Annotated in this window: 49 protein-coding genes and 2 pseudogenes (1 of these 51 running past the window's edge); 25 read left to right on the top strand and 26 right to left on the bottom strand. The window is 58.2% G+C overall.

All coding sequences use genetic code 11. The annotated features are described in order from the left end of the window. The 3 genes in view from ACK9YZ_RS05400 to ACK9YZ_RS05410 are tightly spaced (at most 3 nt apart) and all read left to right on the top strand, a layout consistent with a single transcriptional unit that may run on beyond the window. Positions 1 to 335, top strand: the final stretch of a protein-coding gene (locus ACK9YZ_RS05400) for a hypothetical protein (protein ID WP_416065910.1). 1474 nt of this gene lie to the left of the window's left edge; only the last 335 of its 1809 coding nucleotides appear in the window; the start codon falls outside the window, past its left edge; its stop codon occupies positions 333 to 335. Positions 336 to 338: 3 nt separating this feature from the next. Continuing rightward, the gene (locus ACK9YZ_RS05405) at positions 339 to 2396 is read left to right on the top strand and encodes a hypothetical protein (protein WP_416065911.1); all 2058 of its coding nucleotides are present in this window, start codon (positions 339 to 341) and stop codon (positions 2394 to 2396) included. Then, complete coding sequence (locus ACK9YZ_RS05410; protein WP_416065912.1) at positions 2393 to 2821, top strand: hypothetical protein; 429 nt, start codon at positions 2393 to 2395, stop codon at positions 2819 to 2821. Before ACK9YZ_RS05405 ends, ACK9YZ_RS05410 begins: the two co-directional genes overlap by 4 nt. 853 nt (positions 2822 to 3674) lie before the next feature. Here the strand turns inward: ACK9YZ_RS05410 and ACK9YZ_RS05415 are convergent. Continuing rightward, positions 3675 to 3818: a hypothetical protein gene (locus ACK9YZ_RS05415; RefSeq protein ID WP_416065913.1), complete on the bottom strand. Its 144-nt coding sequence runs from the start codon at positions 3816 to 3818 to the stop codon at positions 3675 to 3677. A gap of 48 nt (positions 3819 to 3866) precedes the next feature. Next, entirely contained in the window at positions 3867 to 5165 is a 1299-nt protein-coding gene (locus tag ACK9YZ_RS05420; RefSeq protein WP_416065914.1) for an epoxide hydrolase family protein, read from the bottom strand. Positions 5166 to 5429: 264 nt separating this feature from the next. On the opposite strand from ACK9YZ_RS05420, the gene ACK9YZ_RS05425 reads away from it, so the two are divergent. Further along, positions 5430 to 8642: a PAS domain-containing protein gene (locus ACK9YZ_RS05425; RefSeq protein ID WP_416065915.1), complete on the top strand. Its 3213-nt coding sequence runs from the start codon at positions 5430 to 5432 to the stop codon at positions 8640 to 8642. Positions 8643 to 8883: 241 nt separating this feature from the next. Here ACK9YZ_RS05425 and ACK9YZ_RS05430 read toward each other — a convergent pair whose 3' ends face one another. From ACK9YZ_RS05430 to ACK9YZ_RS05450, 5 genes are all read right to left on the bottom strand, one after another. Further along, positions 8884 to 9258 carry a response regulator gene (locus tag ACK9YZ_RS05430; RefSeq protein ID WP_416065916.1) on the bottom strand — a complete coding sequence of 125 codons (375 nt, stop codon included), beginning with the start codon at positions 9256 to 9258 and terminating at the stop codon, positions 8884 to 8886. After that, positions 9255 to 11912 carry a PAS domain-containing protein gene (locus ACK9YZ_RS05435; RefSeq protein ID WP_416065917.1) on the bottom strand — a complete coding sequence of 886 codons (2658 nt, stop codon included), beginning with the start codon at positions 11910 to 11912 and terminating at the stop codon, positions 9255 to 9257. The genes ACK9YZ_RS05430 and ACK9YZ_RS05435 overlap by 4 nt, the downstream gene beginning before the upstream one ends. A 127-nt stretch (positions 11913 to 12039) precedes the next feature. Continuing rightward, positions 12040 to 12408 carry a response regulator transcription factor gene (locus tag ACK9YZ_RS05440; protein WP_416065918.1) on the bottom strand — a complete coding sequence of 123 codons (369 nt, stop codon included), beginning with the start codon at positions 12406 to 12408 and terminating at the stop codon, positions 12040 to 12042. Next, positions 12405 to 14855, bottom strand: coding sequence for a PAS domain-containing protein (locus ACK9YZ_RS05445; protein ID WP_416065919.1), 2451 nt, complete (start codon positions 14853 to 14855; stop codon positions 12405 to 12407). The genes ACK9YZ_RS05440 and ACK9YZ_RS05445 overlap by 4 nt, the downstream gene beginning before the upstream one ends. 221 nt (positions 14856 to 15076) lie before the next feature. Next, positions 15077 to 15748 carry a VOC family protein gene (locus tag ACK9YZ_RS05450; RefSeq protein ID WP_416065920.1) on the bottom strand — a complete coding sequence of 224 codons (672 nt, stop codon included), beginning with the start codon at positions 15746 to 15748 and terminating at the stop codon, positions 15077 to 15079. A 251-nt stretch (positions 15749 to 15999) separates the two neighbouring features. On the opposite strand from ACK9YZ_RS05450, the gene ACK9YZ_RS05455 reads away from it, so the two are divergent. The 4 genes from ACK9YZ_RS05455 (at position 16000) to ACK9YZ_RS05470 (ending at position 19219) form a co-directional block, all read left to right on the top strand. Further along, positions 16000 to 16845, top strand: a complete 846-nt coding sequence (locus ACK9YZ_RS05455) for an SDR family NAD(P)-dependent oxidoreductase (protein WP_416065921.1) — start codon at positions 16000 to 16002, stop codon at positions 16843 to 16845. Positions 16846 to 17098: 253 nt separating this feature from the next. Beyond that, positions 17099 to 17506: a tautomerase family protein gene (locus tag ACK9YZ_RS05460; RefSeq protein WP_416065922.1), complete on the top strand. Its 408-nt coding sequence runs from the start codon at positions 17099 to 17101 to the stop codon at positions 17504 to 17506. Positions 17507 to 17546: 40 nt separating this feature from the next. Further along, a complete protein-coding gene (locus ACK9YZ_RS05465) occupies positions 17547 to 18575 on the top strand; it encodes a D-cysteine desulfhydrase family protein (RefSeq protein ID WP_416065923.1) in 1029 nt (342 codons plus the stop codon). Positions 18576 to 18622: 47 nt separating this feature from the next. Further along, positions 18623 to 19219 (top strand): NADPH-dependent FMN reductase, encoded by a 597-nt coding sequence (locus ACK9YZ_RS05470; protein WP_216759111.1) that lies wholly within the window; start codon positions 18623 to 18625, stop codon positions 19217 to 19219. A gap of 71 nt (positions 19220 to 19290) precedes the next feature. On the opposite strand, the gene ACK9YZ_RS05475 is transcribed toward ACK9YZ_RS05470, so the two are convergent. The 6 genes from ACK9YZ_RS05475 to ACK9YZ_RS05500 all read right to left on the bottom strand — a co-directional run bounded on the left by ACK9YZ_RS05475 (position 19291) and on the right by ACK9YZ_RS05500 (position 24576). Next, a complete protein-coding gene (locus ACK9YZ_RS05475; protein WP_416065924.1) occupies positions 19291 to 20820 on the bottom strand; it encodes an aldehyde dehydrogenase (NADP(+)) in 1530 nt (509 codons plus the stop codon). A 211-nt stretch (positions 20821 to 21031) separates the two neighbouring features. Then, complete coding sequence (locus ACK9YZ_RS05480) at positions 21032 to 21667, bottom strand: isochorismatase family cysteine hydrolase (protein ID WP_416065925.1); 636 nt, start codon at positions 21665 to 21667, stop codon at positions 21032 to 21034. Positions 21668 to 21686: 19 nt separating this feature from the next. Beyond that, positions 21687 to 22238: a hypothetical protein gene (locus ACK9YZ_RS05485; protein ID WP_416065926.1), complete on the bottom strand. Its 552-nt coding sequence runs from the start codon at positions 22236 to 22238 to the stop codon at positions 21687 to 21689. A gap of 133 nt (positions 22239 to 22371) precedes the next feature. Continuing rightward, a complete protein-coding gene (locus tag ACK9YZ_RS05490) occupies positions 22372 to 23352 on the bottom strand; it encodes an enoyl-CoA hydratase/isomerase family protein (protein ID WP_416065927.1) in 981 nt (326 codons plus the stop codon). A 34-nt stretch (positions 23353 to 23386) separates the two neighbouring features. Continuing rightward, positions 23387 to 23857, bottom strand: coding sequence for a RidA family protein (locus ACK9YZ_RS05495; RefSeq protein ID WP_216759106.1), 471 nt, complete (start codon positions 23855 to 23857; stop codon positions 23387 to 23389). Further along, the gene (locus ACK9YZ_RS05500; RefSeq protein ID WP_377310281.1) at positions 23851 to 24576 is read right to left on the bottom strand and encodes an SDR family NAD(P)-dependent oxidoreductase; all 726 of its coding nucleotides are present in this window, start codon (positions 24574 to 24576) and stop codon (positions 23851 to 23853) included. The genes ACK9YZ_RS05495 and ACK9YZ_RS05500 overlap by 7 nt, the downstream gene beginning before the upstream one ends. A 274-nt stretch (positions 24577 to 24850) precedes the next feature. Between ACK9YZ_RS05500 and ACK9YZ_RS05505 the strand changes: the two genes are divergently transcribed. Then, positions 24851 to 25930, top strand: coding sequence for an NAD(P)H-dependent flavin oxidoreductase (locus tag ACK9YZ_RS05505; RefSeq protein ID WP_216759105.1), 1080 nt, complete (start codon positions 24851 to 24853; stop codon positions 25928 to 25930). Positions 25931 to 26064: 134 nt separating this feature from the next. On the opposite strand, the gene ACK9YZ_RS05510 is transcribed toward ACK9YZ_RS05505, so the two are convergent. After that, positions 26065 to 26745, bottom strand: a complete 681-nt coding sequence (locus tag ACK9YZ_RS05510) for a response regulator transcription factor (protein WP_416065928.1) — start codon at positions 26743 to 26745, stop codon at positions 26065 to 26067. Positions 26746 to 27100: 355 nt separating this feature from the next. Here ACK9YZ_RS05510 and ACK9YZ_RS05515 point away from each other — a divergent pair, with 355 nt between their 5' ends. Next, a complete protein-coding gene (locus ACK9YZ_RS05515) occupies positions 27101 to 27571 on the top strand; it encodes a YybH family protein (protein ID WP_216759103.1) in 471 nt (156 codons plus the stop codon). Between the two features lie 48 nt (positions 27572 to 27619). Here the strand turns inward: ACK9YZ_RS05515 and ACK9YZ_RS05520 are convergent, their stop codons facing one another. After that, a complete protein-coding gene (locus ACK9YZ_RS05520; RefSeq protein WP_416066821.1) occupies positions 27620 to 28651 on the bottom strand; it encodes an LLM class flavin-dependent oxidoreductase in 1032 nt (343 codons plus the stop codon). Between the two features lie 299 nt (positions 28652 to 28950). Continuing rightward, positions 28951 to 30000, bottom strand: coding sequence for an alpha/beta fold hydrolase (locus ACK9YZ_RS05525; RefSeq protein ID WP_416065929.1), 1050 nt, complete (start codon positions 29998 to 30000; stop codon positions 28951 to 28953). A 275-nt stretch (positions 30001 to 30275) separates the two neighbouring features. Here ACK9YZ_RS05525 and ACK9YZ_RS05530 point away from each other — a divergent pair, with 275 nt between their 5' ends. The 9 genes from ACK9YZ_RS05530 to tnpB (ACK9YZ_RS05570) all read left to right on the top strand — a co-directional run bounded on the left by ACK9YZ_RS05530 (position 30276) and on the right by tnpB (ACK9YZ_RS05570) (position 42263). Then, the gene (locus ACK9YZ_RS05530) at positions 30276 to 30446 is read left to right on the top strand and encodes a hypothetical protein (protein WP_416065930.1); all 171 of its coding nucleotides are present in this window, start codon (positions 30276 to 30278) and stop codon (positions 30444 to 30446) included. A gap of 390 nt (positions 30447 to 30836) precedes the next feature. Beyond that, positions 30837 to 31199, top strand: a complete 363-nt coding sequence (locus ACK9YZ_RS05535) for an EF-hand domain-containing protein (protein ID WP_216759100.1) — start codon at positions 30837 to 30839, stop codon at positions 31197 to 31199. A gap of 143 nt (positions 31200 to 31342) precedes the next feature. Continuing rightward, positions 31343 to 31915 carry a glyoxalase gene (locus ACK9YZ_RS05540; RefSeq protein WP_416065931.1) on the top strand — a complete coding sequence of 191 codons (573 nt, stop codon included), beginning with the start codon at positions 31343 to 31345 and terminating at the stop codon, positions 31913 to 31915. A 401-nt stretch (positions 31916 to 32316) separates the two neighbouring features. Then, positions 32317 to 33077 (top strand): IS5 family transposase gene (locus ACK9YZ_RS05545; protein WP_416065932.1). Its coding sequence is split into 2 segments (ribosomal slippage): positions 32317 to 32644 and positions 32644 to 33077, totalling 762 coding nucleotides; the frame shifts between segments, so codons are not numbered across the junction. Positions 33078 to 33327: 250 nt separating this feature from the next. Further along, on the top strand, positions 33328 to 34026 hold the full coding sequence (locus ACK9YZ_RS05550; RefSeq protein WP_416065933.1) for a type 1 glutamine amidotransferase domain-containing protein: 699 nt from the start codon (positions 33328 to 33330) through the stop codon (positions 34024 to 34026). A 611-nt stretch (positions 34027 to 34637) separates the two neighbouring features. Further along, positions 34638 to 40151 carry an AAA family ATPase gene (locus tag ACK9YZ_RS05555; RefSeq protein ID WP_416065934.1) on the top strand — a complete coding sequence of 1838 codons (5514 nt, stop codon included), beginning with the start codon at positions 34638 to 34640 and terminating at the stop codon, positions 40149 to 40151. Then, positions 40148 to 41431: an MFS transporter gene (locus tag ACK9YZ_RS05560; protein ID WP_416065935.1), complete on the top strand. Its 1284-nt coding sequence runs from the start codon at positions 40148 to 40150 to the stop codon at positions 41429 to 41431. The genes ACK9YZ_RS05555 and ACK9YZ_RS05560 overlap by 4 nt, the downstream gene beginning before the upstream one ends. Before the next feature lie 117 nt (positions 41432 to 41548). Next, positions 41549 to 41935, top strand: a complete 387-nt coding sequence (tnpA, locus tag ACK9YZ_RS05565) for an IS66-like element accessory protein TnpA (protein WP_416065936.1) — start codon at positions 41549 to 41551, stop codon at positions 41933 to 41935. Between the two features lie 94 nt (positions 41936 to 42029). Next, complete coding sequence (gene tnpB / locus ACK9YZ_RS05570; RefSeq protein WP_416066822.1) at positions 42030 to 42263, top strand: IS66 family insertion sequence element accessory protein TnpB; 234 nt, start codon at positions 42030 to 42032, stop codon at positions 42261 to 42263. Here tnpB (ACK9YZ_RS05570) and ACK9YZ_RS05575 read toward each other — a convergent pair. The 3 genes from ACK9YZ_RS05575 to ACK9YZ_RS05585 form a co-directional block, all read right to left on the bottom strand. After that, complete coding sequence (locus tag ACK9YZ_RS05575) at positions 42171 to 44267, bottom strand: recombinase family protein (RefSeq protein ID WP_416065937.1); 2097 nt, start codon at positions 44265 to 44267, stop codon at positions 42171 to 42173. The genes tnpB (ACK9YZ_RS05570) and ACK9YZ_RS05575 overlap by 93 nt on opposite strands. 292 nt (positions 44268 to 44559) lie before the next feature. Continuing rightward, positions 44560 to 45021, bottom strand: a complete 462-nt coding sequence (locus ACK9YZ_RS05580; protein ID WP_062369699.1) for a helix-turn-helix domain-containing protein — start codon at positions 45019 to 45021, stop codon at positions 44560 to 44562. 192 nt (positions 45022 to 45213) lie between these two features. Continuing rightward, complete coding sequence (locus ACK9YZ_RS05585; RefSeq protein ID WP_416065938.1) at positions 45214 to 45465, bottom strand: DUF5372 family protein; 252 nt, start codon at positions 45463 to 45465, stop codon at positions 45214 to 45216. A 38-nt stretch (positions 45466 to 45503) separates the two neighbouring features. Between ACK9YZ_RS05585 and tnpB (ACK9YZ_RS05590) the strand changes: the two genes are divergently transcribed. The 3 genes and pseudogenes from tnpB (ACK9YZ_RS05590) to ACK9YZ_RS05600 all read left to right on the top strand — a co-directional run bounded on the left by tnpB (ACK9YZ_RS05590) (position 45504) and on the right by ACK9YZ_RS05600 (position 47432). Continuing rightward, positions 45504 to 45662, top strand: coding sequence for an IS66 family insertion sequence element accessory protein TnpB (gene tnpB, locus ACK9YZ_RS05590; RefSeq protein WP_416065939.1), 159 nt, complete (start codon positions 45504 to 45506; stop codon positions 45660 to 45662). Positions 45663 to 45730: 68 nt separating this feature from the next. Beyond that, a pseudogene (tnpC, locus tag ACK9YZ_RS05595) lies at positions 45731 to 46729 on the top strand (IS66 family transposase); the annotation flags it as partial. A gap of 196 nt (positions 46730 to 46925) precedes the next feature. Next, complete coding sequence (locus tag ACK9YZ_RS05600; protein ID WP_416065940.1) at positions 46926 to 47432, top strand: hypothetical protein; 507 nt, start codon at positions 46926 to 46928, stop codon at positions 47430 to 47432. Positions 47433 to 48117: 685 nt separating this feature from the next. Here ACK9YZ_RS05600 and istB read toward each other — a convergent pair. From istB to ACK9YZ_RS05620, 4 genes are all read right to left on the bottom strand, one after another. After that, complete coding sequence (gene istB / locus ACK9YZ_RS05605) at positions 48118 to 48930, bottom strand: IS21-like element helper ATPase IstB (protein ID WP_416064593.1); 813 nt, start codon at positions 48928 to 48930, stop codon at positions 48118 to 48120. Then, positions 48920 to 50446 (bottom strand): IS21 family transposase, encoded by a 1527-nt coding sequence (gene istA / locus ACK9YZ_RS05610; RefSeq protein WP_416064594.1) that lies wholly within the window; start codon positions 50444 to 50446, stop codon positions 48920 to 48922. The genes istB and istA overlap by 11 nt, the downstream gene beginning before the upstream one ends. A gap of 90 nt (positions 50447 to 50536) precedes the next feature. Beyond that, positions 50537 to 51757 (bottom strand): hypothetical protein, encoded by a 1221-nt coding sequence (locus ACK9YZ_RS05615; RefSeq protein ID WP_416065941.1) that lies wholly within the window; start codon positions 51755 to 51757, stop codon positions 50537 to 50539. A gap of 98 nt (positions 51758 to 51855) precedes the next feature. Further along, positions 51856 to 52290: a hypothetical protein gene (locus ACK9YZ_RS05620; protein WP_416065942.1), complete on the bottom strand. Its 435-nt coding sequence runs from the start codon at positions 52288 to 52290 to the stop codon at positions 51856 to 51858. Between the two features lie 381 nt (positions 52291 to 52671). Here ACK9YZ_RS05620 and ACK9YZ_RS05625 point away from each other — a divergent pair. The 3 genes and pseudogenes from ACK9YZ_RS05625 to ACK9YZ_RS05635 all read left to right on the top strand — a co-directional run. Then, a pseudogene (locus ACK9YZ_RS05625) lies at positions 52672 to 52895 on the top strand (IS66 family transposase); the annotation flags it as partial. A 516-nt stretch (positions 52896 to 53411) separates the two neighbouring features. Beyond that, positions 53412 to 53792 (top strand): hypothetical protein, encoded by a 381-nt coding sequence (locus tag ACK9YZ_RS05630; RefSeq protein WP_416065943.1) that lies wholly within the window; start codon positions 53412 to 53414, stop codon positions 53790 to 53792. A 99-nt stretch (positions 53793 to 53891) separates the two neighbouring features. Continuing rightward, a complete protein-coding gene (locus ACK9YZ_RS05635) occupies positions 53892 to 54155 on the top strand; it encodes a helix-turn-helix transcriptional regulator (RefSeq protein ID WP_416066823.1) in 264 nt (87 codons plus the stop codon). A gap of 85 nt (positions 54156 to 54240) precedes the next feature. Here the strand turns inward: ACK9YZ_RS05635 and ACK9YZ_RS05640 are convergent, their stop codons facing one another. From ACK9YZ_RS05640 to ACK9YZ_RS05650, 3 genes are all read right to left on the bottom strand, one after another. Continuing rightward, positions 54241 to 56145 carry an AAA family ATPase gene (locus ACK9YZ_RS05640; RefSeq protein WP_416065944.1) on the bottom strand — a complete coding sequence of 635 codons (1905 nt, stop codon included), beginning with the start codon at positions 56143 to 56145 and terminating at the stop codon, positions 54241 to 54243. A gap of 132 nt (positions 56146 to 56277) precedes the next feature. Continuing rightward, complete coding sequence (locus tag ACK9YZ_RS05645; RefSeq protein WP_416065945.1) at positions 56278 to 56931, bottom strand: hypothetical protein; 654 nt, start codon at positions 56929 to 56931, stop codon at positions 56278 to 56280. Between the two features lie 144 nt (positions 56932 to 57075). Beyond that, complete coding sequence (locus ACK9YZ_RS05650) at positions 57076 to 57288, bottom strand: DUF6634 family protein (RefSeq protein WP_416066824.1); 213 nt, start codon at positions 57286 to 57288, stop codon at positions 57076 to 57078. Positions 57289 to 57671 lie beyond the last annotated feature (383 nt).

The raw sequence follows: 57671 nt of genomic DNA on the forward strand, positions 1-57671 counted from the left end.
GGCTTTACAGTGCCGCCACTCCCGGATTCGACTGCGATGATCCGCATGACTCTCCTATTCGCGGGCAGCGAAAGGGGACGCTATGTGCAGCCTACGGCAAGTGCTTCGCGTGCCCCCTTGCGTCGATGGCCCCGACCGACCGCAACGCCGTGCGTCTCGTTCAATTCAAGGCCGCGTTCAAGGAAGCCCGAATGAAGATGACTGCCGCCCGCTGGATTGTGGAGTGGGAAAGAGAGCGGCGCGCCCTTCATGATTTCTGGTTGCCGCAGTTCGGTCGTGACTTGCTCAAACGGGCCGACGTCCGCACGCTTCCTCCCGTTCCACCGATAGAGTAACCGATGTCGATCCACAGAGGACACAGGCAGATCCCTGCCGGCAATTATCTCAAATCGAGCGCCGAGCTTCTTGTTTCCAAAGCGACGGCTTACTCGCTTTGGTTTGATGACTGGTGGGACTATCGAAACCTAACGGGTGGTGCCCGCTCGAAAGGAATTAATTGGTTTGGCTATTTCACGCCAGACCAAAAGACGGATCCCGTGTGCAAAGCGATCACTGATCAAGGAAGGCGTATTCTCGACGCCTTGCGGTTCTCCAATCGGGTCAGACGTAGGAAGGACTCTGGGGTTTTTGAGGTGTGTGGCCCAGCGCTTCGTGTCATCCTGCACTGGATGTTCATGAACGACATCAGGTTATTCTCCGAGTTCACCCCGGATCAGGTGAGTTGGTTCGTTGAGGATGTTGTGAATGAGCAGAAGGAGGAGTTTGTCCGGAATCTCAGTGCTTCTGACAATGAGGATCCAGTGCAAGAAGCGCAAGGCATCTCGACCTCCGTCCTCAATAATTACCTAACCGTCCTCGTTGACGTGTACAATCTCGGCTCCGAATTCACGGACTTCCCGGAACTCGTCATGCCCATGCATCCATTACGCGGGGCTTCACCTAATGAAATCGCTACCGAATTCGGGGTCGTGACGAACGGATGGATTCCACCGGTACCGGACGAAGTGCTCCACCCACTTCTCGAAGCGGCGAACAGATGGATGGACACCTACAGCGACGATATCCTGTACGCTCAGGATGTCTACTTTGCCGCTTTGAAAGGCGTCGAGGAGACGAACCGACCGGACATGCAGCGGTCGGTCGCCAAGTCGCTCACGGAAATCATCTTCAACGGAAGAGGTGATCTTTCGAAACCATGGCGCTCACCTCTTGGCCAGGCTGCAAATTCTCCTGGCAGCATAGTTGAGTTGCGCGAACTCCACGGTGATCTTCGTAATGCTTCGACCAGTGCTCTCCAGGCGGGGACCGGAATACGGGTCAGTGAGCTTGCCGGGATAAAGGTGGATGGCAGAGATGAAAACGGATGGCCGAGCTGCTTGGAGGTGCGGCAGTCCACCAGCGGCCTCTACGACCTGTATTTTCTCAAGGGGCGAGTGTTCAAGGGAAGCTCTGACCCCGAAGGAACGCCGGCCGAGTGGTTGCTCGGCGTGAAACCGTTGGGTGCTAACAGCATTCCTTTTACGGTCAAGGCGATACTCGTTCTGGATGCCTTGTTTCGGCCGTGGAGGGAGCGGTTCGGATCGAACGCACTCATCGTTTCACTAGGGGTCTCAAGAGCCTTCCCGACAAGCATTCCGGCCAATTACGAGATCCGCTCCGATAATATTCGTCACGGGCAGAACCGCTTCCTTGAAAAGCATGTGCAGCTTCCTGAAAGCTATCGCGCTTGGCGATTGTCGACGCACCAACTCCGGAAGAGCTTTGCGCAGGACATTGTCAGGATAGACGGCACCCTGATTCCGGCTGTCAGAGACCACTTCAAGCACACATCCGATTTCGTGGTGGAAAGCGCCTATCTCGGCACCGACCCTAGGTTGCTCGGTCTGGTCAATGATGTCGCAACTCGAGAAGCGGCTCGCATGATCGTCGGAGTATTGTACGAGGGGCAGCCTCTCGCTGGAAAAATGGCTGAACAGATCAAATCGCGAAAGAAGCACTTCACGGAGGTGTGCGCCGGAGCTCGAACCCTCGAAGGTCGAATAAACCTTTTGGCGATTGCCCTCAATCTCGACGAGGTTCGTTTTTTTACGTCGGAGCATGCCGACTGCTTCTTTCGCGCACATTTGGCTGCATGCCACAGGGACTTTCTTGGGAAGTTCGACCCAAACGCGAAGCGCCCTCTAAACGCATATCGAACGCCTGAGAACTGTGGTGACTGCCCGAATGGAGTCAAGTCGAAGATTCATCTACCGTACTGGAATGAGAGGCTCCGTGAATACAAGGAAATCGAGGCTGCCAACCGCGAGGCCAATGAACATCGGATTGCGGCGTTCGCTGCAGTTCGCGTGCGTCAGGCAATCCGAGTGATAAGACAGTTGGAGGAAGCAGCAGCATGACCCACGAAAAGCGTGATGTTGCGAAAGATTTCATGGACGCACTGTACAGGCTGCGAGCGGGAGTGCCCCTCGTGATCAAGCTTCCGAAAAAGGGCGGCCCGATACCAATATCCATTTCCGCTGTAGCAAGAGAAGCGCAGCGCTCTCGAACGTTAATTGGAACAGAGGATTGTGCCTATCCGAAAGTTCGGAAGGCTGTGCTTAGAGCGATGGGGCGGGAGGAGACGGACCTCCAGGACGAAGGTGAGAGCGATGCTGGTCCCGCCGAAACGATCGATGAACTGAAGAAGGACAACCGGGTGCTATCGAGGACGGTCAGGGAGCTTGCCTCGCGCCTGGCGGTCTCCGATGATCTTGTCTCTCAACTCCGGGAGGCCCTGGGGAGGGAGGAAGCACGGTCATCAGGGAAACGCGACTCAGTCTAAGTAGGGCCGACAGGGTCATTCCTCTCGGGGCGGACGACACCGGTTGTCGGCAGAGATGCCTCGGTGACGTTCGACGTCCTCGATTGCAATATCTGGTTCTCCTGACATCCGGAAGCTCGCCGGCTCGATTGATCTGCGATACAATGATTTCGGCCGAGTGCTCATCTCCAGGGTCGGCAGGATCGAAATCCGGGATGCGATGTCGTATGCGCAACAACGAGGATCGACATGCCAAACAAAGCAAACAACAATCAGGGCAAAGCGGGCGACGTCCGTTCGTCCGGGGGAACTGCCCAGGATAGCGAAACGGTTGGCGAAGCACTTTCGAAGGAGGGATTCGAGCCGGCCACTGTCGGCCGCCGCCGAATATCTCAAGGAAATCGGAGAGAAACCCTTAAGAGGCGGTCGGCGAAAGATTCGAGCTAGCATTGGATTCAATCGCGAATCCCTTCTCGGAAGCATTTGCACTGGCATCCCAGCGCCCCAGAAACCGAAGTGCACAAGGAAGCAGCAAAGGATCTGACCGGGCTTCGAGGGTAAGCGGCCGCACGGGCTGGCGGGGGCCAAGAACCTGCTGAATCGGAACATCGTGATACGCCAGGAGGCGATGAGCGCTGGCGAAGACCGCTGTTTCATGGCTCCTGCCCTCGTCATGGTGAAGCAGATCCCGAGGTCCGCTAAAGGGTGTCATTACGATCGAAGACGGGACCGGCCCCGCGAACATCTTACCTTTCCCGTACCCATACGAGGGGGATGTAAACCGTCGGAAGGACGCGAACGCCCCGGAGTGAAGCGTTCATGCGCCAATCGTTCGAATTTATAAGTTCAGTCGCAGAAGCTTGAGCCCGTCGGTCTAGTGCTTGTTGTTGATGAAGAGCTGTGCATCGTATTCGCTCATTATTTGCTTGATCCGGTCCATCGACGAGATGGATTCGGCCTTATCGACATTCAGCGCAGGAACGATGTCATGCTCGGAATTGTCTTCGAGGTGTGCCATATCTCCGGAGGTGGAAAAGAATCAGGAGCCGTGGAGTTAAGTGCCGCCTTAGGTCTCGTCGCGCAGCGACTTAAATGAGGCCCGCAGCTCGGCGGTGAAAATCTCCGGCTGCTCCCAGGCGGCAAAGTGGCCACCCTTTTCCGGCCGCGCATAATGGATGAGCTTCGGATAGGCCTTTTGCGTCCAGCTCTGCGGCGCCTGGTAGATCTCGTCCGGGAAGGCGCTGACGGCGACCGGGATCTTGATGCCGCGCGGATCGAAGAAACCGCCCGAGGGGAAATGCGCATTGTCCCAGTAGAGTCGTGCGGACGAGATCGCCGTGTTCGTCAGCCAGTAAAGCGTGACATTGTCGAGGATATCGTCGGGCGTCAGCCCCTCCTTCTCGCCATCGAAAGAGCGAGCGATCATCCGGTAGCTTCTGATATCGTGGTCGAGCATCCAGGAGGCGAGGCCGATCGGCGAGTCGACGATGCCGTAAAGCGTTTGCGGCCGGTTGTTCATCTCGATCGCATAGCCAAGACCGTTCTTGTAGAAATCGTCGAGCTGTTCATAAGCGCGCTTCTCGTCGGCGGAAAGATCGGCCGGCGCCGGCGCGCCTGACGATAGCAGCTTGGCGATGTCCGCCGGTACGGTGGCCGCCATATTGGTATGGATGCCGATGAGGCCGGCGGGCTGCTGCACCGCCATCAGTTCGGTGACGGCATTGCCCCAATCACCGCCCTGGGCGACATATTTGGTATAACCGAGACGCTGCATCAGCACCGCCCAGGCCTTGGCGATGCGCGGCGGGTTCCAGCCCTTCTCCTTCGGCTTGCCCGAAAAGCCATACCCCGGCAGCGAGGGAATGACGACATCAAAGGCATCGGCCTCGGTGCCGCCATAGGCCGTCGGATCGGTCAGCGGCTTTATGATCTTCAATTGCTCGATGATCGAGCCCGGCCAGCCATGGGTGATGATGATGGGCAACGCCTTTTCATGCTTGGACTTCACATGGATGAAGTGAATGTCTAGCCCGTCGATCTCGGTCATGAATTGCGGGAAGGAATTGAGCCGGGCCTCGGCCTTGCGCCAGTCATAGCCCTTCCAGTGCTTGGCGACTTTCCGGATCGTGTCGAGCCGCACACCCTGTGTATCGTCCGACACCGTCTCGCGGTCCGGCCAGCGGGTGGCTTCAACACGATGTCGAAGATCCTTAAGCTGCTCGTCGGTAGCCGAGAACTTGAACGGTTTGATATCGGGACTCGTTGTCGAAGCGGTGAGCGTTCCCGGAAGCATACCCACCGCGCCTGCGGCTGTGGCGGCGGCAAGAAGGGTTCGGCGTGTGACTTCGGGCTGTATACCGGACATGGGCATCCTCCTACGTGTTTGCCTGGGTTGGGTGGGAGGAAGGTCACACTGAACTGGCGTGGGAACCATTGCACTATGGTATCGCCGATACTTTGGTATTTACGATGTTGTTCGTTGCATCGTGGATGCTAGTACCGACGAGGAACTCAAGGTCTATCCGAGCAAACATCTTGGACCCGAAAGATCCCGACACCTAAGTACTATTGACGCGATTGCTTCCACCATTAAAAAAGTGACCTCGCCTTGACTGTGGGAAAGTGAGGTATGGAAGCAGACCTCCGGAAACTTTTCGACATTCTGCCTGGGCTAGTCTGGGCAACAGGACCTGATGGCGTCACAAACTTCGTCAACCGCCGATGGCGCGAGTACACTGGGATAACCGTCAAGGAGCTTTGGGAACGCGGTTGGATGGACATAATTCATCCCGACGACATCCAGTGGGTCCGCGAGCGCTGGAGCGCTGCGGTTACCACAGGCAGTCCCGCGGAGTTTGAGATGCGCCTTCGTCGTTTCGACGGAGTCTATAGACACTTTAACGTCAAGGCGGAACCTTTCCACGAAAGGGACGGCCGTGTTTCAGGATGGTACGGGGTCAATACCGATATTGAACGCCAAAGGGGTGCCGAGGCGCAGCTCGAGGTGGAGAAGCAACTGCTCGAGCTTGTTACCCGCGGGGTTGCCCTGCCGGAAATCCTCAATCAACTATGTCTTGAAGTAGAAAAGCTGTCACCTGGTTCGCTCTGCAGTATCCTCTATTCCGATCCAGATGAACTTCGGTTTCGGCTGGGAGCCGGGCCCAATCTCCCCGATCCCTATAATGCTATTCTCGATGGGTTGAAGATCGATCCTTACTTCGGACCGTGCTCGCTCGCGATCAAGACAAGATCCACGGTGATCGTCACTGACCCAGCGAATGACGTGCGCTGGCTCGGATCTGCCTGGCCGGGCATGATGGTCGAGTTCGGTCTCGGATCATGCTGGTCGGCGCCGATCGTCGGGAGCCGTGGGCAAGTGCTTGGCATATTCGCCATCTATAGACTAGAGCGCGTCGGTCCGACCGACGAGGAGCAGGAACTGATAGATCGGTTCGCCAAGCTTTCCGGCATTGCTATGGAGCGGGCGGAGTCGGATGCCATGCTGGCCGCAAGCACGCTGGAACTCCGGCGCGCGAACCGTTTCTTGGCCGGCGCCCAGAGGCTGAGCAAGACGGGCAGCTTTCTTCTGGACACCACGACTGGCGAACAAGTGTGGTCGGACGAGAACTATCGCATCTGGGAGTTCGAGCCTACGCTTTCCCCATCGATGGAGATGGTTCTAGCCGCCATTCATCCGGACGACCGCGATCGGACTTACAGCGCCTTTGAGAATGCTGTTGGGGAGCGCAAAGACGTCGAACTCATCTACAGGATCGTAACGTCTGTCGGTGGAGTGAAGTATCTTCACACGGTGATGGAGATCGTATCGGAGATAACCGATCATCTCGTCTATCTCGGAAGCTCCCAGGATGTCACAGAGAGCACGCTTGCTGAGGCCGCGCTCCGAGAAAGCGAGGCGCGTCTTGCGCGGGCCAATGTTCACCTCAGCGCCGCGCAGCAACTGAGTCAGATGGGCAGCTTCAGATGGGATGCGGTAACCCTCGAGCTAACTTGGTCGGATGAAAACTATCGGATCTGGGATTTCGATCCCGCGGTGCCGCCGACAATGGACATGATCGTAGGGGCCTTTCATCCAGACGACCGCGAGACCACCATGGCTGCGATTGAGGAGGCGGCACGGACGCGCTCGGCGTTCGATGCCCACTATCGCATCGTCACGCGCGACGGCACCGTGAAGTACCTTCATACGGTCAGCATGCCGGTCCCGGAGATAACGGACCATGCGGTGTTCCTTGGCAGCACGCAGGACGTGACGGCGAGCAAGCTGGCGGAGGAAGCCCAGAAAGCCATTGCTGCGGAGTTGAGGCGTGCCAACTCATACCTGACCGCAGGACAGCGACTCAGCAAGACAGGGAGCTTTACCTGGGACGCCGGGTCCGGCGAAGTGGACTGGTCGGAGGAAACGTTCAGGATTTGGGGCGTCGATCCGACCGTGACACCGGATATGTCGATCGTATTGGGCGCGATCCATCCAGACGACCTTGGGCGGGTGGGGAGACATCTCCAAGAAGCGACAAGCGTCGGCGAAAGCTTCGACATGTACTATCGGATCATCACATCGGATGGGAACCTGAAGCACATCCACTCTGTCGCTACCCGAATCTCAGAAATCACCGATCGAATGGTCTATATCGGTAGCGTGCAGGATGTCACCGAAACCAAACTGGCGGAAGAAGTCCAGAAAGCCAGTGAAGCCGAGCTCGCGCGCACGAATACCTACCTGACAGCGGCTCAGCGGTTAAGCCAGACCGGAAGCTTTACATGGGATCTGGAGCGCGATGAGCACAATTGGTCGGAAGTAATCTATCAGGTCTTCGGATTCGATCCTGGCACGAAGGTGACCATGGAAATGATTGCCGGCACGATACATCCCGAGGACATGCCTCATGTCGAGGCCCTCCTTAGAGGCGCGGCGATCGGGGAGAAGTTCGAATTGATGTTCAGGGTGCTGAGAGCCGATGGCGAAACGCGGCATGCCCATGTCATCGGCCACCGAATCGACCAGATCCCAGAGAGACGGGTTTTCATGGGCGCGTTGCAGGATATAACCCAGCGGAAGCTTCAAGAGGCCGCGCTGAACCACGCGCGGGCGGAGCTTGCACATGTGGCGCGCGTGACCGCGCTGAGCGCGTTGACCGCGTCCATCGCTCACGAAGTAAGCCAGCCTCTCGCTGGGATTATGACCAACGTGAACACCTGCCTACGAATGCTCGCCGCCGATCCGCCGAACTTGGACGGCGCCCGGATGACCGCCCAGCGGACTCTCAGGGACGGGGATCGTGCGTCGGAGGTGATCAAACGCCTGCGCGGTCTGTTCACCAGGAAGCCGCCGTCGCTCGAACATATCGACCTCAACGAGGCGGTACGAGAGGTCCTTGCTTTGTCGTCGAGCGAACTTCAGCGACGGCGGGTCATCGTGCGCACCGAACTAGCGGGCGATGTCCCGCCCGTACTCGCCGACCGGGTCCAGATCCAGCAGGTCATTCTGAATCTCGTGCTGAACGCGGCCGATGCCATGGCGGCGGTGAACGATCGTGCGCGCGAAATGCATGTTTCCAGTCGCACTGACCCTGGCGGCAAGATCAGTGTCTCCGTTCGTGATTCTGGTGTCGGGCTTGAAGGCAAGAACATCGAACAGCTTTTCCAGGCGTTCCACACCACAAAGTCCGAGGGGATGGGAATCGGACTGTCAGTAAGCCGCTCCATCATTGAGGCTCATGGCGGGCGACTTAGTGGAGCGTCCAATTCCGAAGGGCCGGGCGCGACATTTGTGTTTTCAATTCCCTGCGATGTCCCTGCACGGGCCGACAGTCGGGCATGATGAGCGATCACTGAACGGGATCACATTCCTCTGCGTGATCAAGGCTGTCGCGACGACCGGATCCGCCGTCGCTTTTTCCAGCCGAGTGTTTACCAACCGAGAGCGGCAACCCTGTGCTTCTTTCCGGCGGCGACTATGGAACTCGGCATGACCGTCCGCCTTAGTGTTGGAAATCAGGGGTTGGCGCCCCGGCTGACCATTTTCTTTGACATCAATCTCATGACCAAGTCTGCGATGGCCGTCAGATCACGAGGGAAGCGAGGCGGAGCGCACTCTGCAGCTCCTCATCACTGAACGGTTTGAACAGGCACCCTACCGCTCCGTCGCTTAGCAAGCGCGCACGCGCCATCTCGTCAGCGAATGCGGTCACGAAGATGATCGGAACGAGTAGATTTCTACGTCTAAGTTCGCGTAGCAATTCGGGACCCGTCATACCCGGCATCGCCACGTCCAGGATGAGGCCGTCACTGGTCTCCAGTGCCTGCGATTCGAGGAAGGCCTCCGCGGATGGAAATGCTTCCACCGACAGACCGAACGATCGGAGCAGGTCTGGGAGAGCTTCTCGTACAGACTCGTCGTCATCGATCACTGATACGAGCTTTGATCGCTTTCTCATCGGACTGTCCCGGAGGTCGAGTCTCGCCTGTCTCGCACTTCAACGTCGCAAGTTTCTCTGGCGACGTCATATATCGGAATGGCAAACGCGACTGTTGCACCATGGCTATTGTTTGCCTTCGCCCACAGCCGTCCATGGTGATTTTCGACTATGGATCGACTGACCGATAGCCCGATGCCCATGCCCTCCGGTTTCGTGGTATAGAAAGCGTCAAAGATCCGTCCCATCTCCTGCGAGCTGAATCCGACACCGTCGTCGCTCACCGAGACCTGCACCTCACCTGCCGGGTCTGCTTGGGTTTTGATCGTGATTTGCTTCGGTCTATCGTTGATCCCGGCCAGGGCCTCTATGGCGTTTCGCAGCAAGTTCATGATCACCTGCTGGAGCTGGACACGCGCACCTGCGACGCGTGGCAGGTCGGGGCCGAATTCTGTCGCGATCGACACGCGCGCCCGCTGGAGATCGCTCAGTGCCAACGCGATCACTTCGCTTGCTATCTCGTTCATATCGATCGGTTCGATGCTCGGAGGTTTTCTGCTGAACAGCGCCCGCAGCCTGACGATCACGTCGGCGGCCCGGTTGGCATCGCGGATCATGCGGCGAGCCGTGTCTTTAGCGACCTCCATGTTGGGAGGTTCCGTAGCCAGCACGCGAAGACACGTATTCGCATTGGTGACGATTCCGGCAAGAGGCTGATTGACCTCGTGGGCGATCGACGCGGTCAGCACGCCAAGGCTTGTCGCGCGGGTGACATAGGCGAGCTCGGACCGAACCTCGTTGAGTGTTTCTTCTGCCCGCCGGCTTTCAGTTACGTCCTGCACTGCGCCAGTTAGTTCCTGCTCGCCGTCCTTGTTTCGCTCGCTGTGCGCCAGCACGCGAACGTGCTTCATCGACTTGTCGGGCATCACCAGCGTGATGTCGTAGTCGAAGTCGCCATTTCCTTCGCGCGCGCGTTCGAGGATGCGCTGCACCCTTGCAAGACTGTCGTGATCCAGCCGCGACAGAATCGTGCGCAGCGTGACCCTCGAGGAAGGATCGACCTCGAAGATGCGGTAGGTTTCCGCCGACCAGGTGACCTCGTCTGTGGCTAGCTTTAGTGAGAAGCTTCCAGTCTTGCTGAGTCGTTGGGCATCGGCGAGAAAGGCTTCGCTTCTGCGGAGGCTGTCCTCCGTCCGCTTTCGATCGTCTATGTCCGTCAGCAGGCCATACCAGCGCACGATCTCACCGTCGGTGTTTCGCAATGGCAACCCGCGAAGCTGAAACCAACGCCACGTTCCATCGTGTCGCAGGAAGCGGGTCTCGTAGTCATAGGGCTCTCCGGTCGCGATGGCTCCCATGAAACTGTCGATGCAGATCTGCAGATCGTCGGGATGGGTGATTCCGTTCGTTGCCCAGTTGTCGAGCTCCTCGATAGGACGCTGGAAATAGTCGATTATCTGCTGGTTGCCGCCAATCAGTTTGGCGTCCGGCGAAAAGATCGCAATCATTCCAGCTATGCCGTCGATGACAAATCGTGACTCGCGCTCACGTTCCGCCAGCGCGTCTTCTGCCCGCTTCCTATCATCAATGTCCATGTGAAGGGCGTACCACCGGATGATCCTGTCATCCTCCGACTTCAGGGGATGTCCGGTGACTTGGAACCACCGATATGTTCCGTCGGCGCGCCGCAGACGCACTTCTGTATCATACGGAGCTCCGGATGCGACGGCATCCGACACGGCTGCGATCATCCGGGGCATGTCGTCCGGATGAACGACATCTGTGCTGCCCCATTCGCGCAGCTCATCGAGCGTGCGGCCGTAGTACCGCAGCAGCGGTCCGTTGACCGCCTCGACCTCTCCATCTGGAGCGAGGACGCCGATCCCGGCCGGGATGCTTTCCAATACGAGTTGCGCTTCGCGCTCGCGCGCGGCGAGCGCCAATTCAGCCTTTTTGCGGTCATCAATGTCGACGAGAAGATGAAACCAACGCAGAATATTTCCGTCGCGATCCTTGAATGGCAAGCCAAGCACATTGTGCCACCGATATACGCCGTCCGAGCGGAGATGCCGGCTTTCGACATTGTAGAAGGTCGCTGTCCTGTGAGCCTCGAGCTGATCGGCGATGGTTTGCTGCAGGTCTTCGGGGTGAACGACATCGATCGCCTTCCAGTTCTTCAGTTCCTCCAGCGTCATGCCGAAGTATTCGAGAGCGGGATTGTTCAATGCTTCAACGTCTCCGGTCGGTGTGGTGACCGCGACTGGAACAGGAATGCTATCCACGATGCGCTGAAAGTCAGTTTCGTGCTCGGAACGCCTATCGCTGCTTCCAAGCCTAGATTCGGAGGCAAGCCCATACCATTTCTGGACATTGCCGTCTGTGAGCATGGGATTGCACTGAACCCTCAGAAGGCGGCGCTCGCCGTCAGCGCGCAGGGTTGGAATCTCCATCTCGAATGGCTCACCCAGAGATAGCATCGAACGAAAGCGTTGCAGGATCATCGACGCCTGCGCAGGTTCCGCGTGCACCGGCCATTCCCACGGGTCTGCCTCGGTCATCGGGACGCCGGAAAAGTCGGCCAGGTCCTTGTTCACAAAATCGATGCGTCCGTCCGGAAGAGCGCTAAACACCATCCCAGGCAGCGTATCGAGAACCCGACCGAGTTCCGTCTGCATGCATGTCCTTTCAAGGGCTGAGCTACCCTTCTCGTGCACTGTATGGGTTCCGCAACTTTTCGTATATTGTCCTATGGTGTCGGATGCTGCCGGACTTTGCCGAGATTGCACCCGAGCTCACACTCTCCTAGGCAAAAACCCGATCCAGCGTTTCCTGGAGCGCGACATCGCTGAACGGCTTGAACAGGCAGGCAACCGCGCCGTTCTGCATGAGTGGAATTCGATCGTTCTCATCCTTGTGGGCTGTTATGAAGACCACGGGAATTCGGTCACCGCGACGGATCAACTCTTCCTCAAGCTCGGGACCGGACATGCCAGGCATGGCGACGTCGAGTATCAGGCAGTTCGTTCTTGACACCCATTCGGAATCCAGGAACTCATCGGCAGAGGAGAATGCGCGGACGTCGTATCCGAACATCCGGATCAGGTCGGGAAGAGACTCTCTGACCGACTCATCATCATCAACGACAGATATCAGCGCGTGCGCGCTCGTCATTGTCGATCCGCCTTCGTCGAGCAGGGGCTGTCCTGCGTTCTCCGAGCCCTTATCGAAAAGCCAAATATGGCGCCGCCTGCGGAACCCGAGGTCGCCCAGATCTTACCTCCATGCGCTTCGACTATGGAGCGGCTTACCGACAAACCGATTCCCATGCCATCGGGTTTCGTTGTGTGGAAGGCGTCAAACAGGCGATCTGTTTCCAGAGTTGCCAATCCGCACCCAGTGTCGGAAACTGTCAGTTTCACGCCTCCATCGTCCTCCGCCTCTGTTCGAACGAGGATGCTTCGGGACGAAGGCGATATGTCCGCCATGGCCTCGATGGAATTTCGGAGGAGGTTCATTATGACCTGCTGGAGCTGCACGCGATCTCCAACGATAAGAGGGAGGCTATCGGAAAGTTCCGAATGCAGGCTGATGCGGCCTCGTTGCATGTCGTTTGTCAAGAGCGCGATCACTTCCCGGGCCGCCACGTTGAGGTCGAGCGGCTCGACCGTCGCAACGCCTCGCCTGAACAGATTTCGCAGCCGGACGATCACATCCGCCGCCCGGTTGCCATCGCGGATCGTCCGTCGTGCTGTTTCCATTGCACCGCTCACATCTGGCGGGGTCTGCGACAGCATTAGCAAAGATGTACTGGCGTTCGTGATGATTCCGGCCAAGGGCTGGTTCACCTCGTGCGCAATGGATGCGACCATGGTGCTCAGGCTCATCGCTCGAGCAAGCTGAGCCAGGTCGGAGCGCAGCTTGTCCCGGGCCTGCTCCGCCAGCCGCTGCGCTGAGACATCCTGCACTGCTCCAATGCACTCCGTCGTGCCGTCGAGGTGTTGGACTATGCGTCCTACGACCCTGACATACTTCATACGACCATCGACGAACAGCCTGACGTCGTAGTCAGGGTTGTCGCCTCCCGAGCGCACTTCAGCCATCTTCTTCGCCAGGAGGCCAAGATCCTCCTCGTAGACGCGTGCAGCTATCTTGTCGAAATCGATCACAGTGTTCTGATCGAAGCCGAAGATCCGGTTCAGCTCGTCAGAGAATGTCAGTTCGTCGGTGTCGACCTTCCAGGAAAAGGTCCCGGTCAAGCTGATCCTTTGTCCTTCCGCAAGGAGCACCTCACTTCGTCGGAGCGTCCTCTCCGCGATCGTTCGCGCGGTGATGTCTGTCACGGCGCCTATGAATTCTGGGTCAGCGGCATTCAAGCCGATGTTCTGAAGGACCACGTGCACGTATTTGATTTCCCCGTTTGGCATCAAGAGGCGGTGCTCGAGGTCGACATTCATGCCATCGTGCGCCGCGCGGGAAATGAGCTCTCGGACTTGAGCTAGGTCTTCGGGGTGGCAACGGTCGAGCATCATGGTCACCGTCGGCTTCTGCGTGACGGGCAGGCCGGCAACCCGGTAAGCCTGGTCCGACCACTGGATCTCGTCAGTCGACGGTCTCCACCAGACGCTGCCCGTCTGGGTCAGTTCCTGGCCCTGCGCGAGAAACGCAGCGCTCTTGCGCAATTCTTCCTCTGTTCGTTTCCTGTCGTCGATGTCGGTATTCGTGCCGTACCAACCAGCCAGCGACCCATCTTCGGCATATGACGGATTTGCACGGAACAGGAACCACTTGTAGTCGCCGTCGCAGCCGCGCAGGCGGGCCTCAGCTTCTCCAGCGCGCCCCGACCTGAGAAGTGCGAGCCATGTATCCTTCAACGTCGTTGCATCGTCCGGGTGAAGGGCCGTCATCCAGTTCCAGCCAATAGCCTGTTCCCTCGTGTATCCGAGAAACCCCAGGAAATGCATGTTGAGGTGATCGGCGCGACCGTCCGGTAGCGCGAACCATGCCATCAGTGGAATCGCATCGACGATCCTGTTGCGCTCGCGAATGATTGCCGCCTGATTGTCATCCCGAAGTTTGAAAGCCTGTCCGATTGCGACGGCTGCCTGGATTGCTGCAACGCGCAGGATGACCCTGTCCTCTTCATCAGGGAAGAAGGATTCACGGGTGCCGGCAACGAGCGCGCCATTGGCGATGTTTGCGTTGAGTTCCTGGAGAACACAGGAGAACGTCGATGTGCCCCATTGCAACGTAGTGGCAGATAACGTGGAAGTCACATCGCCAAGCATGGCTGTCAGGTCATGTCGGAAACCACTCGCGTCGTCCAATCCAGCGAGTCTCCCGAACCAAGTGATGTTGGTGGTCTGTTCGCCTTGGCGCGCGGCAATTCTAAGAACCAGGAAATCGACGTTCAACAGAGGGCCGACGACATCCAGGAGTCTCTTGCCAATGTCATCAAGGCCTTTTCCGATCCATGTAGTAGGAAGAGCCGTGATTGTCAGGATGTCGTCCACGCACCGATGAAGCCGATCGCGACCTGTCATCGCGGCGATCTGGGCTGAAGCATGCCGCGGCAGCGCAGGATTGTCTGCATGGGTATTGTCCGGATTCTGGTTCGTCACAATTTCCCTTCGTGAGCTGGAACATCCGAATTGCTTGTCGTAGCCGGTAGCCGTCCGACAGTCGCTCCGTGCTTTTGCGAGGACAATCTCGTCACCGGATCATGCCTCACCCTGCTGCTATCCATCTATAGTGCAATGGTATCGGTATCGGCGGAAAATCAGCGAGCCCGCGACGCCGCTAGTCCCACCTTGGCCTCATTCAGCGCCGCCACGCACAATGCTCATCGAGTCGGGAGAGGACCGCCCGACTGCTCGCTCACGATATATTCGGCGTACCAGTCCGGCCATGCATCGTCGTGTTTCCCACCCATGCGTTTCTCATGTTCGCCATGGGCTTCGGCGGCACGACGAAGCGCGGTCGCAAGATCGGCGGCGGAGCTGAAGGCTGCACCTGTGGCTTCGATGCGGCCGGGAAGTCTCGCGGTCACTTCTTGGAGCAGCCACCCGTTGCCGTCCGGATCCGTGAAGGACGCGAACGAGCCATAGCTGGCGCGAGAGGGGTGGGGGCCGGGGAGCCGTCCGTCTGTACCGTTGTGATGAAACACACCACCCGAGTCATGGAAAACACCGCTCATTTCCGCTCCGCGAGCCGCGAGCGCCGCATGGGCCATCTCGATGTCCGAGACGATGAGATGCAGGCCCTGTGCCGATCCCGGAACGGCCGCAGTAACGTTCCTGCCGAATATGACCGAGCAGGGCGATCCGGGAGGCGTTACCTGGACGACCCTGAAGCCGTTTGCGCCAGAGACATCGGCGTCGAGTCTCCAGCCGAGGTCTGTGTAGAAGGACTTCGAGCGATCAACGTCGGATACGGGTATCACAACGACCTCAAGCTTCATGTCGATGTCGTTCACGGCGGTGGCAGACTGCGTGTTGCGCTCCTGCATGGTCATTCGCCTACTCCCTCTATGTGACCCCTGCGGACCATCCGCAGACGGCGTGACGATGCTCTCAAGCACGGGTCGCGTCCATTGTGCGATGGTGTCGATTCCTGCCTCGGATCGGCCGTGAAAACCCCTCCCAAAGTATCGGCGATACCTTCGTTCAATGGATTCCGGGCGGGCTCCGAATGATCCATATGGCGATAACCGCCACCCGTCGGGATGGGCAGCAGGCCCACGGACGATCAGCATGGAGACGCTAGATGACCCAATCCTCCAAAGGCACAGCTTTGATCACAGGTGCATCTTCAGGCATCGGCGCGATCTACGCCCACAGGCTCGCCAGACGAGGCTATGATCTCCTGCTCGTGGCGCGCAGCCAGGACGCACTCACGAAAGTGGCCGGAGAGATTACCCGTCGGACGGGGCGTCGCGTGACGACGCTGCGAGCCGATCTCGGCGCCAGGGAAGACCTCCTCAAGATCGAGGGCGTTCTTCGCAGCGATCCTTCGATCACGATGCTCGTCAACAATGCGGGCGTCGGCGCCGTCCAGCCGCTGCTTGTCTCCGACGTCGAGGACATGGAGCGCATGATCCGCATCAACGTCACGGCACTGACCCGCCTGGTCTATGCGGCTGCTCCCTCCTTCGTTGCGCGGGAGAGGGGTACGATCATCAACGTCGCTTCGGCGCTTGCTCTCGCCCCTGAAATTCTCAACGGCGTCTACGGAGCCACGAAAGCATTCGTTCTTGCGCTGACGTTCTCACTGCACAAGGAGCTCGCCGAGAAGAACATTCGCGTTCAGGCGGTCCTTCCGGGGGCCGTGGAGACGCCCTTCTGGGAAGCCTCCGGGGGATCGCTCGAGCACCTGCCCGAAAGTATCGTCATGAAGGCCGACGACGCGGTAGACGCCGCTCTCGCTGGCCTGGATATGGGCGAGCTGGTGACTCTCCCATCCGTTCCGGATGTGGACGATTGGAACGCATATGAAGCGGCGAGGCAGAAGTTGATGCCGAACCTGTCACGGAACATTCCGGCGCCGCGATATCGTCCCGCGGCGATCTCCCAGAATGCCAGACATCACGGAGCGTCCCATGCCGCAGTCTAAAGCGCCGACCGCCATCAAACCGCGGGTGTCGGTAGAATGGCAAGCACTCGTTCTCGCCACAATGATCGGCGTGCTGGCATCCTGCACGAATGTGCCGCGAACAACCTCTGCATTCGTGCCTTCCGAAGGTGGCCCCGGGCGCAACATGGGTGATCTTAGTTCTCGAAATTCGGGTGGACCCGGAACGAGCTGCACACCGTCAGGGTGCGGGTCCGCGCCGTGAGGAACACATCAATCATGAAGGAGATGACCAATGCCAGTCGTGAGGATCCACGTCTTCAAGGGACGCACTGGTGACGAGCTGCAGAGGCTGCTCGACGTCGCCCACGATGCCGTTGTTGAAGCGTTCGGCGTCCCGCGCCGAGATAGGTATCAAATATTGGAGGAGCATGAGAAATCGCATCTTCAAGTCCTTGATACCGGTCTTGGGATGGATAGGTCCGAAAGATTCGTTCTCGTCGAAATCATCAGCCGCGTCCGGCCACGCACGGCGAAGCTCGACCTATACGAAACGCTTGCCCGGTCGTTTCGCATCGAGTGCGGTATCGATCCGTCCGATGTCATGGTCTCTATCGTGGAGAATTCGGACGAAGACTGGTCGTTCGGTATGGGGCGGGCTCAGTTTATCACCGGAGAACTGACTGCAAGCAGAACCGACTGAGGCAGTCGTGCCGCACATCAACCTTCGTGGAGACAGTCCGATGACTAAAACACCGCTCCTAAGCCGTTTCCCGCGCACGCGCCTGATTGAGGGGACGACGCCAATTCAGCGCCTCGACCGCCTCGAGAGTGTCCTCGGTGCGCGTGCAAAGGGTATCACAATATGGGCGAAGCGGGACGACCTCATGGGGTTGGGGGGAGGCGGCAATAAGCTGCGCAAGCTAGAATTCCTTGTAGGGCAGGCCGCAGCCGAGGGCTGCGACACCCTAGTGGCGATCGGAGGAGTCCAATCGAACTTCGCCCGGCTCGCCGCCGCGGCGTGTGCGCGATCCGGCCTGGCATGCGAGCTGGTTCTCGCAAAGATGGTTCCTCGGGATACGGCGATCTATCAGGAGAACGGGAACGTCCTGCTGGATCGCTTGTTCGGGGCTCGCTTGCACGTCCTGAAGCGGGGAGATGACGCGGGTGTGTTCGCCTCACGCCGGGCGTCCGAGCTCGCCGCGTCCGGGCGCAAGCCCTTTGTGGCCACCCTTGGCGGTTCAACACCGGTTGGGTGCCTAGGCTATGTGGACTGCGCTTTCGAGATCGCGATGCAGTCTGCCGAGCTGGGAACGGAATTCGACCACATAGTCATCCCGAATGGCAGCGGTGGAATGCATGCGGGGCTTGCGGCGGGAATGGTGGTCGCAGGCCGTGAACCTTCCCGAGTACTGGCTCACACCGTCCTGTCACCCGTTGATGCCTGCCTTCCCGCTACAGTCGACAAGGTCAATTCTGTTCTCCAGCTTATGTCCAGGAAGGAGCAGGTGGGGCCTGTCGATCTCAGGATCAGCGGCACACAGCTCGGAGGCGGCTACGGCATTCCGACACAGGAGATGGTCGAGGCTGTGAGGTTGCTCGGCAGCACGGAAGGCCTTCTTGTCGATCCCGTCTATGGAGGCAAGGCATTCGCCGGCATGCTTTCTGATTTCGACAGCGGCGCCATCAGGTCGGGATCAAACGTCCTCTTCCTAATGACCGGAGGTTCGCCAGGGCTCTACGCGTACGCCGATGTCCTGAACGACGAGTAACCCTCGCACGAGGGCCACAGACAGAAACCAACAGAAGTGAGGATCGCATGGCTTTCAAAAAACCTAAGATCGCCGTCATCATCGGCTCGACCCGTCCGACCCGTTTCGGAGATAAACCAGCGCAATGGATGCTGAAGCAGGCTCAGGCACGCGACGACATGGATGTGGAGGTGGTCGACCTGCGTGACCATCCGCTGCCGTTCTTCCATGAGGTGGCATCCAACGCATGGGCGCCTAGCCAGGATCCGGAAGCGGCCCGTTGGCAGAAGACGGTAGGGCAGTATGATGGCTACATCTTCGTCGTCGCGGAATACAATCGCTCGATCACCGGAGCGCTGAAGAACGCGCTCGATCAGGCCTATACGGAATGGAACCGCAAGCCCTTCACCGCCATCGCCTATGGGAGCACTGGCGGCTCGCGGGCCCTCGAGCATCTCAGGGGTATTGGTGTGGAACTGCAGATGGTCTCCACGCACGCTGCCGTTCACATTGGCGGAAGCGATTTCTTCGCGGTATTCCCGATGGGTGGAAACAAGCCAATCGAGGATATCGAGGCAAATCTCCTGCCGTCGGCCAAGATGGCGCTCGACGAGCTTGTGTGGTGGGCGAAGGCAACAATGGCGGCCAAGGCAGCCGAGCTCTGATCTTCGGAGATGAGGGTTGGTCGGGAAGGCGGTCCAGCCTGCCCGACTTCTTCGTCACCACCCGAGCGCGCTTACGACCTTCTAAGTGACTCCGGAAGCAGCTCCGCCGGGAAGTCCTGGTAGGAAACAGGTCGCAGGAAGCGATAAATCGCCAGTGTCCCGACTGAGGTCGATCTACCGTCTGACGTGGCCGGATACGGCCCCCCATGGACCATCGCCGGGGATACCTCGACGCCGGTTCCGAAGCCGTTTACGAGAAGTCGACCCGCGAGAAGCTCCAACTGCGGGATGATCATCGAGGCGTCAGCGATGTCCTCAGCATCCACGTGCAGGGCGATCGTCAACTGACCTTCCAAGGATTCGATCACTTCAAGTAGCTCCGTTTCGTCCTCGCAGCGAACGATCAGTCCCGAGGCGCCGAAGACTTCCTCCTGAAGCTCCGGATCGCGGAGGAATGCTGCGGCAGTCGTTTCGAAGAGCGCGGCCGCGGCCTGATAGGAAGTTCCGTTCCTCCCCGCAGCGACCTTCGAGACGGACGATGACGACGACAGCCTTGCCACGCCCTTGCGATAGGCGTCGCAGATCCCGCCCGTCAGCATGGTCTGGGCCTCCGTTTCTGAAATCGCTGCACTGGCACTTTCGATGAACGCATCGAGCCCCGCACCGTCGACGGCGATGATAAGGCCCGGATTGGTGCAGAACTGGCCTGCACCCAGGGTTAGAGCGGATGCGAACGATCTTCCGATCTCGGGTGCGCGATTGCGAAGCGCATTCGGATAAAGGATGACCGGATTGATACTGCTCATCTCTGCGTAGACTGGTATGGGCTGCTTCCTCTCCGAGGCGATCTTCATCAGCGCGGTGCCGCCCCGGCGCGAACCGGTAAATCCGACGGCACGGATCCGGGGATCGGCGACGAGGGTCTGTCCCACTTCGAACCCTGCATCGAACAAAAGGGCAAACGTCCCACGTGGAAGACCGCATGCCGCGACGGCGTCCACGACTGCTTTGCCAACGAGCGCGGACGTTCCGGGGTGGGCGGAGTGGGCTTTAACGACAACCGGGCAGCCGGCGGCGAGAGCCGAGGCTGTGTCGCCGCCAGCGACAGAGAATGCGAGCGGGAAGTTCGATGCTCCGAATACGGCGACCGGACCGAGAGCAACGTTTCTCAGTCGTAGGTCCGGTTTGGCAACAGGCTTGCGCTCAGCGTCGGCCGGGTCGAAGCGAAGCTCCTGAAACTTGCCGTCGCGGACCTCTTTCGCGAACAGGCGCAACTGTTCGACAGTTCTGGCGCGCTCGCCTTCGATTCGAGCGCGCGGCAGACCAGTTTCGTCCGACGCTCGCAGGATGAGATCGTCGCCGAGTGCGATGATGCCATCAGCGATGGCTTCCAGAAAGCGCGCCCGATCTTCGAGCGTCGTCTCCTTGTAGACCGGGAGCGCGGCCCACGCCAAAGCCGCGGCCATCTCCGCCTGCTCCTTCGTCGCGCCTGCGAAAGTCGGTTCCATCGAGCTGCCGTCGGCAGGGTTTGTCGCGGTGAACGTCGCAGCCGCGCCACGCACGTTTGCGCCGCCGATGAGGAGGTCGCCGGAGAGTGTCATGTGGATCCTTTCGAATTGGGAGCCATGACCGCCTCTCTTTGCTGCATGGGAGCATCGACATAGTCGGCGGCAATTGGCTGTCGAACTCACATAGGCGCAGGTGAAGGGCCTGCCAACCCTTCGACACGAAAAGTATTACTTTTTAGTTTCAAGAGAGATCCGGCGCGCGCGTGAACGCCCGCCGGATACTGGTGGCGGCTGAGATGCGAGCTTACGCCGCTTGTGTGAGGGCGATCGCTTCGATGGCTTCAGTGGTCTCGACGATAGCGCTGGCATAGCTGGGGAGGTTGACCTCCAGAGCGGCATGCATCATCTCCGGCGAGTAATCGGCTACCGCGTCCTTGACGACGGTCACGTCGTATCCGAGTTCGGCGGCGTAGCGGACTGTCGCCTCGATGCAGGTATGCGCGACGAGCCCGATCACGATCAGCCTCTGGATTCCATGCCGCTTCAGCTCGAGATCGAGATCGGTGTTGGCGAAACCGCTGGAGCACCAGTGTTCGGAGGCCACGACCTCGCCCGGTTGTGGCACGAACTCAGCGCGAAATTCTCCGCCCCAGGTGCCGAACTCGAAGCTCTTGCGATGCCAAGCCGCGCGCTGGATAGGAGCGATGAACTTCCAATTTTCGTAATCGCCTGCGCGATACCTGTGATGCATTGCGTAGAAGACACGAAGCTTCGCCTCGCGTGCCGCGTTCAGCACCTGGAGCATATGCGGTACGCAGTTGTTCGCCTCCGCCACCTCCTTGATCCTTGGCCAGATCTTCCCGCCTTCGGAAATGAAGTCGTTGTACGGATCAACCACCAGCAGACCGGTGTTGTTCCGGTCGAAAGTCAGTTGGGTCATGGGGTATTCCTCCGGATGCTCAGGCCGCTTTCGTGGAGGCGGCGTTTTTCAGCGCCGCCCGTTCGATGCTTGCGGCGAACAGGGGTGTTTCGCCCTTGTTGTGTGCGATCGACATCGGTTGCCGCTGGGTCCGGAAGATGTCGAAGGGGATGCCCTGGCGGTCGAGCGAAGCCATCATCTCGTCAGTCGCATAGGACCTGACCCGGTTGGTGAATTCGCATCGACCTGCGTCGAGTTTCTTGACGCTGAGCTCCCAGGTGACGTGGATCGTCACGCGGCCATTCGGCGTGAACACGTCGGAATCCGAGTCGAGAATGAGATGATCCTTCTCGCCGAGGGTTTCGAGGTAATGCTGGACCATCAGGCTTCCGCCGATCGTCTCGACATTGATCGACATGCGCGTGCCGTCGGGCGCCGTCGTGAAGCCCGCGGCAATGTGCGCCGGAGAGCATCCCTGGTATTCCCTCTCGGGCAGGGTGAAGCACCACTTCGGTATATCCACCTGTTCGATCGGCGCGTTGATGATTGCCGAGAAGCTGGAATCGACGATCTGGTTTTCGATGCTGTGCATGTGACTTCTCCATCGCTGGTTGGTTGTCGGTGCGGAAAATCTCCGCGGCTGGGACGCGATTTATCTGAGTGGACGATTGGCAGGATGTGCGCCCGCGCGACCTGCCGTTCCGACGCGCGGGCGCGGCCCCGGCCTACTTGTCGGCCAAAGTCTGCGTGTAGTGCCCGAGCCGCGCTTCGATGTCGGGGTTCGTCTGAAGCCCCATTTCCATCAGGCGGCCGATGTTCTTCTGCGCCACGGGGCGCTGGACGGACTGGATGAACGCGTCCCAGCCCGCTCCGATTTCCGGATCGCTGGGGAGGCTGGCGAAATCGACGAGGCGTTTCGTATCGGCGATCGCCTGGCGGTCGAAACCAGAAATCCTCGCGGCGAGCGCATCGACGAAGGGGTCGAGCTTCTCGTCGTCGAACGAACGGTTGACGTAGCCGTATTCCTCGGCGAGTTCGCCGTTGATGTCATCGGACCCGAGCAGCACCTCGAGTGCACGGCCGCGGCCCATTAGACGCGGAAGGCGTGCCATTGGGCCGCCGCCCGGGACGAAACCGGCTCCGACCTCCCATTGAGAAAGGATTGCATTTTCCTTGCTGGCAAACCGCATGTCGCTGGCGAGCGCCAATTCGCTGCCGACGCCCGTGGCTCGCCCGCGGATGAGGGCGATGGAGACAACCGGCGCCTTGCTAATGCGAACGAGCATGTCCGGCAGGGGATGGAGGCCGGTCTTCCCATAGGGAAGGCTCGTGGATTCGGAGAGAGGCGGCGTAAAGTTATAGTGGGTGAGGAAGAAGCCGGGGACCGCGCTGTCGAAGACGACGACCCTGAGATTCGGGTCCGCTTCAATCTCCTCGACGACCTTCTCCATTTGCGGAATGGTCTCCGGCCCGAATATGTTGAAAGGCGGATTGTCGAAGGTGACACGCCAATATGCGGGCGTGCGCTTCTCGATCCGGATCTGCGGCTTCTCGCTCGCAGGCTGTGACTTGGCGTCGGCCGGACGATCGGTCTTTTCCGCGACCATGGTCTGCCCGGAAAGAGCGAGCGCGGGAAGCATGAGCACTGCGGCAGCAGTCAGGAACTTCGATGACGCGATCATTGCGCTCCTCGAGATGGGTTTCATGAATACCTCCATTCAGGTTGTTGGAACGATGTCGCTAGGATTCGATTTCGAGCACGAGTTCGATTTCGACCGGCATTCCCAACGGAATGCTGGAGACGCCAAGGACGATGCGGGGCGGAACCGACGACGCGCCAAAGACATCCCGCAGAAGCTCGGATGCTCCGTCGGCCACCTTCGGGTGCTCCTGGAAATCGCCCGGCGATGCGATGTACACGCCGAGTTTGGCAATACGGCTGATCTTGTTCAGCGACCCCAGGTGCGCTTTCGCCGCGGCGAGCCCACTGAGGCAGGCAGCACGGGCGGCGTCGTATCCTTGAGGAACCGAAAGACCCTCGCCGACGCGCCCATGGTAGATCGCTTCGTGTCCAATCACCGGGAGCATGCCACTGAGGAAGAGAAGCGGGCCGACCTGGACCGCCTCGACATAGGCGCCGAAAGGTGTCGGCGGGGGAGGGAGCTTGATATCAAGATCCCGCAATCGTGCGTCAGCGCCAGGGACTACCATTTCCCCAAATGTGCGCCGTTGTCGACGTGCAGCACCTCCCCGGTAATGTTGGTAGATTCCGTCAGATAGACGACACCGTTGACGATCTCCTGGACGGCGGTGATCGTACCCATCGGCGAGAGAGACTTCAGAAAATCCTTCGGATCCTTTTCATGCATCGGCGTGTCGACGATGCCGGGAGCGACGGCGTTCACCCGGATGTTGTCCTTGGCGAATTCCATCGCGAGGCTCTTCGTGACCGCATTCAGGCCGCCCTTGGTGATCATGGCGAAGGACGCGGTCACACCGGCAATCGGGTGGTCTGTCAGCGAAGTCGTAATCGTAACGACGCTTCCGCCGGATCCCTGGCGGAGCATCTGCCGGATCGCGTGTTTGGTGAAGTGTATGAATCCTTCAACATTCGTCGCGGTAAGTTGCCGAAGGTCGTCGATCGTGTATTCGAGGAACGGCTTGGTGAAGAAAATGCCCGCGTTGTTCACCAGCGCGTCGATCGATCCGAAGCGTTCGATCGCGCGGTGCGCCACCCGTTCGGCGGTTACTGGATCTCCCACATCGCCATCGACCAGTTCCAGGTGTTCCGGAGCGTCCGGCAGCGATGCTTCCGTGACACGGCGCGATGTGCCGACGACATTGTAGCCTCGTTCGAGGAACGATCTGACCAGTCCTGCCCCGATCCCCTGCGACGCGCCGGTGATCAAGATTGTTTTACGCGTGCTCATTAGCACCTCCATTGTTGGACCACGCACGATCCTCCACCCGCCGACGCGCGGCAGGTTCGCTAGGATCTTCAAAGTCATGTCTCTGCTGTTGGGGGTGGGAACGATCGTCGCCACCCGCCCTGACAACACCATCTCGCGGTTCAACGCTTCTAACTATTGTACGAAGGTGTCCCCGATACCTTTGGATCGGGTGCCAGATCATCAGGTGCAATAGACCCGCCACGTGCAACGATCTAACGAGTGGTCGAGCCACACGAATGGGATGGTATCTGATATGACGCACTGGCCAGACCGACGCATTCTCGATCTTTTCGGTATTGAGCTTCCGATCATCCAGGCGCCCATGGCGGGAGCCACGACAATCGAGATGGTGGTCGCCGCAGGGCAGGCTGGCGGACTAGGCTCGCTGCCGAGTGCGCAGTTGACCGTCGATCAATTGGAAGCAGCGATCCGCAACATACGTGGCTTGAGCAAGGCGCCGCTGAATATAAACTTCTTCGCGCATCAAACGCCTCCGGTCGACGCGGTCGCTCAGATGCGATGGAGGGCGTTGCTGGCGCCCTACTATGTCGAGTTCGATCTCGACCCTGCTGCTCCTGTTTCAGGCGCGGGTCGTGCGCCATTCGATGAAGCTTTCTGCCAGGTTGTCGAAGAGCACAGGCCGGAGGTGGTGAGCTTCCATTTCGGATTGCCCACAAAGCCGCTCGTAGACCGCGTGAAGGGAGCCGGGGCGAAAGTGGTGTCTTCGGCAACGACTGTGGCCGAAGCCGTGTGGCTGGAGGCGAACGGGGCCGACGCCGTGATCGCGATGGGTTCGGAGGCCGGAGGGCATCGTGGCAACTTCCTCACGCAGGACATGTCCACACAGGTCGGAACGATGGCGCTCGTTCCGCAAGTTGTCGATGCCGTAGCGGTTCCTGTGATTGCTGCCGGCGGTATCGCCGACGGGCGGGGCGTCGCCGCAGCCATGATGCTGGGCGCTTCCGCCGTCCAGGTCGGCACGGCCTATCTCTTCTGCCCGGAGGCGAAGATCCCGGCGGTACACGCGCAAGCGCTCGCCAAGGCAGATGACGATAGTACCGCGATCACGAACGTCTTCACCGGTCGTCCCGCCAGAGGTATCGTCAACCGCCTCATGCAGGAACTCGGTCCCATTTCAGAGGCTGTGCCAGCGTTTCCAACCGCAGGTGCCGCACTGTCTGCCGTGCGTGCCCAAGCGGAAAAGGCGTCCCGGAACGACTTCACGAACCTGTGGGCGGGCCAGTCGGCGAGGCTTGCGCCCAGGATGGGCGCCTGCGACCTCACCCGAAACCTATACGAAGCAGCGTTGATGGTGATCGAGCGCCGAGCTTGACTGCTTTCGAACATGTCGTCGGTCGGTTCGCATGCACACACCGCTCTTTTGTCGCGATGATAGTTCACTATCCATCCGAAAGAGTCGAAGTGCGAGGAAAATCGGCTGCCGCGATAATTGGTCTGCTGAACGTTTCAGTCTGTCTCGACACTTTCTCCGAGGCGGAGCTTTGCAGCCATGTTCACCAGTTCCGGTAGGGTGCGCGCGTCCATTTTACGCATCACTTGGCCGCGATGCGCCTTCACGGTAATCTCGCTTATGTCGAGGTCGAAGGCGACCTGCTTGTTCAAGAGACCCTTGACCACGCGTATCATCACCTCGCGTTCCCGCTTGGTCAGCGTTTCGTACGAGCGCTGCAGCCGTCGAAGCTCCTCGTCGTTGCGCAACATTTCTTCGCTCCGCGCCAGTGCCGATCGGATCGCCTCCAGAAGCGCCACCGTGTCGATGGGTTTGGTAAGGAAATCCATCGCGCCCCCCTTGAGCGCCTTCACAGTCATCGGGACATCACCAAAGCCGGAGACGAAAATGATAGGCATGCGATTGCCGCCCATATTGATCATGGTCTGCAAATCGAGGCCGTTCAGGCCAGGCATATTGACATCGAGTACGAGACAGCAGGGAGCTGACGAAAGCGGTGTTGCAAGGTAGGCTTGGGCGGATTCAAAGAGCAGTGGCCGCCATCCCGCAGATACTATCAGGAGCTCGAGGGATTCCCTGACTGATATGTCGTCGTCGATAACTACGACTGTTGGTCGCTCGACATCCCCGCTGTCGGGAAGCGCTGCGTTCGTCATTGCCGAGATCATCCGATACATGTGCTTCGTTCCCAGAGAAGACAGCAGGCTCGTCGTCCAATCGAAGTATGTATATCATAACTTTCAATTTGCGGCGCGGGCAGCGCAATGCGCCTGCTCCGACCGCCTGGCGAGGATGCGCCGTTCTGGCGAGAAGTCCATTGTACAATGGTATCGCCTGAGTCTTGTCGGGTTTAGCGGCGATGGGTTTGCGCCGACACCATCGTACAATGGATTAAGCCACCGCCGCCGCGCATGCTGCCTTCGCTGGCTTGGCACCCGAATTTCTCTGTGGCGTGTTCCCACGTTCGTCAAGTCGGCCGATCGACGCAGTGGGTTGGCGTAGCGCGCCAAGATTCCGGAGAGAGGTTTAGACATGAACGAACGTTTTGAAGAAATTACGGGTGTTGAACAGAGGGCGGGGGATGATAGCGCCCTGGATGCGCTGATCGAATTCTACAGGGCATTCAATTCGGCCGATATCGTGGGCTTGGAAGCGGTCTGGTTCCCTGGGGCGGCTCCTAGCATGGACAACCCTATCGGCGGAATTCGTCGTGGGTGGAACGAGATCGCTGAGGGTTATGCTAAGCTGTTCGGTGGCCCCGCCACCGTAAATGTGACGTTCCATGATTTCACCAGCCAAGGTGGACGCGAGTGGCATCTGTTCGTCGGTCGGGAGCGGGGTACGTGTCGAACTGCCAGCGACAGTCTCGATGTCGCCTTCCGAACAACCCGCTGGTTCGTTCGGATGGATGGCGCCTGGAGACAACTCCATCATCATGGCTCCGTCGAGGATCCGGAGATGCTCGCCGCCTATCAAAACCTCATTTTCGGCAGCAGCGATTGATAACAAGCCAGTTATCTTCCTTGAACCTTGCGTCGTTCAATGACGCACTTAACCTTGTCCGCGAACAAGAGGCGCGACATCAGTGCCGAGAAGTTCGATAGAGCGGCGCATCGCCTCGGTTTCCAGTGCAGCGGTGCTCATCTGGAAGGTGATGCGAGAAACTCCGCGCAAGGTGTTGTTAATATGCAAAATCTTGGCCGCAACCGTTTGCGGACTGCCAACCAGGAACGCGCCACCCGGACTGCACATGTGGTCAAATTGCGCCTTTGTCGGCGGCGGCCAGCCCCGTTCCCGTCCAGCGTCCGTGAACATCTGGAACCAGCCCGGGAAAAACGCTTCCCTGGCAGCCGCGTCGGTTTCTCCGACGAAGCCCAGGGCATGTACACCGACCATTTGGTCCTTCGGGGGATGGCCGGCGGCATCCCATGCGCGACGATAAAGATCGACCAGGGGCAGGAAACGCTCGAAGCTTCCGCCGATGATGGCGACCATCAACGGCAATCCGAGTGTCCCCGCGCGGACGAACGATTCAGGTGTGCCACCCACGCCCAGCCAGATTGGTAGTTTGGGCTGGTGTGGACGGGGAAAGACACCCTCGCCATTGATCGCTGGACGAAAGCGGCCCTGCCATTTGACACTGGGTTGCTCCCTGATCCTCAGCAAGAGGTCCAGCTTCTCGGCGAACAATGCGTCGTAGTCCCGCAGGTCGAATCCGAACAGAGGATAGGCCTCGACTGATGAGCCGCGACCGACCACGATTTCGGCTCTTCCACCGGATATCAGATCCAGTGTGGCGAACTCCTGGAAGAGCCGCACGGGGTCGGCGGCACTGAGGACTGCTACGGCGCTAGTCAGTCTGATGGATTTTGTGAGTGCGGCGGCGGCGGCAAGGATGACAGCCGGGGCTGAATCAAGCGCGTTCTCACGATGGTGTTCGCCCATTCCGAAGATATCGAGTCCGACTTGATCCGCGAGCTCTATTTCCGCAAGCACACTCTCCATGCGGTCAATGGCTGACTGCAATCGCCCGGTGGCAGGGTCGGTCAAAAGCATTGCGAAACTATCGATACCAATTTCAATCATAGATCCTGCCAGGTTTGAGCTGGTGGTGTCGCCTTACTTAAGATCCTTCCAGCTACGAACGCTCCTCACCGTCCAATCGCGCAGAAAAGCTGTGCTATCTGAAAGTGCCTTCCACCATCACACGACCAGCGGGTGCCGCACCAGCCGCCATTTTTTGATCGATTTCATCGAAGGATTCGATAGGTGTATTTTGATGGGTCACCATTGGACAGGCGTCGAGCCCGGACAGACGTGCGTGAAACCTGTCGGATGTTCCGTGCTCCCTGAAAAAGGCCGGGGCCTGCGCTAATGCGGAGCTACACCCAGCCGTCCACATCAATCACGGCGCGGGCGAAAGATTCCGGGGCTTCTTGTGGGAGGTTGTGACCGATCCCACCTGTGATCAGGCGGTGCTCATATTTCGCCTTGAACTTCGCTGCATAAGTCTTTGCATCTGGGTGGGGTGCCCCGTTGGCGTCACCTTCCATGGTAATCGTGGGCACGTGTATTTCGGGGCCGACTGCCAGCTTGCTTTCCAACTCGTCGAACCGCTTCTCGCCTTCGGCCAGTCCGAGACGCCATCGATAGTTATGGACGACAATCGCGACATGGTCTGGGTTGGCGAACGCCGTGGCACTTCGCGAGAACGTTTCTTCGTCGAATTTCCACTTTGGGGAGGCGAGCTTCCAGATGAGCTTGGCGAAGTCGTTCGTATATTTCTCATAGCCGTCGCGACCGCGATCTGTGGCGAAATAGAATTGGTACCACCACTGGAGTTCGGCGGGCGGCGGCAGGGGGGCCTTTCCGGCGGTCTGGTTTCCGATCAGATAGCCGCTGACCGATACGAGGGCCTTACAGCGTTCCGGCCAGAGGGCGGCGACTATGCCGGCTGTCCTCGCTCCCCAGTCGAAGCCAGCGATTGTAGCCTGCTTGATTCCCATGGCGTCCATGAGCTTGATCGTATCAACTGCAATCGCCGCCTGTTGGCCATTGCGTTTCGTCGCGCCTGATAGGAAACGCGTGCCGCCGTAGCCTCGGAGGAAGGGCACGATGACGCGGTGGCCTCGGCTTGCAAGGAGAGGTGCGACCTCCGCGAAGCTGTTGATGTCGTACGGCCAGCCGTGCAGCAGCAAGACTGGTGATCCGGACGCTGGTCCGACGTCGGCATAAGAAACTAGCAGGTCACCTGCCTCGATGGTCTTGTTTGCTTCGAGTATGGCTCCGGCAGGAGCCGGCGGTACCTCCGCACGCGTGGGCGCCTGAGAGGCTTCCGCCATCTTCTCGCCCAGCACACCCGCCGCGGTAATAGCGAGTGCGACGCTGCCTAACGATCGGCGTGTGAAATTTGCGGGTACGCCTTTGGACATTGCGCCAGTCTCCGATGGTGATTGCTGGGTAAAGACTGCACTCACGCTCCGGATTCAGAGAGTGTTTGCGCTGCCTTCCGTATCGAGATCCGTTGTCGATCCGTACCCGGGAACATTGAGACTGGCCCCTGGGGCGCGCTACTGCACGATGGTATCGCCTATACGAACGTATCGCCTATACCAAGGTGCAAATGCCTTCCTGACGGTCGGCCGACATAGTCTCGGTCGAAGCCGGCGGCTGCGGATCAGCCACAGCCAAAAATTGGGAGCAGACGATGATCTATCGCGACCAGGAACCTCGTAGCTCAGGCTTTCCGCTTGTTGTGATCGCAATTGCCATGGTGGCGATCGTCGGGGTTCTGATTGCCATCAGCGAGCGGCCGGCACCGACGCGTGTCTGGGTGCCCTCTGCTTCCGTCGGTTCTGGAGCGAGCGCCGCTCTGTAGGATCCCGTTTGACCTGTCGAGGGAAATACAATCATGCCAAGCCCAATAGACAGGCGATGCCTTCGCCCGCTCATGCCGGAGGAGGTGTCGATAGCAGCAGACGTACTGAAGGAATACTGCGAAGCTCGACGCTGGAACAGAAAGAGCGAGGAAGCGGAGGCAGTGGCACGGGACATCATTCGGTGGCTCCAGTCAGGAGCTCCGAGCCGGGAGCGGCTTCAGGAGATCCTCAGAGCAAGATGTTGAGATGGGTCATTCCATGCAGTCCGCTGACCTGGCACAGTATTGGGAAGCGAAACTCTTCAGGTACGCTCAAGCTTGCCGCCCCAAAGGCTACCTACGCGCCGGAAACGCGCGATTGACAAGTAGATGTTACGAATTGGGGATTTCATGACGACTGCGACTGACACTTCACCGCTTACCCAGGTGCTCAACAAGGCGTTCACCAAGTTCGATCGCAACGGGGACAACAAGCTGACCGGGCAGGAACTTGAGAACTTCGATCAAATCCTAATGCCTGGAGTTGCCGTCGATGACAACGGGCGTCCCAAGGTGGACATGAAGCAGCGGCTGGACCACGACGCCGACGGTGCTGTCGGTCGTGATGAAATGCACTCCACTGGGATACTTATGCCTGCGGAGATGACCGATCCGTCGTTGACTTCGCTCCTCAATTATCTGCATGCCAAGAACGATCCGGCGGCCCTGCAGGCAGCGGCGATACTGGAGCTTGATGACTCCACGGAAAGTTGAGCATCGAAAAACGGGAGCCATAGGGGGCGCCGACACACCATAGTCTCGGCGACACTATGGTCCAATGGTTCCGGAACAAGATGATGGTTAACCTCTGTCACGTCGCCGGTTGATCGACGGCGACTTAAACTAAGGAGCCGGACATGAATCATGTTGAACTTGAAACGAAAGTCACGCAAGCCGCGCCAGAGAACGCTCCAGTAAGGATGAACCTAGAACTCCTCGTGATACCTGTGTCGGACTCCGACCGCGCTCGGAAATTCTACGAGAGCATTGGCTGGCAAGTCGACATTGATCACGCCGTTGGAGACGACTACCGCATCGTTCAGATGAGCCCGCCTGGGTCCGGTTGCTCGATCATGTTCGGAACAAACATAGCACTAGCGCCTCCCGGTTCCGCTCAGGGAATGCATCTCGTGGTCTCCGACATCGAGGCTGCCAGGACTGATCTGCTATGCCGAGGCGTCGCTACCAGCGAGCCTTTCCACGACGTTGGTGGGATATTCCATCATTCGAACGGCAAGGGGATTGTTTTCGGACCCAATCCTGATCGGAAGAGCTATGCATCGTATTTCACATTTTCCGATCCGGACGCAAACGTTTGGACAGTCCAGGAGGTCACAGCACGACTTCCGGGTACAAAAGGTGACACCCGCTTCACGACACAGCTTTATGAAGCAGTTTGGGGCGCCTCGGGCCCCGCCTCGGATGCGTGACACCGAGGCCAAACAGCAGCGTGCCGCGCTCGGCGCTCTCCTGAACGTTTACGGCGAGAGCTATCATCCCGAGCGCTGCTTGGATCCGCTTGAGATGGCCTCCTTCTTCTAAAGAAAGGCGAAAGAGCTGCACGATGCGGCTCTGGGTGCAGGAAACGGTGGTCGTCAACTGGGATTTCTTGGTCGCCGGGTAAGGTGCTTAACTTGAGGTCGGTTTAGGTCACTCGCAGGTTTCCTGCAGGGGTAACGTGCGACACGCTTTCCTAAATCACGGTGGTATCAAGTTGCTATCTGACTGCGCGTTTTCCTCCTGGTGGGCGTTCCGAGCACTAGGAGCTGTGGACTCTTGGGATTCCCAAAGCTGAGCAAATCAGATTCAAGACTGTCTTTTGGAGGCAGTCATGGGTGTTTTAGATCGTCTAATTCTTCGGGATGATCAGTGGGAGCGGATGTCTCGTCATATCATTGGCGATGATCGCACGCGCGGTTCGTCTGGACGAGACAATCGAATGTTTGTGGAAGCCGTCTTGTGGACCGTGCGGACGGGCTCGCCCTGGCGCGATCTGCCGGAGGTGTTCGGTGATTGGAGCAGCGTGTTTCGCCGCTTCAGCCGCTGGAGTCAAAAGGGTGTCTGGTGTCGTGTCTTCGAAGCAATGTCGGATGATAGCGACTTCGAATACCTGATCGTCGACAGCACGATTATTCGCGCCCACCAGCACGCCTCCGGCGCAAAAAAGGGGCTGAAGATCAGGCCCTTGGCCGCTCACGCGGCGGCTTGAGCACCAAAATCCATATGGCCGTGCGTGGCCTTGGATGTCCTGTTCGTTTCATCCTGACCGCTGGTCAGAAAGGCGATGCACCGCAAGCCGATCTCCTGATCGAAGACCTGCCAGCCGAGGTCGTCATGGCCGATACGGCCTACGACAGCGACCGTCTACGCAAACTCATTGCCGACAAGGGCGCGCAAGCGGTCATCCCGAACACCCCCTCGCGTGCCAAGAAGTATCCGCTCGACAAGGAACTCTACGCTCAGCGTTATCTCGTCGAATGCTGCTTCTCCAAGCTCAAGCAGTTTCGACGCATTGCCACACGATATGAGAAAACCGTTCGAAACTACAGAGCCATGATCGCTCTGGCCGCAACAATCCTATGGCTCAAATAATTGTCCACAGATCCTAGTGCACTTTCGAACCAAGCCCGAGATCGACCCAATCCCAGTTCTGCTGGAGCAAGATGGCTGTACGTTGTGGTCACTTTTCAACTCGGTGAAAGCGCCTGTTTGATCTTCTGGGGAATCTGCATCCAATACATTGGTATCGCCAATACCAATGTTCAACTGCACCATCGATCCATAGAGAGCATAGTCTCCGCCGCAGCTCTTTCGGCTGATCAACCTGGAAGGAGATTTTCGGATGAAGATACTAATGGTTTTCACCTCTCATGACACGCTCGGCGACACGGGGCGCAAGACCGGCTTCTGGCTCGAGGAGGGCGCCGCTCCTTACTACGTGTTCCGTGACGCCGGCATCGATCTTACTCTTGCGTCACCTAAAGGAGGACAGCCGCCGGTCGATCCTAAGAGCGATCTACCTGAGAACCAGACACCCGCGATGGCACGCTTCAAGAAGGATCCCGAAGCGCAAAAAGTGTTCGCCCACACAAACCTGCTAAAGGACATGCGGTCGGAAGAATTCGACGCCGTATTCTATCCCGGCGGCCACGGCCCGATGTGGGATCTGGCAGAAGATCAGGATTCGATCAATCTGATCGAGGCCTTCTACAATGCCGGAAAGCCGGTCGCGGCGGTGTGTCATGCACCTGGCGTTCTGCATCGGGTGACCTACAAAGGCGTTCCTATCGTGAAGGGCAAGCGCGTGACGGGCTTTACCAATACAGAGGAGGAAGAAGTTCAATTGACGAAGGTCGTTCCGTTCCTTGTAGAGGATGAACTCACGCGGCTCGGCGGCCTCTACGAAAAGAGAGGAAACTGGGAGAGCTTCGCGATCACCGACGGTCGCCTTATCACGGGACAAAACCCAGCATCCTCGACAGCCGGCGCGCAACACCTGGTAAAGCTGCTGACAAGTGGCCACGCCTTAACCGCGGCGTGACTACCGATCAGCCCTTGAGGGCACCGGACATTCTCCGCAGCCCTTAGCCAATCCCGATGCCAAATCAGCAAGAACCGGAGTGCCGAGAAATAATGAAGGTTCTGAGTTCGAGAACGCTCCCAGTCCCTGCGGGCGGCGTTTACGGCCAAAACCGGATATCTGGACTTTTCGAATGGGGCACTGGATGCGTTCTCGATGCCTTTGATATGATCCTGCCCCGTTCGAACTTTACGCCCAGTGCCTGGCAAAGATCATCAAATAGCCCCCAGGGTGCACGTGGCGTCGGCGACCGAGATGGCAAAGTTCGCGGTCTTGTTTAGCCCATCACCATGATGCCTCCTGTTTATTGTCTGAATTCCGCGTGGCGGAGCAGTGATCATGCTGTGCGTCCACTTAAATCGATACTTAAGTACAAGTGCACAACTGCCTAAGTAGCGGCAATGTTGTTCACTGGGCGAAGCAGTGCCGAAAGCCGCGAGAGTTGCGGCGCGCTTCGATTTAAGCATGAGATAGGCAGGCAGGCCTCGACCGAAATCCCGCTCACGATTATTGTCCCGGAAGCAGATGACGAAAGGTGGAAGAATAGATCGAGGGCAATATGAGAGCCGCCGATGATGGTTGAAGGCGCAGGCGAGTCGGTCTCAGGCTACGAACTACGTCCGGTTAGGGAGAGCGAGCAGCACGTTCTTTATCGCGGTATCGAGCGACGTTCTCGAAGAAGGGTGCTCGCCGTTTCGGCGCCAGGGGGGCGGGACGCGGAACACGCGCTCCGCCGCGAGCACTCGATGGCCGACAGACTTCTCGAACATTGGGCGGTTCGCCCCTTGGAATTTGTCCACTATGAAGGCCAAGAAGTTTTAATTCTTGAAGATCCCGGTGGGATGCCTCTTGACTTGCTCGTGAGCCAACGACCCGGTCGGTTGCTCCGGGTCCGTGAGTTCCTGGAGATTGCGGCGAACCTGGCAGCCATCCTGTCCCTAGTTCACGAACGAGGGCTCATACATAAGGATATTAAACCACAGAATGTCTTCGTTTGCGAAGATGGGAGCGTTCGTCTGTCCGGCTTCGGTTCCTCGACGGAGCTCCCCAGTCAGAACATAAGCCCAACCGGGTCTCAGTCATCTGGTACTCTAGCCTACATGTCGCCCGAGCATACGGGGCGGGTGAATTGGCCGGTCGATGCCCGAAGCGATCTCTATTCGCTCGGAGTCACGCTCTACCAGATTCTGGCAGGCTCGCTCCCCTTCAACACAGACGATCCTCTTGAACTTCTGCATTGCCACATAGCACGCGCGCCTGCATCGCCATCTACCCTGCGCCCGGAAATCCCGGATGCTGTTGCGTCAGTTATCATGAAGCTTCTCGCAAAATCGCCGTATGATCGGTATCAGACGGCCTCTGGGGTCGAAAATGATCTCAGAAGATGCCTGGCTCAATGGGAAACTCGAGGCAAGATATCGCCTTTCCCTCTGGCGGAGCATGATCTTTCCGCACGCCTCACCATCCCTACGAAATTCTACGGACGACGTCGCGAAGTCGACGCTTTTCAAGCTGCGCTGCGGGGTTTCCTCCAAAACGGTTCATCGGGCCTGGTGCTAATTGGCGGTGAACCTGGAACGGGTAAGACGCACCTCGTCCGGGAGCATTTGTCGGGCCTGGACGTACAAGAAATTCTGATCGCAACGGCTAAGTACGAGCCTCACCTTCGCGACAGTCCGCTCGCTTGCATGGTCCCTGCACTTCAATCTCTGACCCGAATGGTTCTGAGTACGGGTGCATCGGAGTCGGAGGAATGGGCCAAGAGGTTTAGGCATGCCTTAGGCGCCAACGCTGCGCTTTTGACACATGTTGTTCCTGACCTGGAGATAGCACTGGGCTTTACTTCGGCCGACGTGGAGCTGCCAGTCAGGGAATCGAGAAGACGCATCCAGGCTGCATTGCGCGATTTTATTCAGCTATTTGCGCTTCCCAAGCGCCCGCTCGTTCTAGTCCTGGACGATCTGCAATGGGCCGACAGGGCCAGTTTGGATCTAGTCGAGCAACTTCTCCTAACAGAAAGGGCCGGCGGGCACGTCCTTGTCGTGGGAACATGTAGAAGCCGCGACCTTGCTGACGATCATCGGTTGGTGCGCCTACCAACTACTTTACGCGGGGAGGGGGTCGATGTAACCGAGATAGAGATTCCGGCGCTCACCCGCGAAGACCTCGGTGAAATGATCAGCGACGCCATGAATTGCTCGCCGAGCGAAGCGCAACGATTGGCGAAAACCATCCATGCGAAGACGGGCGGGAATGCGCTGTTCGCGACGAGATTGCTTTACTCCCTCGAAAATGAGGGAGTCTTAAGAGCCGACGGGGCACTTGGGCGTTGGACCTGGGACGAGGGCGGCGTCAACGCGAGAGAGCATAGCGACAACGTGGTTGACATGATGGTCGCTGATCTTGCCAAGCTCCCTCGTCCGGTCCTGGATGTCCTTCGCTGGCTCGCTTGCTTTTCTATGGCGAGCAGCAGCCGACTGCTCGCCGAAGCGACCGAAATGGCCGTCGAGGAAATGCAGGGACTGCTCAATCGGTGTGCTAGATCGGGGTTCATAGCCTGCTTCGACGATGACTACGCGTTCGTACACGACAAGGTGCGAGATGCGGCCTATTCCATGCTTCCGCCGGAGGAGAAGGCCCGACGACACGAGCGGATAGGACGTATTCTTGAGCGCGCTCGAACCCTACAGGATTTCGACGTCGGAATCTTCCAGATTGTCGATCAGTTCAATCGCGGGTTCAGGACGATCGAGACTCCCGCTGATCACCTTCATATCGGACGCCTGAACTTCGAAGCTGGGATGGCGTCGAAAGCCGCGGGTGCGTATGAGGACGCACTAACATACCTCCGACGAGCAGGGGAGCTATTGGCGTCCGGTTCCGGGTTCGCCGAGCCTCAAATGTTATTCGAGTGCGATCTGGCTCTTGCACAGAGTGAATTCGTATGTGGCCACACGTCGGACGCTGAGAGGCGTCTTCTCGACCTACACCGACGCGCCTCCGACATTACTTCCCGCGCGGCCGTCGCCTGTCAGCGGATCGACCTCTACGTTTTTATGGCGCTTCCAGACCGAGCCGTGAAACTGGGCATCGAATTTCTCGCCGAAGCAGGACTCGACGTATGCCTTCCCCCTTCACGCGATGATGTCGCCACTGCCTACAGCCGGGTTTGGAAGCTCTTGGAAGGTAGGATGGTGGAGGACTTGGTCGATTTGCCGATGACGAGCTCGGCGGACGCCGACGCGACTTTGGCTGTCTTGAACAGGATGATCCTCTCGGCCTTATACGAAAACCCCACTCTCCATCAATTGCTCATAATCCTGATCGTCCAGTTCAGCATCGAGCACGGCAACAATGCGGCCTCGGTCCTGGGCTACGTGCTGTTTGGTCGACAGCTTATCACCGAATTCGGCGACGTTGTCGCGGGCCGCCGTTTTGGAGAGCTTTCGCTTGCGCTTGTCGGCAAAGGTTTGTCGACCTTCAAGGCCCGAGTTTATTTCAACTATGGAACCGGTATTAGCTCGTGGTCAGAGCACCTCTCGGTTGGTAGGTCCTATATAGAAGCAGCACTCGAAACCGCACGACGGAACGGCGACCTGCTTTACGAAGCCTATTGCCGAAGCAATCTCATCGGAAACGCGATCTCTTCCGGAGAGAGTCTTCCCGCCGTCTACAAGATGGCAACCGATTCACTGAATTCCATCGCTTTCGACTTCAAGATCGCGCTCGCGTTCGTCGTAGGGCAGCTTAGGCTGGTTGGCTCGATGATGAGGTTCGGGGGCTACCTCGACGGCCTTGAAGAGATGGGCGTCGACGTTGAGGAGGTCGAGCAATCTTTGATCCGAGGAGACCACCCAAGGACAGTTCAGGACATCTACTGGAGTAGACGCCTACAGGGCCACGTCTTTCTGGGCGAGTACGAATTGGCAATCGAGGCCGCGCGCAAGTGCGAGACGATACTCGTCTCCCCTTGGCCTAACATAGAGGGCGCCGAGTTTCACTTTTACTCTGCCATTGCCTATGCAGCATTCCTCGCCGACGCCAGTAAGGAAGCTCCTCGTTTTGTAGATCACAGGGATCGTGTGCGGGAGCACGCAAACAGACTGGAAGCATTCGCAAAAAAATCGCCGAAAAATCTCATGTGCCGGGCTGCGCTGGTTGAGGCCGAGATCGCGCGGATTGAAGGTCGTCAGATCGAGGCGGACACTTTATACGAGAAGGCCATAAGATCGGCGCAAGCCAGTGGTTTCCTTCAAATCGAAGCGCTCGCATGTGAAGTGGCGGCTCGATCGTACCGCGGCAGAGGACTTGAGGAGATACACGACCTCTATATCAACAGAGCGAAAGTGGCGTACCGCAAGTGGGGGGCAAACGGTATACTTCAAAGACTAGGGGAGTACCATTCTGGTGACGCTCGTGCCAGCCCCTTGTCGCAGACGCTCTCACTGGATACGCAGTTAGATGTCGCCGCGATCGTCAGGGCATCTCAAGCAATTTCCCGCGAAATGAGGCTTCCCGAGCTGATTGATCGGGTTATGCGCCTGGTGATAGCGCATGCCGGGGCAGAGCGTGGATTGCTCATGCTTCTTAAGGATAACGTGCCGCTTCCCGTCGCGGAGGCGCGTGTCGTCGGAGGTGCGATACAGGTCGACACCATCGAAGCGACGGTTGATGGCGGCCTCCTGCCACAGACCGTCCTGCAGTATGCGATACGAACAGGGCGCCCCGTCATCCTCGAGGACGCTTGTCTCGATATTCTCCACTCGAATGATGCGTACGTTCGCGAAAACCGTTGTCGATCCATCCTTTGCATGCACATCGGTGGCCAAGGCCGATACGTAGGTGTGCTCTACTTGGAGAATAACCTTACGCCTGGAGCCTTTACGAAGGAACGCATGAGCGTACTGGATCTGCTCTCATCCCAGGCAGCAATCTCGCTGGAAAACGCGCGGCTATACAGAGATCTACAGCGTAGCGAGACTTTTCTCCTTCAGGGACAAACTGTTAGCAATACCGGGAGCTTCGGGTGGAGCGAGGCAACTCGCGAGTTTTTCTGGTCGCGGGAGCTCTACCAAATCCTCGAGTACGAACCCGACATGAAGGCATCTCCCGAACTGGTATTGACGCGAGTGCATCCAGGGGATCGCCCTCGGGTTACAAAACTGCTGGAGCAAGCCATCGAGAGCGGCACTGATTTCGATAGCGACCACCGGCTACAGATGCCGGATGGCCGGGTCAAACATGTTCAAACCATTGGCAGATCGGTTCGTAATGAAAACCTGGATTTTGTGGGCTCTATTCGAGATGTCACGGAGAAGGTTGCGAACGAAGAGGCTCTTCGTGAAGTTACAACCAACCTTGCGCATGTCGCGAGGGTGACGACACTCAATGCCATGACTGCATCGATCGCGCATGAAGTCAATCAGCCCCTCTCCGGGATAATCACCAACGCAAGTACAGGGATGAGATTCCTCTCATCGGATCCGCCAGATCTAGTAGGAGCAAGGGAGACCATAAAACGGACGATGCGGGATGCGAACCGCGCATCCGACGTCATCGCCCGTCTGCGTGCAATGTTCCAGAAGCAGGCGCCTGCCATCGAGCTCGTCGATCTCAACGAGCTGGCCAAGGAGGTCGTCTCCTTGACGAGCAGTGAGATCCTGAAGGCGGGCGCGAGCATAGCCACCGATTATTTCGACGGTCTACAGCTCGTTCGAGCTGACCGCGTGCAATTGCAGCAAGTGATATTGAACCTTCTCATGAACGCCGCAGAGGCTCTGACCGGATATGACGGTCCAAGGAATATAACTATTCAAACCAGCGTCCATGTTGACGGCGCAGTGCGGCTCGACGTCAAGGATACCGGTCCCGGCATTGACGACCAGATTATTGATAGGCTGTTCGACCCCTTTTTCACCACCAAAGCGAATGGCCTGGGCGTAGGTCTGTCGATCTGCCGATCAATACTTGCAAGCCTTGGCGGCCAACTTTGGGTAGATTCGAGAAAGGGAGTTGGAACTTCATTCAGCTTCCACATTCCAGTCCTCCCTCAGGAGGCGTCCACATCATCGGGTGACGAGCGATGAAATTCGGGGATCGAAAGATCAACCTGTTCGGACGGACGGCCGACGTGGCTGCGTCCAGGCCGGAGCAAACGACCTCTTTCGTTAGCACGATAGGCATCCTGCTCGCGCTCGCGATGTTCATCAACTACGTCGACCGAGGAAACCTCGCCACAGCCGCGCCGCTTATCAAGGATGAACTGCGGATCACGAATACGGAGTTCGGCGTCCTCATCTCTGCGTTCTTTTGGATCTATGTGCCATTCCAGCTTATTGCAGCTTGGTTCGTGACGAAGTTCGGTGCGTATCGGGCTCTAGTGGGCGGGTTGCTAGTCTGGTCGGTCGCTACTGTTCTTACCGGGCTAGCCGGGGGCTTCTTCAGCCTGTTGGTTTTACGCGTGGTATTGGGGCTCGGAGAAAGCGCAAGCTTTCCGGCGACTTCCAAGCTGCTCGCGCAGAACCTTCCCGTTGAGAAGCTCGGTTTTGCGAACGCTCTGGTCAGCACCGGTATCATCTTGGGACCTGCCGTTGGGACCTTCGTCGGAGGTTTGGTGATGGCCCAATACGGATGGCGTATGCTTTTCGTTTTGTTTGGGCTGGTGTCACTGCTCTGGCTCGTTCCCTGGCTGGCTGTGACCCGGTCGTGGGCCGCTGCAAAGCTCCTCGAGGTTAGATCGCTGGAGCAGCCGAGTTTTCGGAAGATGCTCCGAAGACGTGAATTGTGGGGCGCGGCCATCGGACATTTTGCGAACAACTACACGTTCTATACCATCCTTACTTGGCTGCCTCTCTATCTGGTGAAGGTGCAAGGTTTTACCTTGGCCGAAATGGCTCGAATGGGAGGGGTTGTCTATATTGCCGCGGCTTTCTTCTCTCTGACTTGCGGTTGGATAGCGGACCGGTGGATGAGTTTCGGTGCGAGCTCCAATCGAGTTCGCAAATTCTTCATCGGTAGCGCTTGCGCGATCGCTATAATGTGCATGCTTTTGTGCGCCACCGGCAACCCGAGCCTCGCCATAGCAGGGCTCCTCGTGTCCTCAATCGGCCAAGGCATGGGAGGTTTCAACCTCTATGCGATCGGCCAAACCCTTGCGGGACCTGCTGGCACGGCGAAGTGGATCGGTCTTCAAAACTGCATTGGGAACATTGCGGGGATTGTGGCCCCTGTGATCACGGGTGTTATTGTTGATCTCACAGGTACATATCAGGCAGCATTCCTCGTAGCGGCAGCCGTCTCGACAGTCGGGCTCATATCTTGGACGATCGGCATATCCAGGATTGAGAGAATAGATTGGAGCAGGTGAACGCTGCGAATCTCGCACAGCATCCGTGTACACTGTAACCGATGTTCCGCTCCCACATTGCCCCGTCCGCTCTAATCTGTGATCGGCTTTCCATGGACGAGCAACGGGAGTTTCTCCATGGAGACTACATTGGAGTTTCTCACAACCAGGAAGTCTGGGCGTGAGGTCCACCGGCATTGGCCTGATGAGGTCAAGGCGCAGATCGTTTCCGAAAGCCTTCGGCCAGGCGCGATGGTCAATGAGGTCGCAGAGCGCCACGGTTTGAAGCCGAACCGCCTATCTACCTGGCGGACGATGGCGCGGCAGGGCAAGCTGGTTCTGCCAGCACCTGAGGATGCGCTGGAGTTCGCAGCGGTGATCGTCGATCCACCTGTTTCGGAGCCGCCGATCAAGAAAGCCAGCCGTCCCGAGGTTGTCATCGGCTCCGTTACTATCCGTCTGGAAGAAGGCGCATCTGCTACCCGGATCGCCGCCGTAGCGCGTGCCCTTGCGGTTCCGGCATGATCTTTCCATCGAATCGGGTTCGGATCATGGTGGCGACCAAGCCCGTCGACTTCCGCAAAGGCCATGATGGGCGGCGGCGCTGGTCAAAAATGAGCTGCACAAGGACCCGTTCACCGGAACGGTCTTCGTATTCCGGTCCCGGAAAGCGGATCGATTGAAGCTGATCTACTGGGATGGCAGCGGATTGGTGATGGCCTACAACGATCTGCATTCATACTGCATCTCTCTTTCGCATTCAGTTGAAGGTTTTGGCGTGTCCGGCATTTTGCTTACGGGCGGCGACGCGATCGATGAGCTGGTTCCATCGACTGCATTGCTTTTGCGGTAAATCCGTCTTCGGAAGCTCGTACAGGTAGTAGTGCCCGTTGTAGGCGTGGCTGGTGACGAGGCCGTGTTCAGCCCATCTGGCGAGTGTATGTTCATGGATATTGAGGTGTTCAGCCGCCTCCTTTTTTGTCAACATCCCGCGATCCCGGAGCCGGTCATAGCGTGATCTCAGCCTATATTCGCGAACGAGATAGGTGACGCGTTTGGTTGTGAAGCGTGCATTGCGCTGGTCACGGCGCGTCACCGAGCCCGGACGATATCCCTGATCGTTGAGAATCTCTGCGATCTCGGAAAAAATATGATTGTCGAGGAGGTTATCGATCAGTGCGATGATATCGGGGTTCGTCTTGATCTGCTGGCTGGGAGATTTTGGGCTCATGGTGACGAGTGTCTCGGTTTTACCGCCCTTGAAGCGAATATGAGCCTTGGTTGTGCCTCTTTTCGGTAGTTTGAGGAGGGTGACGTCCTCGATGATGTGGGCAAGCAGGCGCTTTCGTTCGCGGTTCGGGGTCTCTGGATTGGTCCAGAGTTTTTTGAAGTCCGCCGTCATTGCGACCAACCGCTCGTGGACGGCCTTATCGAGGATGAATTCGTGCTCCCGGGCGCGCTCGCGCTCTTCGCGGGCATTGGCCAGGATGCGGAGCTTCTCGTTCCATTCGCCTTCGAGCGTGTCGGCGACGAGGCGGTTATTGGGATCGACGAGCATGAAACGGCGCTGGGCGAGATCGGCTTCAGTTTGCGCGCGCTCGATCGCGCGACAGCGCAGCCGATCCGCCTCTTCATGTCGCGCTTCGATCTCTTTGCGGACTTCAATCGCCAGTTCGATGGCTGCCGGCGTCATCTGCTCGGCGATCAGCATACCGATGGCTTCGTCGACAGGAGGTGCAGCGATCGCCTGGCACAGGGGTTCACCGCGATCGCTACGGGCGCGATCACAAACGTACCAGGCTTCCTGCCGGCCGCGTCGGGCAGCGTAGCGCATGCGAAAATGCCTGCCGCATTGCCCACACACGGCCCGCCCCTGCAGCAGTGCCGGACCTTCGCGCGGAGGTGATGCGACCCCCGCGTTCCATTTATGGCAGATGTTCGACTTCAGAATCCTCAGGTTCTCCTGATGCTGCTCCCAACTGATGTAGCCGGGATGGGCATCTGGAATACATGCCGTCCAATCATCATTATCTTGTTCACGCACAATCCTCTTGCCATCAATGGTGCGTCGATAGCGGCGGCGGCCATAGGCATAGGCTCCGGCGTAACGTGGATTGTGCAGCACACGCATCGCCGTCGAAGTCGTCAGTGGCCGGAATACCGTCTGGCTGTCGTGCAGGCGTGAGGGAAAGAGAATGCCTTCCTGACGAAAGGCCTTGACGGTCTGGGAGGCGGATCCGACGCGAGAGAACGTCTCGAAGAAATGGACGATCGTCTCTCTGACTTGCATGTCTGGTTCAAGTGCCACATTGCCGGAATGGTCATAGACCAGCCCGGTTGGCAGGGGGCAGCGGAACTCGCCGCGCCGCGCCTTGTTGAGGATGCCGCCGCGCAGCCGGGCCTTGATCACATGCAGTTCGGCCTCACTCATTGTTCCCTTGAGGCCGAGCAAGAGGCGGTCGTTGAAGCTTGCCGGATCGTAGACGCCGTCCTCATCGAGGATCAGGGTGTCGGCAAGGGCGCAGATCTCCAGCAGACGCTGCCAGTCGGCATTGTTGCGGGCCAGACGGGAGACCTCCAGGCCCATGACGATCCCGGCATGCCCCATGCCGACATCGCTGACCAGCCGCTGAAATCCCTCGCGCCAGACCGCCGATGCGCCGGATTCACCCTGATCGTTATCGATGACGATAATCTGCTCCTCGCGCCAACCAAGGGCGATAGCGCGCCCGCGAAGCGCATATTGCCGCATGGCGCTCTCGGTATTGTCGATGACTTGCCGCATCGAAGATTGGCGGATGTAGAGGTAGGCGCTGCGTTCGAGGTGATGAGGCTGGACTTTGAGATGTACATTCATCGTGATCTCCGATCGTTGATGCTCATGGCGATTGTCGCAAGGACGTGGACGACGGCGCTGTGTCCGCGGTGCAGCGGCCAAGCAATTGACGATGGGTAATTCTGCTCTCGCGGGGTGCTTGCTGTTGCGGTCAGCGTCTGAGCCCATCCCCACATGCCCCGGCGCAAAAAGAGCATCAGGCCGCTACGGGCCATAAGCGGCAGCGCTGCGCCGAGAGCAGCCTTGCGCAAGACCTCGTACTGGGAGGCGATGGTCGACGGTAGGATCGGGCATGCCGCCGTCGCGGCAATGTTTACCTGCCGCTTTTTTTTAGAACCCGCTCGATCGATCTGGGATGAAGCTCGATGTCGAGTTCCTGGCGAAGCAGCTTGGCAAGTTCCCGGGCGCGAACGGGTTCTCCTGGAGCGAGCTGCGCCTGCAGAAATGCCACGACCTTGTCGTCGATCTTGTGGGGACCGCGGGGCCCCGGCTTCGTCGGCACCAGTCCGGCAATGCCGGCCATATCGAAGTTCACCTTGGCCTGGTAGTAGGTCGGCCTGGAAACACCGTACTCGTCGGAGGCCTCCGTCACCGACACCTTGTCGATGGAGACGCGACGCAGCATCTCGTATTTGACCTGCACGGCGTCGTGCGGATCGAAGAACTCGCTGCCCCGAAACTTTGGATCGCGCACCTTCTCGGGGGTGGGATTGAACGTACCCTCTTCGATGAGGGCATCCGTCTTTGTGCGCTTGCTGTCGTACTTCGCAGACATCGATGGCTCCGAGGACATGAAGCGACGTAATCGTAATGTTAATTATGACGTATTTTTCTGCCTCGTCAAGGTGGTCCTCATGGTTTAGCATCATTCAGTCCTGTAATTGCGGGAATAATTCCACAAAAATAAGACATATGCGGCATAATCCGCTTTACAGATGCGGCATATTTATCTTTACACATCCGCACATCATCGTGTTCTGGAAAGGCGCTCTACCAGGGCGGCCAATTCCATTAAGTCGGCGACCCGCAAGAGCGACCGTCCGTTGCCCATGACAACTTCAGGATCTGGGCTCACAAGGTCAGTCCATTGCGGGGGAACGGACCAAACGGTGGCATCCTCTGTCTGCAGTAAAAGACGCTCCCCATGCGAATTGCAGCGCCTGCCGACACACGGCAACTGCTGTCCAAGTAGTGGATGAAACGGATGTGTGACCCGCACTAGCTGCTCATCTGCGCTGGTCGCGGCTGCATTCTCTTGTGAGGTACAAGCGACTGGAGGAACATACCTTCACCTGGCCGGACGTCAAGGATGGCCTCATGACCTTGGGCCATGCCCAGTTCGAGGCGTTGTTTGCAGGCCTCGATTGGCGACGGGTCCGCGCCGTAGAGGCAAGAGCGCCGGAAGCCGTCGAATAGATGCGGCACGATGACTCGGACGGTAAATTCCAACGGCGAAGCGACGCTGGCTTTGATAGACTTCGGCCATGTTGGACGCCGTCAATCTTCCCGACGATATTGCTACCTTAAAGGCGATGTTGATCGCCGCGCAAGCGCGTGAAGTTCGCCAAGATGAACGGATCGAGCGGCTAGAGAAGCTGGTCGCCGCTTTCAAGCAAGCAGCCTTCGGCCGTAAATCGGAGAAGACCGATCCTGAACAATTCGATCTCGCATTGGAGGACCTGGAAGCGGCCATCGCGGCCATCCATGCCGAAGATGAAGCCGATAGCCCCTTAGGGAAGCCGCATCCTAAACCACGCGCCGCCAATCGGGGTTCTCTTCCAGCCCATCTTTCTCGTGTCGAGGAGATCATCGAGCCAGAAAGCCTGATCTGCTCTTGCGGCGGAGGCCTACATTGCATCGGCGAGGACGTGTCCGAGCGGCTCGATGTCATCCCGGCACAATTCCGCGTCATCGTCACGCGTCGTCCCAAATATGCCTGCCGTGCCTGCACCGACGGCGTTGCCCAGGCTCCAGCGCCTGCTAGATTGATCCACGCCGGGTTGCCGACGGAGGCGACCATCGCGCATGTGCTGGTCTCCAAATATGCCGATCACCTGCCGCTTTACCGACAGGCCCAGATCATGAGCCTCCAGGGCGTTGATCTCGACCGCTCCACTCTTGCCGACTGGGTCGGCCGAGCGGCATTCGAGCTTCGCCCGGTCTTCGACGCTCTGATCGCCGACTTGAAGCGGTCCACCAAGCTGTTCATGGACGAGACCCGTGCGCCAGTCCTCGATCCTGGCTCCCGCAAAACCAAGACCGGATACTTCTGGGCATTGGCGCGTGACGACCGACCTTGGGGCGGAGGTGCTCCGCCTGGTGTGGCCTTTACCTATGCACCGGGTCGCGGCGGCCAGCATGCCGAACGGATACTGCAAGGGTTTACGGGCGTCCTTCAGGTGGACGGCTACGCCGGATATAATCGGCTGATCGCTCCGGATCGTGTCGGTCCCGACATCAACCTCGCCTACTGGCCCAGCGCCTGCGCCATCCGCGGAGGCACCGCGTTGCCGATCTGATCGGCAGTCGCCTTCTTGCCCCCGTTGATTGGCGTCAGTCTGAAATCAGGATGACCGCCCGAAGTATCTGACAAGTGAATTGCTAAGCCGTCCGAGGGCCTCCGCGATTGACACAGGCAAAAAGTGTCTCCAGCTTTTCATGAGGACAAAGGAGGTCCCGATGATCGTCCAGCAAACGGCCACCGCAGAAGGCAGCCTAGATATGCTATTGATCGAGCATGTGCGCAGGCTGGCTCGTTGGGAGCATGTATTCGGTCCGGCCACCGCGTTGAGTTCTTTCGGGCGCCTGTACACTTCGATAGCCAACCGTCCCCGTTGGCTGCTCTCGGGCCAGGCGAAGCAATGCTTCCTCAACGCTACCGCGATTGCCCTTGTCCGGGATGATGTGACGTATGTGGAAGGATTCGCGCTCGATCCGGGCACTCCCATCCCTGTGGAGCACGCCTGGCTCGTTGATGACAATGGACACGTCATCGACCCTACCTGGGACGAGAACCGCGGGCACCTCTACTACGGCGTGCCCTTCGAAAAGGATTTCGTTGCCACGATGATGAAACTGTCTGGCGGTGAGTGCGGGCTACTAGATCATAGACTAATGCGCCAGTACGCGCGGTCGGAGCAGCAATTTGAGCGAGGCGTGCGAGGCAACTTGAAGTCATCGGCCTGATCGGGAGCGTCTTCATCGACTTTGACATCAATGTTGCACTCTATCGTGGGGTCTTGCCGTTCCTGATCGAGACTGCCTTTGGGTATCCGAACCTATTTTATACCGAAGCGGGCAACGCAGAAGTTCTGAAAGAAAGTGCTATCGCGATCCAGTCAACGCCGAAAGCAGTGGGCTGTTCGTTGCGCTCACCATCGGCCTAAACAGACTACCGTTGGGCCAGCGTTTTGGCAGCAGCATAATTTCGACAGTATGCGGTCAGGAAACTGCGGGCGACAACGTCGGCGGGGCAGAACTCGGACACTGTCGGTCCGCTTGCTAACCATTTCCGAAATGCTTCGCGTTCTCCTCGTCCGGGATGGCTGAGACTAGTAGACCGAAATCGATAGAGGTCTTTGGCCATTGCCCTGATATCGGTCGAGAGATGCAGGAGATCGCACACGGTGTCGATCGATGGCAGCATGTTGACAAGTCCGATTTCTCGCAGTCGCGTGGATGCTTGTCTGATTGCCTCCGGCTTGTCGGCTCGCTTGACCAGTGACGAGGCGAAATCGCTCGCAAATGCACGCTCCTCCTGTCGGATCGAGTCAACCCGGCTCCGACGGATCGTCGTCATCACTCCGTTGACGATAGTGTTGATTTGCACTGAGAAGTGACCCGGCATTTGCGCCGAGAATTGACCCGCCTCTTAGGTATGTTTCGGGTCGGTGGTGGTGGTCAAGTTCTTGCGTTTCTCCTTCGTGGTTTTAGGCTCATGAGCCGAGCTGTTCTTGAAGCGGAAGCTGTCGTTTCCGGTCTCGAGGATGTGGCAATGATGAGTGAGCCGGTCGAGCAGCGCGGTTGTCATCTTTGCATCTCCGAACACACTGGCCCATTCGCTGAAGCTCAGGTTGGTGGTGATGATGACGCTGGTGCGCTCGTATAGTTTGCTCAACAGATGGAAGAGCAACGCGCCACCTGAAGCGCTGAATGGCAGGTATCCAAGCTCGTCGAGAATGACGAGATCGGAGTGAACGAGGCGACTGGCGATCTGTCCCGAACGACCTTGGGCCTTCTCCTGCTCCAGCGCATTGACCAACTCGACGGTGGAGAAGAACCGGACCCGTTTGTGATGATGCTCGATGGCCTGGACGCCGATCGCGGTTGCGATATGCGTCTTGCCCGTGCCGGGACCACCGACCAGAACGATGTTGTTTGCGTCGTCGAGGAAGTCGCAGCGATGAAGCTGTTGCACGAGGGCCTCGTTGATCTCGCTGCTGGCGAAGTCGAAGCCGTTCAGATCACGGTAGGCGGGGAAGCGTGCCGTCTTGAGCTGATATGCGGTCGATCGGACCTCTCGTTCGGCCGTTTCGGCCTTGAGAAGCTGGGACAGGATCGGAATGGCAGCCTCGAACGCCGGCGATCCCTGTTCGGTCAGATCACCGACGGCGTGGGCCATCCCATGCATCTTCAATTGCCGTAGCATGATGACGATCGCGCCGCTTGCCGGGTTATGACGCATGGCGAACCTCCGTCTTTCTCAAGGTATCGTATCGCTCGACATTGGCCTTAGGCTCATTGGTGAGCGTCAGTGCCTGAGGTGCGTCGAGGGTCGGCGGTGTGGAGGATTTGCCGTCGACGAGGCGATGCAGCAGGTTCAGCACATGCGTTTTGGTCGGAACGCCGGACTTCAGCGCCATCTCGACGGCCGAGAGCACTGCTTGTTCGTCGTGCTGGAGAACAAGGGCCAGGATGTCGACCATCTCGCGATCGCCGCCCGGCTTTTTGAGCAGATATTGCTGCAAGCTCTTGAATGCCTCCGGCAGCTCGATGAAGGGAGCGCCGTTGCGTAGAGCGCCGGGCTTTCGCTGAACGACCGCCAGATAATGCCGCCAGTCGTAAATGGTCTGGCCCGGCCGGTCATGGGAACGATCAATGACGCGATGATGCTCGCAGACGATCTGACCTTCCGCGGCGACTACGACCCGATCTGGGTAGACGCGCAAGCTCACCGGTCGGTTGGCGAAGGATGCCGGGACGCTGTAGCGATTGCGTTCCAGATGCACGAGGCAGGTTGGTGTGACCCGCTTTGTGTATTCGACAAATCCGTCGAACGGTCTCGAAACGGGCATGAGAGCTGGGGCTTCCTCCGCCCAGATGTCGGCGATTGTGCCGTGCATCTGGCCATGTGGCGTCTTTGCCCAGAACTCCTTGCATCGAAGCTCAAGCCAGTCATTCAGGGCATCCAATGATGCAAAGCGCGGAACAGGTTGGAAGAAACGGTGACGGGCATCCTGCACGTTCTTCTCGACCTGTCCCTTCTCCCATCCGGACGCTGGATTGCAGAACTCGGGCTCGAACACGTAATGGCTAGCCATCGCCATGAAGCGCACGTTGACGTCGCGCTCCTTGCCACGGCCGACCTTGTCGATTGCCGTGCGCATGTTGTCGTAGATGCCGCGGCCGGGGATGCCGCCAAACACGCGGAATGCATGATTGTGGGCGTCGAACAGCATCTCGTGCGTCTGCAACAGATAGGCCCTGACGATGAAGGCGCGGCTGTAGCTTAGCTTCGTATGTGCGATCTGCAGCTTCGTGCGCTCATTGCCGATGATTGCCCAGTCCTCCGACCAGTCGAACTGGAAAGCCTCTCCGGGCTCGAATGCAAGAGGCACAAATGTCCCACGCCCCGTCGTCTGCAATTCCCTCTGCCGGTCTGCCTTCCATTCCCGTGCGAAGGCTGCAACACGGCAATAGGAACCGTCGTAGCCGAGGCCCACCAGGTCGGCATGGAGTTGCTTCAAAGTGCGCTTTTGCTTGCGCCCCTTCTTGGACTCCGTCTTTAGCCAGGCCGATAGCCGATCTGCGAATGGATCGAGTTTACTCGGCCGCTCCGGAACCTTGAACTGCGGCTCCACGCCATTCAAGCGCAGGTATTTGCGGATAGTATTCCGGGATAGGCCGGTCCTGCGGCATATCTCCCGGATGGATAAATGCTCTCTAAAATGCCAGCGTCGGATCACGCTCAATAACGCCATGTCGATCACTCCATAGCTCCCGCTGAAAACACGCGGAGCAAGGTTCAAAACATGGGTCAATTCTCGATGACAATATCCGGCAATGCCGGGTCACTTCTCAGTGCAAATCAACATTGATGCGATTTCCTTTAACCAAACGGTAATGCGGGCCGAGATGTCCCGGTCCATTCCAAAGTCACCAAGCCACCTCCAGAGCCTGCTTGCTACTCTGTGTGGGTCGTCTTCATAAATCGCAGCGATGGTTGCTGGAGATACCTCACAATCAGCAGAGAAAAGATCACCGATAAGATCGGGCTCCATCTTTATTTCGGGCCGGGGCCTCCGTTGGAACGCCTGAATGATCTGACCTAACGTCACCGTACTGCGTAGCATTTTGAGATCGTCAAACCTCACTAGGATGTCAGGCAGATCACTCGGTTCATTCCGGCCCGCAATCGTCATTATAGCTAGGAGCTTCTGTAAACCTTCAAATGAGAAATCTGGCAGACCCTGCGATTTCCATTCCTTCTGTAGCTTGATCGATTCACGTCGAACCACCGCCTTGAGCAACGACATTCGAGAAAGCGCGGGAGGGCCGCCATCCTCCGTTTCGTATGCCGCCACCTGAAGGAAAAGCGGATTCCCGCTCAGGCTATCGGAGTCATCGCTTGTCTCAAGCTCTAGCAAGATTGCTTTCGCACTTGAGATGTTGCCAACACGACGTACAAGAACATCGTCTATGACGGCCTTCGCCGATCTTGAATCCAGCGCGGCGAGCTGCACGGGATGCCCTGGATCCGCGACTTGTATCGTTCGGCTTTCATAATCTCCGGGATAACCGTGGACAAGTGCGTACCATCCTTCATCTACCGAAGCGGTACGGTCAAGAAGAAGTATTCTGAGTTTAGGTGGTTTATCGTCTCGATCTATTCGATCACTCAGGCTCTCAAACAAACGTGCTAGCTCATCGCCACTCGAGGACGCGTCGTCTACCACGATCAGTGTTGGATACTCCCAAGACCAATTGTCTAGCCCCGGGTGATTCACAAGCCTGCGAAGGTGCTCCTTCCGCGCAAAGCCCGACCTCCAGCCTCCGGCTTGGCTGCACAATTGCAGTGCCAATCGTGTTTTACCTACGCCGGGAGGTCCAAACAGCGTTCGGCTGAGAATTGACCGGCTGTCCGCTAGCCATTCAATCAATGATGCTAGATCGTCGGAGCGGCCGACGAACTGGCTCTGTCGATGAAATGGCGACAGGATCAGGCCCTCTGGCTGCTCGTCCACAGGCGTTTCAGGAAATTGATAAAGTAACAGCGTCGCGGCTTCACGCAAGCTGATGTCGCCAGCGGCAATATAGATGTCGCCGGCAACGAAATTCCGCGCTAGCTCGATATTAAAGGAACCGGGACGGCCAACCCTCGGTTCCTCGCCTATTTTCCCGAAGCGTCTTCTCCCGAAACCCGCAGGTCACGGGCGACTGAAAGATCCTTTGCGTTCAAACTCGAAACGTGGCTGAGGATCGCGTCCCGCCCGACGGTGACTCTTTCGAGATCGAGACTGAGCATTTTGATCGCGGGCGGCGGCAGAGCGACGAGTTTTTCCTGAAGGTTTTTAACAGCATCTAAGACGACAGGATCATTCGCGATCTCGTGATGCTGTTTCAGCTCACTTTCCACCGCGGCCTGATATGCTTGATCCTTCGGATTCGTGTCCAACAGGCTACTGGAGACAAACCGGTAGCCATCCCTTAGCACTTGCTTCAAGCCTTCGTACGCATCTTTTACTGCTGCGGAAGCGACATCCGAAGACGCCGCAGTCGCGCCCGCGATCAGCGCGCCAAGAATCGCAGAAAACACCGGCTCCATTTTTCCCTCCCATGATAACGAACCTGCTGCACCGTCATATTCTCGACGGTTTGAACACCTGCACGTGTAAGCTTCGCCTACTGAAGACTACAACATTTAAGCGATACCTAAAATCTCATTCGTCTCCTCGTCGCCGTCTGATGAGCTTTTTAGGTTTAAGGGATGGAAACATGGTCGCACACGGTCGATTGCGCGACGTGACACCAACGTCGCAGATAGATGGGTTATCATGCCAATCAGAGCCTATGGTGAAGCGATCATTTGGGAGCTACAGAGGCTTGAAGCCGAACCACCTGTCTACCCGGCGCGGCAGAGCAAGTTGGTTATGCCTGCACCCGACGATGCGGTGGGGTTCGCAGCTATGATCGTTGATCCACCCGTCCAGTGCTTGATCCCGGCTCCCGCCAAACCAAGACCGGGTACTTCTGGGCCTTGGCCCGCGATGACCGGTCCTGGGGCGGAGGTGCGCCGCCGGGCGTCGCCTTCACCTATGCTCCCGGTCGGGGCGGGTTACATGCCGAGGGGATATTGCAAAGGTTCCCGGGCATCCTCCAACTGGACCGCGATCGGTTGAGCGGGACATCCGGCTTGCCTATTGTTGGGCCCAAGGTACCACGACGCAGATGTGTTCGAGTGTTTGTCTAAGTGCTGGAACATCCGGTCAAGGTGGGGGTGGAGCAGCGCTGACTGTCTTTCGCATCTCCGGCGAGGAAGTCGACGCCAGCCTGACCCCGGATCAGCCAGTCTCAATGGCCATGTAGGTGACAGACTCCTTTAAATCGGAGCGCTTCAGGCCCGCCTTGGCCTCGTGCCCGGAAATACCGGAACGCAGTGACTGGGCCTTCGTCTGCCTGCTGATTAAATACGGCACCCTCAAGATTGAGCGCACCGGTCCTGCCTGAAGACTTCAACAGACAGCGGTGTGTTGGCCAGGCAGTCTACCGCCCCTGGCGGCAGCTTTTGGTCACGTTGATGAATCCATGGGCGGAAGCATAACGGGTTCGAAACCTTCAGACACTAGTAGCACTTCGTGAGGGATTCGCACTGGAGTGGCATGACTGAGCTCGACAAGCCTGTTACCTCTCGCGCCGACGTCCATTGATTATACTTGGAGCCTCGCTTTGCAACATATACCTGACATCGTCTGGTCTGCGCCCATTCGAGACAAAGAGAGGATTCGTTGGAACGGCTCCCTCGGTGAGTATGGCGCCTTCGAAATCCTATTTTGGTTCGCCAGCGACAAGGTTGAGGCCCGCTACCTGGGGCGCTATAGGCCATTGCAGGATATCACCTTCGGCGGGCGGCAGTTGCTAGAACGCCATTATGATGCCTCCCTATGGAAGGGGGATCACGAGAATACCGTGCAGTTTGCTTTTCGCTATGGCTCTCAGACCGCCGAGCGTGGGAAAGTCCGGGCTGCACAGAACGGCGCGTTCAAAATCGGCCTATTGAAGGCAATTGAACTGCAAATGCGGAAATATGCCAGCCGTCTATTTCGATGACGCCTCCTTGCTGTTGTCCGTGCGAATCCTTACGCACAATTGTTGACAAAGACCCCTTCTTGCCGCCATCTCGAATCCATGGATTCGACTTCTGAGATCATGATAGCCCTGAGGGCGGGAAGGGCGCTCCTCGGGCTGAGCCAGGAGGAACTTGCCCATCTGGCTGGGGTGAGCCGACAGATCCTTGTTAGGATTGAGAAGTGCGAGCAGAATGTCTTGGTGGAATCGATCGAGAAGGTGCGGTCCGCCCTTGAGGCTGGCGGAATTGTCTTCATCGAAGGCAGTCCTGATCGTGGGCCAGGTGTGGCGGTGAGCCGTCGCACCCGCGATCCGGACTTCACAACGAGACGGGAAATGGCCTAATCCAACGCCTGATGCCTATTGTTATGCCATTGTCGCCGCAGCAGCCGACCAGGCATCAGGGGCTCAAATTCCCACAATAGAGAACTCACGACTCGAAGTCAGGTGAGCGTCCGGACGAGACCTGATCGTCATGATCCTGATCAAGCGCGCTCATGATCTCTGCACCCGGCAGCAATTGTCGTGCGACAAGTTCGTTTACTAGCCTCAGGCATTTACTCTTATGGCGCTCAAGGATCGCGGTCGCCCGCTTGAGCTGCTTCCGGAGAATAGTGTCGACCTGTGACATCAGAACTGCGTCAAGGGATTTGATGTCCCGCGCCGGGTTGTCTTCGATCGGGCCGTAAGATGCCAGTTTCTGGCCCATGCCGTATGACCGCTCCAGCGCGATCGCGATCTTAGTTGCTTCATGCAGATCGGATCCTGCCCCGCCGGAAGCGCCATCATCCCAGCAACCAAGAAGGAGCTGCTCGGCAGCCATGCCCGCCATCGTCATCGCAATGATGTCGAGATAGTGCTGCCTGGTGCGGCGTGCCCATACATTGCGCGCGAAAACAGCTTGGCCGGCTGGTTGCGCCTTCTGGCCAAATCTTAGCGTGAATGCAACGGATACGGTCATCAACTCCATGCCAAGCACGGCGCCCACGACAGCATGGCCGATCTCGTGGACGGCATTTACGCGAACGACTTCCGGTGGCACGTCCACGACAGGTGGAACATATTGGAGGACATCTTCCGCGGTTATCGGATGCCTGCCCCGCCTCGCGTTCCTGCGAGCGTAACGAACTATCTGCTGGATGTCTGCGCCGGTCATGCCGTCGGTAGCCTCAGCAAACGCGCGATGATCGTCGTCGGTGAGCTCGCCCTTCAAATGCACGCGGAAGATCGCGGCGCGGGCGGCGAGGTCCGGCAAACCGATGCGGACATGGCGGTCGAGACGGCCGGGCCTGGTAATCGCGGGGTCAATCCATTGCGGATTGTTACAAGCCCCCACGACGACGACACCTTCCCGGCCTTCAAGGCCGTCCAGCTCTTCTAGCAGCCCATTGATCGCCTTGATGTCGTACGAGGCATTTCCGCCGTCGACGGTGTTTCGGTCACCGAAGGCATCGAGTTCATCAATGAACAGAATTGCAGGGGCCTTTTTTCGGGCCTCTGCAAAGCTCGCTTGCATGGCTTTGAGAAAGTCGCCCAGATGGCCTTTCGCCTGCCATTTGGCATATGAGGCGATTACGAGGTCCGTCTTGCAGGTCGTCGCAAGTGCCTGTGAGAAGATTGTCTTTCCAACGCCCGGCGGTCCCGACAACAGGATCCCGCGGTCGACATCCTCCCACGGGAGTGCCCCAGTGTTCCACTCGGCGATATCCTTGGCTAATTCAAGCCCCCATCGCTTTGCGTCGCCATATCCTTCCATGGATTCGAGCGCCATCGCTTCATCGATTAGGGGATTTCTCTTGGGTCCATGCGGGGTAGACGATTTCCGCTCCCGGAGCATTGCCAAAACACGCGACATGGGTCGGCCGCGCACGACAGCAAGCTTGAGGCGCCTCCAATTGCTGCGAGCCAGAAACTCCGCTTCATCCGGCGTGAGATCGAGTTTATAGACCCACTTGACCACACCCTGCACCTGCCGGATCGAAGGCGGATCCACCTGTAAGACGGCGTCGAACGCGACAGTGATCTCGTCAGGGATATCGCCTGCGTTCTTGAACAAAACGATGGTCTTATGGTTGGCGAAGTCGTCGAGAATGGTGTCGTATGTCCCCGACTTCTCGTCGCCGATATAGACGCGGTCGGAATTCCGGAAGTCGCCCAAAGGATTCAGTAGCGCGGCCGCTGCCCGGAGATAGGTTCCTTTGTCTTCCCAGCGCGGCAGCACGAGAGCTAAGGCGAAACGATCCGCACGCTGATACGCTCGAATGGCCCGGCTTACACTCGCGTAGGCTATGTATTCCGGCAGAGCGAATCCCTGACGGTTGCGGGGAATGTTCATGGAATTTTTCCGAGTATGGAAGCCGCCGTCACGCGCATCGCTGCACGTGAGCGTGATCAAGCTGCTTCGGCTGATGCTTGCAAGGATTCGCTGCGGGTTCGTTCGCGAGGTGAAACCTTTGCGTGTCCGGGGTTATCCGTTTGGCAACGCGATTCTGACGGACTGATGGGAAGCGGCATCTGTCGCCAGGGAGACGATGCGCTTATGTTCGCCAGCGAGGATATCCAAAGCGCGACTATACTGTCCATCGAGTATCTTCATGACCTCCTTCTCCAGCCTTTCCGGCAACGGCTCGTGCCCAAGAGAGTCGACGGCTCCAAGATAAAGGGGAGTCTTCCCGAAGCCATAGCTTCCGATCATCCGTCTCGCGATGGCTGTCACGTGCTCGATGTCACTTCCCACCACACCGCCGGACCCGACGGATCGAGCCTCAAACACGACTGCCTCAGCGGCCATGCCCCCGTATCCTACCGCGATGCGGTTGAGCAGACTGGCCTCGGTGGGGAGGTTGTCCTCCTCCACCACGTCAAAATCAGTCGATCCGCCGAGATACCAAGCGGACGGATCGAAAATCCTCTTGATCTCGATCGTCGCGCTGTATGCGTATCCCACCGCAAGCGCCACCAAGGCATGGCCCACTTCGTGAACGGCAAGGCGAAAACGGTCCGCTTCGGAGTATTTCACGATCTCCGGGGGTTCAAAACCGGTACCGGCGTCCGCTGCTTGTTCGGCAGACTGCGCGAATGCTTTAGTCGGCCGGAAGGCCACCTGTTCTTCATTTGTCATACATCCACCTCGACCTGCCGTATCTCACGGTTCGCACTGCCTTTCTAATGGGATGGAAAGCACGATCTCCTGCGAAGGCGTGCCGATCTGGCAAAGATCCGCGTCGCGTGCTCGACCGACCGCGATTGAAATTCAATCGGTATTTTAGTGGCTTATGCTTCCAGCTAAGCGGTTCAAGCGATACCAGCGACTATAGGTCCGGGCGATGTCGCGGGCGGAGTCTATATAGAATACCTGACTGGTGTTGATCTGATGACCGTCTTTAAGATGTGGGTGACCGTGGACCGTTCCCCTGAGGCCAAATGCTGGCGTCGCCACGATCGTCCAAAAATCCAGCACAGGGGCATTTGCCCACATAGCATCACACGGCTCAGTTTGAATCCTTCGGAGGTCATCGAAGAGGTTCAATGCGATCGAGGGATCTATTAGTTGCGAGATCAAGGCTCATTCCTCAATTGGCTAAAACAAAATGATCACCATGTGAGCAATACGATCACAAATGTCAGATGTCAACATTTGTTGCATCGCCCGAGCGGAATTAGAGGGGTGACAAGTCCGCGTTGTGAAGAAGTCCGTAGAAATGCAATACGCCGGTATCCACGGATACATCGGGCATGGAGGAGAGGCGAACGGCGTGAAGGGCAGCTTGAGCGGATTCTCAAAGCCCCTCGCTATGCTCGGGGTCCAAAGGGGGCGCGCCCTGCGGGCGCAAACGGAGGGCTGCGCCCAACTTTGTTCAT

The sequence above is a fragment of the Rhizobium sp. ZK1 genome (genome assembly GCF_047782645.1).
Taxonomy (GTDB): domain Bacteria; phylum Pseudomonadota; class Alphaproteobacteria; order Rhizobiales; family Rhizobiaceae; genus Rhizobium.

What these genes read in the sequence shown, in the direction of transcription:
- ACK9YZ_RS05505 (WP_216759105.1), top strand. Translation starts at nt 24,851, where the DNA reads ATGACGCACTGGCCAGACCGACGCATTCTCGATCTTTTCGGTATTGAG.
- ACK9YZ_RS05440 (WP_416065918.1), bottom strand. Translation starts at nt 12,408, where the DNA reads ATGACGAGCGCGCACGCGCTGATATCTGTCGTTGATGATGATGAGTCG.
- ACK9YZ_RS05575 (WP_416065937.1), bottom strand. Translation starts at nt 44,267, where the DNA reads ATGAATGTACATCTCAAAGTCCAGCCTCATCACCTCGAACGCAGCGCC.
- ACK9YZ_RS05415 (WP_416065913.1), bottom strand. Translation starts at nt 3,818, where the DNA reads ATGGCACACCTCGAAGACAATTCCGAGCATGACATCGTTCCTGCGCTG.
- ACK9YZ_RS05410 (WP_416065912.1), top strand. Translation starts at nt 2,393, where the DNA reads ATGACCCACGAAAAGCGTGATGTTGCGAAAGATTTCATGGACGCACTG.
- ACK9YZ_RS05515 (WP_216759103.1), top strand. Translation starts at nt 27,101, where the DNA reads ATGAACGAACGTTTTGAAGAAATTACGGGTGTTGAACAGAGGGCGGGG.
- ACK9YZ_RS05475 (WP_416065924.1), bottom strand. Translation starts at nt 20,820, where the DNA reads ATGACACTCTCCGGCGACCTCCTCATCGGCGGCGCAAACGTGCGTGGC.
- ACK9YZ_RS05460 (WP_416065922.1), top strand. Translation starts at nt 17,099, where the DNA reads ATGCCAGTCGTGAGGATCCACGTCTTCAAGGGACGCACTGGTGACGAG.
- ACK9YZ_RS05450 (WP_416065920.1), bottom strand. Translation starts at nt 15,748, where the DNA reads ATGACCATGCAGGAGCGCAACACGCAGTCTGCCACCGCCGTGAACGAC.
- ACK9YZ_RS05425 (WP_416065915.1), top strand. Translation starts at nt 5,430, where the DNA reads ATGGAAGCAGACCTCCGGAAACTTTTCGACATTCTGCCTGGGCTAGTC.
- ACK9YZ_RS05530 (WP_416065930.1), top strand. Translation starts at nt 30,276, where the DNA reads ATGATCTATCGCGACCAGGAACCTCGTAGCTCAGGCTTTCCGCTTGTT.
- ACK9YZ_RS05580 (WP_062369699.1), bottom strand. Translation starts at nt 45,021, where the DNA reads ATGTCTGCGAAGTACGACAGCAAGCGCACAAAGACGGATGCCCTCATC.
- ACK9YZ_RS05550 (WP_416065933.1), top strand. Translation starts at nt 33,328, where the DNA reads ATGAAGATACTAATGGTTTTCACCTCTCATGACACGCTCGGCGACACG.
- ACK9YZ_RS05495 (WP_216759106.1), bottom strand. Translation starts at nt 23,857, where the DNA reads ATGGTAGTCCCTGGCGCTGACGCACGATTGCGGGATCTTGATATCAAG.
- istA (WP_416064594.1), bottom strand. Translation starts at nt 50,446, where the DNA reads ATGGCGTTATTGAGCGTGATCCGACGCTGGCATTTTAGAGAGCATTTA.
- ACK9YZ_RS05535 (WP_216759100.1), top strand. Translation starts at nt 30,837, where the DNA reads ATGACGACTGCGACTGACACTTCACCGCTTACCCAGGTGCTCAACAAG.
- ACK9YZ_RS05650 (WP_416066824.1), bottom strand. Translation starts at nt 57,288, where the DNA reads ATGTGGGCAAATGCCCCTGTGCTGGATTTTTGGACGATCGTGGCGACG.
- ACK9YZ_RS05420 (WP_416065914.1), bottom strand. Translation starts at nt 5,165, where the DNA reads ATGTCCGGTATACAGCCCGAAGTCACACGCCGAACCCTTCTTGCCGCC.
- ACK9YZ_RS05485 (WP_416065926.1), bottom strand. Translation starts at nt 22,238, where the DNA reads ATGCACAGCATCGAAAACCAGATCGTCGATTCCAGCTTCTCGGCAATC.
- ACK9YZ_RS05525 (WP_416065929.1), bottom strand. Translation starts at nt 30,000, where the DNA reads ATGTCCAAAGGCGTACCCGCAAATTTCACACGCCGATCGTTAGGCAGC.
- ACK9YZ_RS05510 (WP_416065928.1), bottom strand. Translation starts at nt 26,745, where the DNA reads ATGTATCGGATGATCTCGGCAATGACGAACGCAGCGCTTCCCGACAGC.
- ACK9YZ_RS05500 (WP_377310281.1), bottom strand. Translation starts at nt 24,576, where the DNA reads ATGAGCACGCGTAAAACAATCTTGATCACCGGCGCGTCGCAGGGGATC.
- ACK9YZ_RS05470 (WP_216759111.1), top strand. Translation starts at nt 18,623, where the DNA reads ATGGCTTTCAAAAAACCTAAGATCGCCGTCATCATCGGCTCGACCCGT.
- ACK9YZ_RS05405 (WP_416065911.1), top strand. Translation starts at nt 339, where the DNA reads ATGTCGATCCACAGAGGACACAGGCAGATCCCTGCCGGCAATTATCTC.
- ACK9YZ_RS05465 (WP_416065923.1), top strand. Translation starts at nt 17,547, where the DNA reads ATGACTAAAACACCGCTCCTAAGCCGTTTCCCGCGCACGCGCCTGATT.
- ACK9YZ_RS05490 (WP_416065927.1), bottom strand. Translation starts at nt 23,352, where the DNA reads ATGAAACCCATCTCGAGGAGCGCAATGATCGCGTCATCGAAGTTCCTG.
- ACK9YZ_RS05430 (WP_416065916.1), bottom strand. Translation starts at nt 9,258, where the DNA reads ATGAGAAAGCGATCAAAGCTCGTATCAGTGATCGATGACGACGAGTCT.
- ACK9YZ_RS05640 (WP_416065944.1), bottom strand. Translation starts at nt 56,145, where the DNA reads ATGAACATTCCCCGCAACCGTCAGGGATTCGCTCTGCCGGAATACATA.
- ACK9YZ_RS05635 (WP_416066823.1), top strand. Translation starts at nt 53,892, where the DNA reads ATGATAGCCCTGAGGGCGGGAAGGGCGCTCCTCGGGCTGAGCCAGGAG.
- ACK9YZ_RS05600 (WP_416065940.1), top strand. Translation starts at nt 46,926, where the DNA reads ATGATCGTCCAGCAAACGGCCACCGCAGAAGGCAGCCTAGATATGCTA.
- ACK9YZ_RS05435 (WP_416065917.1), bottom strand. Translation starts at nt 11,912, where the DNA reads ATGCAGACGGAACTCGGTCGGGTTCTCGATACGCTGCCTGGGATGGTG.
- ACK9YZ_RS05455 (WP_416065921.1), top strand. Translation starts at nt 16,000, where the DNA reads ATGACCCAATCCTCCAAAGGCACAGCTTTGATCACAGGTGCATCTTCA.
- ACK9YZ_RS05620 (WP_416065942.1), bottom strand. Translation starts at nt 52,290, where the DNA reads ATGGAGCCGGTGTTTTCTGCGATTCTTGGCGCGCTGATCGCGGGCGCG.
- ACK9YZ_RS05540 (WP_416065931.1), top strand. Translation starts at nt 31,343, where the DNA reads ATGAATCATGTTGAACTTGAAACGAAAGTCACGCAAGCCGCGCCAGAG.
- ACK9YZ_RS05645 (WP_416065945.1), bottom strand. Translation starts at nt 56,931, where the DNA reads ATGACAAATGAAGAACAGGTGGCCTTCCGGCCGACTAAAGCATTCGCG.
- ACK9YZ_RS05555 (WP_416065934.1), top strand. Translation starts at nt 34,638, where the DNA reads ATGATGGTTGAAGGCGCAGGCGAGTCGGTCTCAGGCTACGAACTACGT.
- tnpA (WP_416065936.1), top strand. Translation starts at nt 41,549, where the DNA reads ATGGAGACTACATTGGAGTTTCTCACAACCAGGAAGTCTGGGCGTGAG.
- ACK9YZ_RS05480 (WP_416065925.1), bottom strand. Translation starts at nt 21,667, where the DNA reads ATGACCCAACTGACTTTCGACCGGAACAACACCGGTCTGCTGGTGGTT.
- ACK9YZ_RS05560 (WP_416065935.1), top strand. Translation starts at nt 40,148, where the DNA reads ATGAAATTCGGGGATCGAAAGATCAACCTGTTCGGACGGACGGCCGAC.
- istB (WP_416064593.1), bottom strand. Translation starts at nt 48,930, where the DNA reads ATGCGTCATAACCCGGCAAGCGGCGCGATCGTCATCATGCTACGGCAA.